Raw genomic sequence first — 56,372 nt, 5'->3', positions numbered from 1 at the left:
TGTCTCCATCTTGTGCATAGATTGTTTCCTCTAATTCATTATATTTTCTACTCTCAGCATCAGTATCACTGCGATTTTTTCTTTTGGGGTCAGAGTACGTCAAAAAAAATTTGATACTGGTCCTCAACTGAAAACATATTTCACTTATTGGGCGAAAGTGTTCTCGAACTTTTTTATCAAGAACTATCTCTGCTTCAAACAATAACAGTTCTATTTCGTTAGATGTTTTTACTATTTTATCAAACCGTTCCCACATGTCTTTCTTGGTGGATTCGTACTGCTGCTCGTTAACGGGAATAGGCTTGTCTTCAGCACCATGCGTAATCCATGGGACATAACGAACCGGAGATCTGCAATACTCAATATCTCGCCTGATCTGATACACCTTGAGCATCAGCCGTTTGGCAACATCAAACTGGGAAGTGCCTTTGAGCTGCCTGCGCCACGTTCTCAGCCCTTGCCACGCGACCCAGACGCCACATCCCGCAATTATGAGCGTCAGCCAATCCTTGGCGATAGAGATATAGCCTAGCAATGACGGTTGAATATCCATCCAATCACCCTTCTCTATATGTCTGACAGCGCAACACCCCGCAGATTATCCGAGCCTGCTGACCACAGCTTCGAGTCTGGTCCTAACCATTGCTTCCTTTTCCAGCTTCTGCTGCAATTCGGCAATGGCGGCCTCGGCTTTTTCAATGGTGCCGCACAGCCCCCCGAGCAGTGAAAACGCGCCGCCCTCAAGAAACTCAGCATTTTCCACTGTTCCTGCATAGGGGCTGCCGCCAAGGCGCTGCCAGCGGGCATAATCACGCTGCCATTCAGGAAAACAGGTGGCGGTGAGGCCGTCATTCCACAGCTTGTACGCTCCAAAGGCATGCACCACTGGCGCAAAGGCCGCCGCCGGATTACGCGGATGCATATTGAACCCCTGGGGTAGTTGAAAAACGCTCTGCGGGTACTGCCGCAGCAGCATCTGCGCCAGCAGGTTAAAGGCCGCCTGATCAGGATAGCGTAGCATTCTGCCGTGCCGGAAAATGAACTCCAGACACCCCTGCCGCAAGGCGTCCGGCGCTGGCAAATCATTGCGGAATACAATGACCCCCGAATTCAGGTTGTCTGCGCCGCCGTCAAACCCCTCAATAGGTTCGTGCAGATTGATCTGCGCAGGCTTGGCCCCTGGCGGGTCTGAAAATTCGGGATCTTCCAGCGCCAGCCCAAGGGGGCCGCAATCAAAAAGCCCTTCCAGACTATCCTGAACCAGCACGTCCGCATCAAGCCATACAACAGATGTATAGCGTTGCAGCAAGTCAAAGCAGTCAAATTTGGCCAGACTGAGCGGAGAAAAAACCTCCAGCGCCTCAGCCGTCAGCTCTGCGGGAACAGGCGTAAAGGGCACAAGCTGCGCGCCAAGGTTGCGCAATATCGCGGCATCGGTTTCCAGTAGGGAGTCATCACAAAAAACGATGATGTCGGCCTCCATTCCCGGATTATGCCGCCGAAGCGCCAGCAGTACCGTGCCAGCGGCAAAGGCCCAGTTGCCGGTTACGCCTGTGACCACCGCGCGCGGAAACCTCACGTCAATGCGGCCTTCAAATGCATCATGCATGGCTGGCTCCTGATGTCGCTTTGCGCAGCCCGCAGGCTGCTCGATGTCCCCGGCCCAGGACCGGAAAAAGCCCGTTGCAGACGGGGCAGTCTGGTATCCACCCCGGCCTGAAACGGGCCAACAATGCTATCTTCGACAGTTTCTCCTACCGCGAGGCAGCAAAAATGGCGATAATATCGGGCGGCAGCAGTTTTTTTACGCTGCCGATGTGGGTTTTGCCCACAAGGGCCTTCTCGGCCATTTCGGCAATCTGCGCATCCGTGGGCGCAAGATGCAGATCCTTCAGCGATGTGGGCATGCGTAGCGAGCGGAAAAACCGCTCCATGGCCTCAATGCCCCGCAGACCTGTGATGGTTTCCGTCTCCGCCGGGGCAACGCCCATGACCCTTTCTGCAAACAGGGCAAAGCGATCAGGCCGCAAGGGCAGCACATGGCGGGCCCAACTGCCCCATATGGCAGACAGCCCCGCACCGTGGGCCACATCAAACATGCCGCTCAACTCGTGCTCGATCATGTGCGTGGCCCAGTCGCCGCCGTCCGAGCCGCAGCCAGTCAGACCGTTGTGCGAAAGGCTGCCAGCCCACATGACTTCGGCTCTGGAATCGTAGTTGGCCGGGTCATCGCGTAGCACGATGGCGTGGTGCATGACCACGCGCATGAGGCCCTCGCCGATGCTGTCCGTTATGTCCATGTTCGAGCCATGCCCGAAATAGCGTTCCATGGTGTGCATGAGAATATCCACGCAGCCGCAGGCCGTCTGAAAGGGCGGCAACGACATGGTCAGCTCGGGATTCATGACGGCAAAGGCCGGACGGGCCATATCCGTTTTGAAGCTGCGTTTGAAGCCGTTTTCCTCGTTGGTCACAACAGTTGAACTGCTCATCTCGCTGCCTGCGGCGGCAATGGTCACCACGCAGCCAACGGGCAGGCAGGCGTCCGGCTTGCGCTTGCCCATGTAATAATCCCACACATCACCCTCGTTGGCGGCACCGTAGGCAATGGCCTTGGCCGAGTCGATGACGCTGCCGCCGCCCACTGCCAGCACAAAATCCACCCCTTCACTGCGCGCCAGTTCAATGCCCTCGCGGATCAGCGACAGCCGGGGGTTGGGCACGACGCCGCCAAGAGTGACAAAGGCAAGTCTTTCAGCCTGAAGGGACGTTTTTATCCTGTCCACAAGCCCCGAACGCAGGGCGCTCTGCCCGCCAAAGTGGATAAGCACCTTGCGGCATTTGCAGGCTTTGACAAGTGCGCCGGTCTGCTGCTCTGTATTTTTGCCGAAAACCACCCGTGTGGGCGTGTAGTACGTGAAATCGTGCATGGTAATCCTCCTGACTGTAAAAAACGCGCGGGCGGCCAAAGCGCAGGGCCGGAGCGTAAGCGTCAGATATTTTCTGCCAGCGCGGCGAGCGAAAGTGTACGCAAAAGCCTGCCTGCCCGATCCGCCTGTGCTGCATCCGCCGAGGCTTCGCGCAGAATGCGCGCCACAAAAACAAGCATATGGCGTTGCATGTATTCATCGTACCCATAACGGGCTGTCCAGGCCTGCCAGAGGGTATCAAGCCAACGCAACGCTGCTTCCGGCTCTGCAGGCCCGCCATAGATCAGCCCTGCATGCAGTGCCGCCTGTGCGCCTGTCGCCCGGATACCGAGTGGAGGGAACACATGCCCAAGCAGTGCGCGCATGTGCCACTGGCGGGCATGGGCTGCTGGCGCATAACGATAGTGCAGCAGCGGCTCTTGCAAATTGACCGCCTGCAATCCGGCCTTGAGCAGGGCATCGGCCCAAAAGGCCATGTCTTCTGCCCTTGCCAGGCTGGCGTCATAGCGTAAGCCAAAGGCGCGCATCGCGTCCAGCCGCACCATGACGCAACAGTTGGGCACAGGCACCCCAAACAGTGTGGCGGCTCGTGTTGCGCCCGGCTGCTCGGGAAACAGCTCAAGCGCGCTTGATCGCTCGAAATACTGCACGCCAGCACCGCAGATATGAATCTGGGATTGCGCCTCAAGGCAGGCATGTTGTGCTTCCAGCCGGTGGGGCATGGCAATGTCGTCCGCGTCCATCCAGGCCAGATACCGACCACGCGCACGGCCCAAGGCCATATTGCGCGCCGTGGCTCGCCCCTTGTTTGATGGCAGCAGCTCAACTCGAATCCTTTTGTCGTCAAAGAACTTCGCGAGGGCAAGGGTATTGTCTGTGGAGCCATCGTCCACCACCAGCAGCTCAAAGTCTTCAAAGCTCTGGGCCAGGATGGACTCTATCGCTTCAAGCAGATGGGCGGCGGCATTATAGGCGGGCATTGCCACAGTGATTTCTGGCGTGGACGAACTCACTTGCCCTCCCCCCTCACCTGCCTATACATGGCGGCCACATCAGCGCGCCCCGCGCCAAATATGGGCTCCGGTCTGCCCAGCGCAGGCAGTCTGCGGCAATAATCCGGCGCTGTTTCCATCATCCGGGCAGCGCGGGCAAAAACATTGGTGGTTTCCAGCATCCAGTTGCGGCACAGAACCAGCTCTGCTTGCCGGGCCTCCCACAAATGGCTCTTGATTGCAGACAGGATGCTCTGCGCGCAGGCTTCCAGATCGCCGAGCGGCAAGGGCAAAAATCCGGGTGCTGGGCAAACAGCGCCAAGGTTGGGCGCTCCAAGATAGAGCGGCAGCGCCCAGCCGAGCCAGGCATCGGACAGTTTTTCTGTCCAGAAGTTGTCGAGGTAGTTGTTTTCAAGCACCACATGATACTTGTAGGGCGCAATGGCCGACATTTTGTCGTCCACAGGATTGAATTCGCGCCCGTACACATGCAGCGCGTCCCCCAGCCTCTCTTTGAGCAGACTCACCAGTGCTAGTCGTGCGCGCTGTGCCGACGTTGCCGTCTTGGTGGAACAGACTACGGAAATCAAGCCTGTTTTTTCTGGCATAGGGAATGTGCGCAATTCACTAAGATTGCTGAATTTACTTATATTTCTTCCTGATGAACGTTCGACGCCGTAGTGCCAGCTCAGACAGGGGTTGCTGATGACCATGCAGCGCCGCTCGACACCGCGCAAGTCATAAGGCGACACCACCGTGCCGAACTGGCTGAGGTAGGAACGGGGATATTTCTTGATTTCAGGCGGCTCGGTGACAAAGAGGATACGCCGTTCACGGGGCACTGTGGTGCTGAAACCCGCAGGGGCTTCGTCAACAACCACAAGCCAAGCGCTGGCAGTTTCCAGCGAGGAGGGGAGCGATGTAGGGGAATGAAAGGCTGGAGGAGGCAGCACAAATTGCGCACGGCCCAGAGCGCCGTTGCCGTCTTCTGTCTGCCGCATCCAGGGCCAGGCCGCATGGATGGTGGCAAAATAGCACAACAGGGTGGAACTTTCAGCCACAAAGGCCTCGCAATGCCAAGGCCCCGGCCGCTTTTTCATGGTCAGAGGCCGGTTAGCAGCACCTCTTGCTCTGGGTGCATCGGCAACGGATGTTGAAAATCGCCTTAATGCTCAACGGCGTAAATATTGCGGAACACAACGCCATTTTCCTGGCTGCGCACTTCAAGAATGACCTGGGCGTTGGTGAGACTCATGGGGTGCTCGGCAGAAGCAACCATGACGGCGCGCTTGAACCGGCTGATACGAAAACTGCCCACATCTTCGGGCTCAAAACGCAGGGAATATTTTTTGCCATCGGCTGTCAGCAACGTGCCGCTGACCATACCAGAAAGTATCTTCTGGCTGTCAGTATTGCGCAGATCCAGTGCGACGCGAAGCTTGCCGCCCCTGATTTCACGCACCTGCACATTCCCTACCTTGACGTAATCAAGGTCAATGGAGGGAAAGTCCTCATGCCCCGGCCCTTCGGTGGTGCGGGCCGCGTCGCTGGCCCCGGCCTGAGGCTTGTCTGCCGCCGCTGGCCCGCCTGTAATTGCGGGGCCTTCACCCGGTGCTTCCGCTGCGGCGCCGCCAGTGCTGAGCCTACGCAGCACAAGCTCCCGACCTGGTATATTTTCTTCACGCAGCAGTTCTTCAAGGTGTTCCAGCCGTTCCGCATTGGCCTGTGCCGTCTGCGAATCGCTTTCAAAGCGCAGCACATTGTCCCGCAACTGCACGTTCTGCTGCCACAAAGTCCAGCACAGCCATCCCAGAACAGCGCAGGCCACGGGCAGGCAGGCCATCACCCCGAGGGCCGCCACAAACCGCCCCCTGCGCACTCGATAGCTGCGCCTGGGGCCGTTATCCCGCATCAGGATTATGCTGAGATTTTCGCGGTACTTCAAACGGTCCTCACGAACTTTGCGTTTGAAATTTCGGGATGGCCGCACACAACACCTTGTTATGATACCTCGCCATAAAACGGGGCAAACTGTTTGACCAGCCTCAGCCCACTGTCCAAGGAGACAAAATGGCAGAAGACCCTATTGACCTGCCTCTCCGATGGGAGCAACGGGAGCGCCAAGAGGTGCCCAGTCCTCGCGGGCGATACGCCAGGCCTTGCCGTCAAAGCGCAGCAAAAGGGTCTTGGTGCCGCGGTCCGTATGGCCGGAGCTGTCGGCATAGACCTGATTCATGTCGGCTCGCAGGCCCTGCTTGTCAGCCACCAGCCGCAGGCCCGTGATCTGAACCAATGTGGGCTGCACACGCTGCCAGAGCAGTTCCTTCTGCTTCTGAATATTCTTTGCGCCCCAACGCCCCTGCTGGATGGCATCGTCCGCATAGTATTCAATGTATTCGTCCAGACGTCCAGCTTCCCAGGCCTTGCGCCATTTTTCAACCATAGCGCTGGCGGCGTCGCTGACCTGATCCAGATAATCCGCTGCAAGGCCAAGTTCTTCTGGCTTGAACTGCGAAGCAACAATGCGGAAATCGCCCTTGTTGTCCCGGCTCCACCAGAAGGAACGCACACCTTGCTCCATGCCGTTGGGGGCCACCACAAGCTGCTCGCAATGACTCACAGCCAGTGAACCCTGGATCTCGAACTTGGGCTTGCGGCTTATGAGGCGCAGCCACGGCACCGCAAAGCGGCGATCAAGTTCGCGCATGGTCGAATTGTAGGAATATCCCCGAGGGGTTCCGGCTTCTCGGTTGTACTTGGCCTGATCGTAAAGAGAGGCGATGTTGGTCGAACGCGCGGAAAAATCCGCATTCCAGGCCTGCACGGCCTTTTCCAGCGCGGCGCGGACTTCCGGAGTAAGGCTCAATTGCTGGGCTGCCGCTGCCACGGGAGCATTGGCTTGTGCCGGCGCTGCTATGGGAGCCTGAACAGACGTCGGTGCAGGCAAGTTAACAGCCTGCTGGACCTCGGCGGGTTTTGCCGCCTGATCGGCAGGTTTGGCAGGTGCGCCCTTGGGGGCGGATTCCGCCTCGCTGCGGGCCGCTTCTTCCATTGCGGGGCGCGCTCCCCAGTTTACTTCTGCTGGGGGTGTCGCATTGCTGCGGCGGGGCACCAAAGGATCATTGGCCGCCATAAGTTTGTCGCCCTGACCAGCCTTGGCGGTAGCGGTTTTGTCCTGCGAGGGCTGCGGCGCGGCAAGAGCCGTTGCCTCCGCTTTTTCAGGCGCGGCTTCGGGCATATCCAGCCGGGGGCGCTGAGGTGCTTCAGAGGAAGCATCGCTGACCTGCTGCAAGGGCGCTTCGGCCACAAGCTGGCCCTTCTGAAAATCGGCGCGCATACCCAGATCCCGCGGGGTCCATTCCATACCAACAATGCGGAACTTCTGGTCGTTATCTCGCTGCCAGTACAAACGGCGCACGCCTTCAGTGGAAAGATTGGATGCCGTATAGAGCTGCTCTGACCAGGTTACCCAATACCCCGGCCCTTCCAGCACGTTGATCTTGCGATTGAAAATCTTGATGAACCGAAGCGACTTGAACAGACGCTCCTTGTTCTGCCGGAAGGCCGTGAAATTTTCCGTCATGGCCCTGGAATAGGCATCGGGATTATAGTAATCAAACATCTTGACCGAACGGGAGGCCCAGGCGTTGCTCCAGTTCTGCATCAGGCGGCGCAATTCGTTGGCAGTGCTGCTGTCGGGGCGGGGCTGGGCGGTCTCGTCCATCTTTTCGGCCAGAACCACTGCCGTGCCGGGCGTCAGCTGCGGCCCGACCTCGTCGATTTCCTTCAGCCCGATGGGCACACAGCCACGGGTGGAAAGCGGTTCAATGCCAAAACCCTTGCTGTGAATCCAGATGCCGTGGCCGGTTTTGCCGCGCAGGCGATCCACGGGGTTAGGATAGTTCAGGGTATAGGCAATGCCGCCGTATTCCTTAAAATCCAGCCCGCTGGCAATTTTGTATTCCACAAAGTAGATGCCTTCGGGCGTACGCAGATCGTTGAGCGCCTGTTTGTCGCCGGGCAACTGGCCTGTGGTGCAGGGATAGGTGTATTTGAGCTTGAGGGGGCTTTTCTTCTCAAAAAACATGAAGGTCTGGCGCTTTTTGTCCACAGCCACCAAATGCGTAGGAAGCCCCTCGTTGTACAGAGAGGCTTGCCATTCTTCGGCCTGCGCCAGATGTGGAGCGGCAAGTGGGCAACCAATGCCAAAGGCCATCAGCAGCCCCAAGGCCATGCATCTGACAAGGCAATTGGCCAGACAGCTGATCAACGGCCTGACAATGGAACTGACAGCAGAGCCAGCCAGACGTTGCGACAATGCCACATGGGGCAAGACGCGCGGGTCGGTGAGAACCTTAACGCGCAAGGTCCACCAATTCCGCACGGGTAAAGAGCGCAAGCAGGTCATATCCCGCCTCACGGAGCTTTTCCCGGCCACCTTCCTCCCGATCCAGAATGGCGCAAACCGCCACAATGGACAGGCCAGCGTCAGCAATACGATCGCAGGCCTTCAGCAGAGAACCGCCGGTGGTAACAACGTCTTCAAGCATGGCCACGCGGTCGCCCGCGCAGAAATTGCCCAGCCCTTCAACAAACTGCCCTGTGCCGTGCCCCTTGGCTTCCTTGCGGACCAAAAGGCCGTTCAGCGGTCTGCCCTGTTCATGCGAGATGACAGTGGTAGCTGCAACCAGCGGGTCAGCGCCCATGGTCATGCCGCCCACCCCCTTGATGTCCATCTCGCGGAGCATGTGGTTGAACAGGGTTCCAATAAGCCACGATCCTTCGGCGTGAAGCGCCGTGACGCGGCAATCAAAATAATAATCGCTTCTGCGGCCTGATGCCAGCACAAAATCTCCCTCGCGGTATGATTTTTCTACCAGCAGGCGGGCAAGGCGGCGCTTGAGCGCCAGCAGTTCTTCAGAAGAAAGAGTTTGCATGACAGCTCCTTACGCCTTGTTGGCCGCAGCGTTCTTGAACACCCGGGCAAAAATTTCGTCTTCGTGCTGCAGGTAGTACGAAGGATCAAAAAGCTCGGCCAACGCAGCTGCGCCCAGCCGCCCGCTCATGTCGGCATCGTTGCGCACCAGATCGGGGAAGGGCGTGCGGCTTTCCCAGCTCTGCATGGCAAGGCGCTGCACGGCTTCATACGCCTGCTGGCGCGGAAGCCCGGTGGCAATAAGGGCCGTCAGCACACGCTGCGAAAAATACAGGCCGTAAGAACGTTCCATATTTTCACGCATGCGCTCGGGCTTGACCACCAGCCCTTCAAGCAGTTTTGTGAGGCGGGTCAGCACATAATCGGCCAGGATGGTGGAATCGGGCATGATAACCCGCTCCACGGAAGAATGGCTGATGTCGCGCTCGTGCCACAGGGCCTGATTTTCCAGCGAGGCAAGAGCGTTGGTACGCAAAAGGCGCGAAAGACCGCTCATATTTTCTGCCGAGATGGGGTTCTTTTTGTGCGGCATGGCCGACGAACCCTTCTGTCCCTTGGCAAAGCCTTCTTCCACCTCGAGCACTTCCGTGCGTTGCAGGTGGCGCAGTTCCACGCACAGGCGCTCCACACCGCCAGCCAGCACGGCAAGCGAGGTGAAGAAGTGGGCGTAACGGTCGCGCTGAATGATCTGGGTGGAATGCGGATCAACCTCAAGCTCAAGATAGCTCAGGGCGCGCTGCTCAAGCTCGGGCGACAAAAATGCATAGGTACCCACCGCGCCGGAGATTTTACCCACGCGCACGCTTTCAATCCCGGCTTCAACCCGGGCAAGGTGCCGCTCAAATTCGGCGTAAAATCCGGCCATTTTGAGCCCAAAGCTGGTGGGTTCCGCGTGGATGCCGTGGGTGCGGCCCATGCACAGCACACCCTTGTGGCGGCGGGCCAGACTTTCAATGGCGGTCAGGAGCGCGCGGATGTCCTTGAGAATCAGGCGCCCGGCCTGCATGAGCAGAAGGGCGTTGGCCGTATCCACGATATCGGAGGAGGTACAGCCCAGATGGATGTAGCGCGCGTCTTCCGCGCCAACCTTTTCTTCAAGCGAGGTCAAAAAAGCGATGACGTCGTGGCGGGTCACTTCTTCAATAGCCAGAATGCGATCCACATCAATGGAAGCCTTGGCCTGAATATTTTCCACCGCGGCGGCCGGGATGCGGCCCATGTCGCTCCAGGCCCGGCAAACGGCAACTTCCACATCAAGCCATGCCTGATAGCGGTTCTCAAGGGTCCAGATACGGCCCATTTCCTGACGGGTGTAGCGATCAATCATGGCTGCCTCATGAAGCCGAGCTGGCGGCTTTGGTGGGTGCCGACGCTGCGGACCCTGTGGTTGGCGTAGGGGCGGGGGCCGCCTTGGCGGCGCTGTTTCCAGAATCGGATGCTGATGCGGAGGCTTTTTCGCCTGCCGTACCGCCGGAAGCGGGGGCAGAGGAACCGCCGGAGGTGTCGGAGGAGGAGGCCGTTGAGCCGCCTTCTTCCTTGACGCCCTTGCGGTAGCCGTAGTCGCTCACATACCAGCCGCCGCCCTTGAGGACGAACGAGGTGTGCGACATGATGCGGGGCGAAGGCTCACCGCACTTGGGGCAGGGTTCCTGCCCGTGGGATTCCGATGCCTTGACCCATTCCTCAAACGTATGCTGACACTTGGGGCACTGATATTCGTAGATAGGCATGGTAACACTAAAAAGGCCATGACACGGCATGCTGCCGCGCTGACCGCTGCTGCTTGTTTGCGCCCCGCGCGGCTGCCAGGAGGCAGCCGGGCCGAGCACCATATGTGACGGCGCGTCAATCCGCAGCCGTCGGAACGCCGGTTTCCCGTGTCCGAAGCTTAGGCCTTGGCAGCCTTGGCTTCGCGCACGCGCTGCTTCAGACGCTCTTCACGGCGCTTACGGCGGCGATCCAGTTCTTTCTTACGCTCAATTTTCTTATGTGCCATGATTCCCTCCAGGGGCAAGCCCCGTTAATATAAGTGGGTATTCATATGCTCTTTGATCGGCAAAGTCCAGCCCCGAGCCACATTCCGGGCCGAAAACACTGACCGCAGGCGGAAAAATATCTGCCTCGTCTAGTGCCTTCCGGCGCTGTTGCCCGCATCGTAAAAGCCGCTGATATTGCCGCCAGCCTCCAGCCCGCACGGCCAGAAACCATGACGGATCAGGATGTTCCGCAATTCGGGGAGCAGTTCTTCCGGCAGTTTTTCAGCCTGCAACACAGGCTCCGGCGTGAGCCGCAGACGAAAATCCCCCAGCGCGCCCACACTGCCCTCCTCCAGCACAACGCATTGCGACTCCCCTTGTGCGGAGGCGGTTGCCCCCAAAGCCGCAAGATCGGCCTCCGCCGCCGCCAGACGCGCCAGAGTGCCGGCCTCGGGCCGCATGCCGTAGGCCAGCCGCGTCAGCAGGCAGGGGCGTGCGCGCTGCCACGGCCTGTCCAGCCCTGTGGCGCGGGCGGCCTCGCGCACTTGCGCCTTGGTCAGCCCGGCTTCAGCCAGGGGGGAATGCACGCGGCCTTCTTCAAGTGCGCGCAGTCCCGGTCTGTAGGCCTGCAAATCATCCGCATTGGTGCCATCGCAGAGCACGCGGTCATGAGCTTCCGCCATGGGGGCAAGCTCGCCGCGCAACAGAGCCACAAGCCCAGTCTTACAGCCGTAGCAACGCTGGGGGCTGTTGGTCTCCACCTCCGCCAGGGCAAGAGGATCAAACCGCGCCGTGTGCAGGCGCAGGCCGCGCTCACGCGCCCAGGCTGCGGCCCCGGCGCTTTCCTGCGGGGGGATGTGCGGGCCATAAACATGCACAGCCAATACGTCGCAACCGCACAACAGGGCCGCATGGCATAAAAAGCGGCTGTCCAGCCCGCCGGAAAAAGCCACCGCCAGGCGGGGCAGATCGCGCAGCGCGGCGGCAAGCGCAGCTGGAACCTGATCCGCGCGGAAAAGATTTTTACTCATATCTTCTACTCTTGATACGACAAAAGGCCGCACAAGCCTTGGACCGGGCCTACCAGGTCATACGCACCTTGGCCCCGTGCCCGGCTATATATTCCTTGCACTGCCGGATGGAATACTGCCCGTAGTGAACAATGGACGCGATCAGCGCAGCAGAGGCCCCGCCTTCGGTAACTGCCTCGAGCATGTGGCGCGGCTCGCCCGCACCGCCGGAAGCGATCACGGGGATGGACACGGCATCGACTATGGCGCGGGTCAGCTTGAGTTCGTAACCATCCTTGGTGCCGTCCGCATCAATGGAATTGACGCAGAGCTCGCCAGCGCCCAGCTCCTGACAGCGGCGCGCCCAGGCAATGGCATCCAGCCCCATGCGTTTGCGGCCGCCGTGGATGACGATCTCATAGCCCGAGGGGATTTCTGCGCTTACCGGAACAGCCAGCACGTCCATGCCCACCACGATAGCCTGGGAACCGAAAGCATCCGCGCCATCGCTGATAATGTGCGGATCCTTGACCGCAGCCGAATTGACGGAAACCTTTTCCGCCCCGGCCAGCAGCACGGCGCGCATATCCGCCACGCTGGAAATGCCGCCGCCAACAGAAAATGGAATAAAAATCTGCTCCGCCACGTGCTCCACTACATCAATAAAGATACCGCGCGCCTCGGCAGAGGCCGTGATGTCGTAAAACACGATTTCGTCCGCGCCTTCTTCATAGTACCGCCGCGCGGTTTCAACCGGATCGCCGATGTCTTCGTTGCCCACGAATTTGACGCCCTTGGTCAGTCGGCCGTTGCGCACATCCAGACAGGGAATCACTCGCTTACTGAGCATGACGCGCCTCGCAGTAGTCGTAGAAGTTGCGCAGAATTGTCAGCCCCGGTCGCCCGCTTTTTTCGGGATGGAACTGGGTGGCCCACAGGCCGTCGCGCCCGTATACGGAGCAGAATTCCTTGCCGTAGGTGGTGGTGGCAATCACAAAGGTGGGGTCCGGCTCCACATAATAGCTATGCACGAAATAAAATTCCGCAGTGGGGGCAACACCCGCGAGCAGAGGGCAGGGGGCGGTCGCCTTCAGGCTGTTCCAGCCCATATGCGGGATGGGCGCGGGGGTGCCGTCCTCTTCGCGCATGTTGTCTTCAAAACGGCGGCACAGGCCCGGCACGATGCCAAGGGTTGTGGTGTCGTTTTCTTCACTGCGGTCAAGCAGAATCTGGCAGCCCAGACAGATACCCAGCAGGGGCTGGCCGCGCTTGACGCACTCGCGCAGCAGCACGTCAAGGCCCGTGGGGTGCAGGGCGCGCATGGCCTGCCCGGCAGCGCCCACACCGGGGAAAATGATGCCGTGGGCGCGTTCCAGTGTTGCGGGGTCCGCCGTGATGGCGCAAGGTATACCCAAATGTTCAAGGGCGCGGCGCACGCTCGTCTGATTGCCTGCCTTGTAGTCCAGAATGGCCAGCATGGTGCATCCTCTGCTTGTTGTTGCCGTGGGGGGATTGGCGGCTAGTGGCTTTGAAAGATGTATCATACCTTTTTGCCGCTGCGCAGGCAACGCGCAGGCTGGCATGATGCCCCGGCATCGCAGGAAAAATCAGCGCGCCAGCAAGCGGCGGCGGCAAACCTTTTGCGGAATGGCGTGACAATTTCAATGTTCACGGTTATTATAGAAACCGTGAACATTAGAACTTCCCATGCAAAGAATTTATTTAATATTTTACTCTAGTTACAACGCCATTCGCGCAGGAGGCCAGCATGTATTTTCCCACTGCAGGCATTGAGTGCAACCCGTTTGTTCCTTTTGCGGTGGCTCTGGGCATCTCTTTTTTCACATCCATGGGCGGCATCTCGGGCGCTTTTTTGCTGCTGCCGTTTCAGATGAGCGTTCTGGGTTATACCAACCCCAGCGTCAGCGCCACCAACCAGTTCTTTAACGTGCTGGCCTGTCCCTCGGGCGTATGGCGTTACTGGCACGAGGGGCGGCTTGTGTGGCCGCTGGCCTTTACCATTGCCCTGGGCACATTGCCGGGCGTGTTTATAGGGGCCATCGTGCGCATCAATCTGCTGCCCAATCCCCAGAGCTTTAAAATTTTTGCGGGTCTTGTATTGCTGTACATTGGCGGGCGCATGGCCATGACCACATGGCAAGGCAGGGCCTCGCTGTGGGCGCGCAAGGAAAAGAAAGAGAACATGCCCACCTGCGAGGACAAAAACGGCAGGCTCATGTGCTGCCACGTGCTTTACTGGAACATGAAGGAAGTGGCCTTTGTGTTTCAGGAAACCAAGTATGTTGTCGCCACCCGCGCGCTTGTGCTGCTGAGCCTTGTGGTGGGGCTTGTGGGCGGCATCTACGGCATCGGCGGCGGTGCCATTATGGCGCCGTTTCTGGTTTCGTTTTTCGGGCTACCTGTCTATGTTGTTGCAGGCTCCACGCTCTTTGCCACCTTTGTAACATCCGTTGCGGGCGTGTCGTTTTACGCCCTGCTCGCGCCCTTTTACCCGGATATGGCCGTTGCGCCTGACTGGCGCATGGGCGTTCTGGTGGGCCTTGGCGGCATGTGCGGCATGTATGCCGGTGCGCGTTGTCAGAAGTTTGTGCCTTCCATTGCCTTGAAGGCCCTTTTGACCGCAGTTTTGCTCTTTACAGCCGTGCGCTATTTGGGCCAAGGTTTCTAGCGCCGCTGCCGCCCGGAATTTTTCTGGCCGGAGCGCTTTCGACCTGCCTCAGGGCAGCGCCGGAGGCGCTTCGTCTGTTTTGGGCAGGCAGCAAAGGCCCCAAGGCGCGCGTTTTGCAGTATCGCGCGCGGCACTGTAAAGGAAATTGCAATGAATGATTCTTCCCGGTTGCCCATTGGCCTGTTTGATTCCGGCATGGGCGGCCTCACGGTTTTCAAGGCTCTGGCAGAATGTCTGCCCGGCGAAGATCTGCTCTACCTTGGCGACACCGCCCGCCTGCCCTACGGCACCAAGGGGCGCGACACTATAACGCGCTATACGCTCAAGGCCGCCCAAAAGCTGGTGGACCTGGGCGTTAAAATGCTCGTTATTGCCTGCAATACGGCTACCTCTGCGGCGCTTTCCGCAGTGCGGGAGCAGTTTGCCCCGCTGCCGGTCATGGGCGTGGTGGATCCTGGCGCGCAGGCGGCTGCCGCAGCCAGCGCCAACGGTCATATAGTAGTAGTGGCGACAGAAGCCACCATCTCCGGCGGCGCATACCAGAAGGCCATTGCACGCATCCGGCCTGACGCCGTTGTGACCGGGCGTGCCTGCACCCTGTTTGTGCCCCTAGCCGAAGAAGGCTGGATGAACGGCCCCATTGTGGAAGGCGTCGCAAGACGCTATCTGGCTGATATTTTTCCATTTGAGGGAGCAGCCCCCACAGGAAATCTGAAACCCGATACCCTGCTGCTGGGCTGCACGCATTTTCCACTGTTGCAGGAAGCACTGCAAAACGTGGTGGGGCCGCAGGTTCGCATAGTGGATTCTGCCGCCACCACGGCGCTGTGCGTGGCTGACGAGCTGCGGGCCACCAACCTGCTGCAGCCCGCGGATAGCGGCGCGCACTACCGTTTTTTGACCACAGATAATGCAGCCCGCTTTGCCCGGACAGGCAGCCTTTTTCTGGGCCGCAACCTCAGCGATGATGAAGTTTGCCTGGTCGATCTATAACAGTATTTTTAATCATTATTTTCGGACAGATAAAAAACTTCCAGTACGGGGCAGACTCTTGTATTGAGCCTGTTTGCCCAAACGGTATTTCGTGAAAAGCTAGAGCAGACGCGGGATTCTGCGCTTTTTCGTTGACAGGAAACCGCCCCTAACGTAAGGAAACAAAAGTTCTGACCGCTGTAGAAGCGGTTTTGCTTACGATTCCCCCATGACGTGAAAAAGCCTTGGCGGCTTTTTTGCGGCTGTTTCATTTGAGTGCGGCGAATCGGGCCCCGGCACCAGACTTCTGGCATGTCTACCCGATCCGGCTTGCAGGGAATAACCGAAATCCTTTATGGAGTAGCATCATGACCAAAGCTGAGCTCGTAGAAAAGATCCATGCCAAAGCCGGCCTGCCCACCAAGGCCAAAGCCGAAGAAGCTCTTGACGCCGTGGTGGCCTCGCTGCGCGAAGCCCTGGCCTCTGGCGAATCCGTGACCTTCACCGGTTTCGGCAGCTTCAAGGTAGTTGAGCGCGCCGCCCGCAAGGGTCGCAACCCCCGCACCGGCAAGGAAATCACCATTCCTGCCAGCAAGGTTGCCAAGTTCACGCCCGGCAAGGGCCTGAAAGACGCCATTAAGTAAGTGGCGTAGCGACACATTTTTTCGGCGGCGCTATTGCCTTCACACAGGGTAATCGCGCCGTCGATATTTTCTCCCGCCATGTACGCGGCATTTTGGCCGCACTACATAAAGCCGGAGAAAACACCTCTGCGGAGGGGTGGCAGAGCGGTTGATCGCGGCGGTCTTGAAAACCGTTGAAGGTGTGAGCCTTCCGGGGGTTCAAATCCCTCCCCCTCCGCCAGTTTGCTTGTACGTGATTAGAAAAGAGCTGAAACCTTTGCGGGTTTCAGCTCTTTTGTTTTGGCAGGGCGCACTCACGCTGGTCATCCCGCATATTGATTGTTATGTTGCATCAACCACCACAATACTGGAACGCAGCATGACAATCACCCTCGTCCAACAAGTAGCAAGAACGCTCGCGCCTCATCCTGAAATTCAACTGGCGTTCGTGTTTGGCTCCGCAGCCCGTGACGCGCTACGGCCCGACAGCGATGTGGACGTGGCTGTGCTTGCGGCATCTCGGCTCTCGCCCGAGGCTCGGCTTGAACTCATGGCCGAACTCGGCCTTGCCGTGAAACGAGAGATTGATCTTGTTGACCTTTCTACGGCCTGGGGGCTGATTTTACGTCAGGTGCTGACCACAGGCGCACTGGCCCTCAAGCGTTCAGACACCGCCCATGCCATGCTGCTCAAGCGCATGCTTTTTGATCAGGCAGACATGGAGCCGCTACGCCAAAGAATCATTGAAAAAAGTCTGGAACGGGGGTTCTGATGGATACGGATGTCATCAAGGCAAAGCTTGTTTCACTCCAGCGCTGTATGGAGCGTATCCGCCAGAAAACACCGGCAAATGCGCAGCAACTCGCAGAGGACTTTGACCTTCAGGACATTCTTATTCTGAACCTGCAACGTGCCGTGCAGATCAGCATTGATATTGCCACCAGCATCCTTGCCGACTCCCCGGCGGTGCCTTCAACGATGGCGGAGGCCTTTTTGCTGCTGCACAGACAGGGGGTACTCTCCGAGGCTGTGGCGCGCAAACTCGCCAAGAGCGTTGGCCTGCGCAATATCGCAGTGCACGAATACACCAGTCTGGACTGGAATGTGGTCTACGCCGTGGCGCATACGCACATTGAAGACTTTGCGGAATTTGGCCGAGAGATCAGCGCATGGGTGAAATGGCGAGCCTGAATACTTGCTCATTGCCTTATACAACCGAGAACAGCATGCAAGACCTGTCTTTGTTGCGTGATAAGCTCAGAGAACAGTACCCCAGGTATCAGCATTGGGAAAAATTTAAAATTCTTGAGACAGAACTGTCCACTGTTTCAAGGTATATCAATATCTGCGAAGATAATTATAAAACACATTCCTCTGAGCTTTCAGCCCTCATTCTTAGGACTTGCACAGAAGTAGAAATTATTCGCAAACGGATGACCGACAAGGAGGATAATGGAAAAGCCGCATCACGACTTTTTGAACTATATCCTGATATTTCTAATGTTGAAACATTGTTACCTTTATGGTCGATGAGGTTTAAACCTTGGGAAAGTCTGCCTAAAAATAAACCTGACTGGTGGAATGCATACGGCGAGATTAAACACGACAATAAATTATCTATTCTTGCTGGCAACCTAAAATTTTTCTTAAAGTCTCTTTCAGCTCTGTATGTTTTGTTAATTTACTATGACAGATTTTTACATTCACATAAAGATGTTGATAACAATGACTGTATTGGATTTGAGTATGCATCAATTGAGAGCATGTACTTCAAAATAGAATCACCTAATATTCGTTTAGACACTTCAGCTTGGGGAAATACCTCAATGATCATATGGGATTCAAGTGAATCTGAATAGCCAACGGACAAATCTAAACAATATTAAATTCAGATAATTGAACATAAAAAACGGCATCGACCACAAAAATAGCCGATGCCGTTAGCGCGACCTCGAAAGCAAAAGGCCTTGGGGGATTCTAGCACCCCTGCGTATAGAACAATGCCAGCCCGCCGCGCGCGGTTTCGCGGTAGTCATCCTTCATGTCGCGGCCTGTCTGGTTCATGGTGCGGATGCAGAGATCAAGTCCCACAGGGTGCTTGGTGCCCTGCCCGGTGCGGGCCATCATCCATGCGTTCCACGACTTCACGGAACTCATGGCGTTGCGCGAAATACAGGGAATCTGCACATAACCGCCCACAGGGTCGCAGGTCATGCCCAGGTGGTGCTCCAGCGCGAACTCCGCCGCATTTTCCACCACATCGGGCGTTTCGCCCATGACCTGCGACAGCATGGCAGCCGCCATACTTGAGGCCGAGCCGATCTCGCCCTGACAGCCCACATCCGCGCCCGCCACACTGGCGTGCCGCTTGATAAGCGTACCCACCATAGAAGCCACCAGCAGACCGTCCACAAGGTCGGCCTCTGTTTTGCCGCGCTCCTTGATGAGCATGTGCACCACCGCAGGCATAACCCCTGCGGAACCCGCCGTGGGCGCGGTTACAATGGGGTGGCCCATGGCGTTTTCTTCCGACCCGGCCTGCCCGTAGGCCGACAGCCGCGCCGCAAAGGCATCCGCTGGCTCCGGCGAGCTGGCGGCCTGCTCCAGCATGAGCTTGGCCCGGCGCTCCAGACCAAACGGCCCCTTGAGCTTGCCTTCCAGCCCAAGGCCCGTGGCGGCGCAGCTGTCCATCACGTGGATGATGCGCTGCGCGCCCTGCCGGATGTTCTGTTCCGACTGCCCGGTGATGGCCATTTCGTTTTCCAGCATAATGAGCGGGATGCTCTTGCCCGTGTTCTTCACGATTTCAAGCAGGCCGTTCATGGAATCAAAGGCATGTACGGGCTTGCCTTTGTCCGGTGCCTTCCAGCCCTTCCACTGCAAGAATCCGCCGCCCACGGAATAGTATTCGCGCGAGGCAAGCTGTTTGCCCTTGCCCAGCAGCTCGATGATCAGCACGTTGCTGAACGGAGCCTCGATGGTGCCCTGCTCAAAGATCACGTCCGAATCCTTGAGCGGAATCCGGGCCGGGCCAAGCACTACCGTGCGAGTGTCGTCCGGCTTTACAAAAAGGTTGTCCAGAAATTCGGCCTTGCATTCATCGGGCTTTTGCCCAAGCAGGCCCGCCGCCACGGCGCGGTCAGTGCCGTGCCCCTTGCCCGTGGCCGAGAGGCTGCCGTACAGGTGCACCTTGACGGCATCCGCCTGGGCAAGCTGCTCCTGCGGCAACTGGGCGCACAGATGGATAAAATCATTGCCCGCCGACATGGGCGCAATGGTATGTGAACTGGAAGGGCCAGGGCCGATCTTGAACATCTCGAACACTGTCACGTCAATGGGATTGGCGCACACGGAGCCAGGCTTCCACAGGGGGTCAAAGCCTGCCCATGTGAGCGAGGGCAGGCACAGGCCCGCGCCCGTCACAGCCATTGATTGCAGGAAACGCCGACGATTACAGTACATACATGCATCCTCCTGAGTTATCTGGCAGATTGCGAAGCCTACTGCCGGGGCTTTTTATACGAGACAGGGCCGGTGGAATAGTTGGTGCGGGGCAGCCATGCATCGGGATAGCCGATGTTCTGGGCCATTTTGTCCGGGCTGTTGAGAAAACCCTGACAGTGCCGCGCCACCAGTTGGGGGAAAAATTCCCGCCAGTCGCGCAACGCGCCCTCTGCCTGCGCCCGCAGGGCCTTGGCAAAGGAGGCCTGCGCCTGCGCCGGGGATGATGCCGCCTTGGGGGCCAGTTCCTTTTGCAGCCCTGCTACGCGGGCGGCAAAGGCGGCTTCCATGCTGGCGGCTTTGGTCTGAATCTCCTGAGAGATCAGGTCGTAACGGATGTTGGCGTAATCGCTCACCAGAGAATAGGCCCACCATGCGGAATCATTGGCAAAGCGGCGGGTGTCGCCCTGTTCGTAGCCTGCGGGCATGGGGGCGACCGCCAGCGGCACAAAGACAGATTCCGCCGCCGGAGCGAGCGCAACCCAGCACACCAGCGCCAGCGGTTCCGGCACATCGGGCCGATACTGGGCAATGGTTGTGTAGCCCACATAATACATGCCCATGGGCCGTTCCCACGCGCCTTCAAGCTTGGTGGTCGGGCTTACGTCGCCACTGGGGTCCTTGGGGCCGATAATGCGGTTGGGATTGCCAAACGGCCCCGCCGCAACGCCCTTGGTGAGGTCAAATTCCGTTCCCTCATAGTGGTCGCGGTGCATGCGCTTGATGTCGTCCAGGCTCAGCAGCTTGTCCGGCTTGACGGAAAAGGGATAGGCGCGGGTTGCGCCGCTTTCCACCCATGCGGGCAGTTTCAGCGAAGGAGCCGCCAGAGAGAGCGCCCGCCACACGCGGCGCAGCGAATAATACGGGTGATTATACTCGCCATCGCTCACGGTGGTCAGCCAGTCCAGAGGCTTGGAGGCGTCCTTGGGGCTGCGCATGTTGTACTTGTCCACCGTGGCAAACAGGGTTTTGCCGTACATCTGGTCGGGGTTGCCGGGCGTGATGTCGCGGATGCGAAATTCGTTGGCCGCCACAAAAAACTGGCCGTCCGGCACGCGCTGGGCTACCCACAAGCCCCCTGTTCCCGACGGGGAGGGGGCCATTTCCATAACCCAGGCTTCGTTTTTGTCGGCCACGGGCAGGGTTTCGCCAGTCCCGTAGTAGCCATACTGCTCAATGAGCGCGCCCATCAGCTCAATGGCCTCGCGGGCGGTTTTGCAGCGCTCCAGCGCCACGCGCGCCAGCTCGGACGAATAGAAAATGCGCTTGCCCGGCTCTGCCGTGCAGGTATTGTGCGCCCCATCCGTGCATTCGCCAAACATGAGGCCATGCTCGTTCATGATCGCGTAGTTGCCGTCAATATAGGCAAAGGTGTGCCGCACCTGAGGGATAAAACCGATGGCAATCGTGCGCGGCGTATCCGGGTGGTTATAGCCCGGCGCGCGCTTGGGGTCGGAAAGGCGGGGAACAAGAAAGGTATTGGTGGCGGGATTTTCCTTCACCGCCACGGCGGAATCGTACACGGGGCGCTGCGCGCCTTCCGGCCAGTCGCGGGCGGGAACGTACACAATGGACTGGTCGTTGAGATCGTTGTCGTCAGAATGGCTTACCATCACGGAGCCATCGGCGCTGGCCCCTTTGGTGACAATAAAGGTGGTGCAGGCAAGGGCTGCCTGAGGCAGCAGCAGGGCCAGAGAGACACAGCATAAGACGATCAGCCGCTTCATGGAACCTCCATAAAAAATCAGACCGTAACACCCCGCATGCTCAAACCGATACGCAAAAACGCCAGTAACCCCAGCGGCAGGCGCTGGAGTGCTGTAAATCAAATCAGCAAACTGTTTTTCTTTTTTGTAACGCAGGGGCGGCAGGGGCACAAGGATTGCGCAGGCCGAAGTGCTTTTTGATTGTAAAACAGTAGCAATCCGAGCCGAGAATTGTTATTGGTAATCTATTGTCATCTCCAGATCAGCACATCCCGCATTTGCAGAAATGCCGGGATTCCATCCAGGTTTCAACGGCAGTAATTCCCCGCCCAGCGCTATTTTAAGCGCCCACCCAATGACGGCATGAACCGCCACGGAGGTTTGTCCATGCTTGCTTCTCCCTACAAAGAATTCAAAGAAGCCCTTCTGGACTTTATTCCCAAAGACCGCATCCATACTGATCCCCTGCGCCTGCTGGCCTACGGCACAGATGCCAGTGTGTACCGCCTGATCCCCAAGATCGTGGTGGACGTGCTGGACGAGGCCGAAGTGGTGCAACTGGTGGCTCTGGCCGACCGCATGCGCGTGCCTGTGACCTTTCGCGCCGCAGGCACCAGCCTGTCCGGTCAGGCGGTGTCCGATTCCGTCCTTGTGCGCATAGGCAAGGGCTGGCGCAACTGGCGCGTGGGCGAAAACGCCGAGCGCATCACCCTGCAACCCGGCATCATCGGCTCCGGGGCCAACAAGATTCTGGCGGAATTTGGCAAAAAAATCGGGCCTGACCCGGCCTCCATCGACAGTTGCTTTATCGGCGGCATCTTTGCCAACAATGCCAGCGGCATGTGCTGCGGCACATCCGACAACTCCTATAAAACCGTTGTTTCCTCGCGCATGGTGCTGGCAGACGGCACCCTGCTGGACACGGCGGACGCCAAAAGCCGCGCCGCCTTTGCCAGAACCCATGCCCATATTCTCAACGGCCTTGCCGATCTGCGCAAACAGATCATGGACAATCCCGAGCTTGCCGACCGCATCCGCCGCAAGTTCAAGATCAAGAACACCACGGGTTACAGCCTCAACGCCCTGGTGGATTACGAAGACCCCTTTGAAATTTTGCAGCACGTCATGGTCGGCTCCGAAGGCACGCTGGGTTTTATTGCCGAAGTGACTTACCGCACGGTGGAGGAGGCCCCCTTCAAGGCCTCTGCCCTGCTGCTCCTGCCCACGGTCAAGGCCGCCTGTGATCTGGCTTCTGCCGTGGCAACCCTGCCCGTTGCTGCTGCGGAACTTATGGACAGGGCATCCCTGCGCTCGGTGGAAGGCACCCCCGGCCTGCCCGAAGGGCTGGAAACCCTGGACGACGACGTCTGTTCCCTGCTTGTGGAAACCCGTGCCGCCACCCACGAACAGCTTGAAAAGAACATTGCCACCATCAATGCGGCTTTCAGCAACGTGACCTTTGTGCGGCCCTACGCCTTTACCGACAAACCCGAGGAATTCACCAAGCTGTGGCTCATCCGCAAGGGCATTCTGGCCTCGGTGGGCGGCATGCGGCCCGTGGGCACCTCCATTGTCATTGAAGACGTGGCCTTCACCCTCGACAGGCTGGGCGAGGCCGCCAAAGACCTGCAGAATCTTTTTGCCCGACACGGCTACACGGTGGCCCCGCTCTTCGGCCACGCGCGCGATGGCAACCTGCACTTTGTTTTCTGGCAGGATTTTGGCGCTCCGGCAGAAGTGGCCCGCTACAAGGGCTTCATGGAAGACTTCTGCAAGCTGGTTACAGAAAAGTATGATGGTTCACTCAAGGCGGAACACGGCACTGGCCGTAACATCGCGCCCTTTGTGGAGCTGGAGTGGGGCAGTCAGGCCTACGCCATCATGAAGAGCATCAAGAGCCTGCTCGACCCCAAGAACATCCTCAACCCCGGCGTGTTGCTCAACAGCGATTCGCAGGGGCATCTCAAAAATCTCAAGCCCCTGCACCCCGCCGACGAACTGGTGGACAAGTGTATGGAATGCGGCTTCTGCGAGTCTGTCTGTCCCTCGCGCGATCTTACGCTCACGCCGCGCCAGCGCATCACCGTATACCGCGAAATCTGCCGCCTGCGCGAGGTTGCCCCTGATAGCAGCGAGCTGAAAACGCTGCAAAAGGGCTACGAATACATGGGCAAGGCCACCTGCGCCACAGACAGCCTGTGTCGCCCCCGCTGCCCTGCGGGCGTGGATACGGGCGTGTTCATCAAGAGCCTGCGCAAAAAGGACGCCGGATCGCTCAGCAAAAAGATTGCCGGTTCCATTGCCGACCACTTTGCGGGAACCTGCAAGGCCATGTCCATTGCGCTTAACAGCGTGGACGCCCTGCACCGCGCCCTTGGCACCACCATCATGCGCGACGGCTCGCGCCTCCTGCGCTGCCTGACCTTCAACAAGGTGCCACTGTGGAACAAAAACATGCCCAAGGGCGGGGGCTCGGTCTATCTGCCCACCCCGTACTCGGGCAATGCCAAGAAGGTCGTCTACTTCCCCAGCTGCATCGCCCGCAACATGGGCCCCGGCGAGGAGCACAGCGACCGCCGCACAGAGCCGGAAGCCGTCATCAGCGTACTTCTCAAGGGCGGGTATGACGTCATTCTGCCCAATAATCTGGACAAGCTGTGCTGCGGCATGGCCTTTGCCAGCAAGGGCCTCGCAGACGCCGCCCACAAGAAAGAACAGGAGCTGGAAAAGGCCCTGCGTCAGGCCAGCAACAATGGCGAATACCCCGTGCTGTGCGAAACCAGCCCCTGCCTGCTGCACATGAAGCAGACCCTCGACCCCAGCATCAAGCTCATGGAACCTGTGCAGTTTATCCTTGAGAACCTCATGGACACGCTCAAGCTCAAAAAACTGCCCAAGACCGTGGCCCTGCACGCCACTTGCTCCATGCGCAAGATGGGCCTTGAGGGCAAGCTGGAAGAACTGGCCCGCAAGTGCGCCGAAACCGTGGTTGTGCCGGACGGCATCAACTGCTGCGGCTGGGCGGGCGACCGTGGCTTTACGCATCCCGAACTCAACGAGGCCGCGCTCAAGGGCCTGCGTATGCAGGTAAGCACCTGCGAGGTGGGCTATTCATCCAGCCGCACCTGCCAGATCGGCCTGTCGCTGCACGGCGGCATCCCCTATTATTCCATTGTCTATCTGGTTGACGAAGCCAGCGAATAAACAGCAAAGCGGGCGGTTCTCATGGGAGAGCCGCCCGCTGTTTTATGCGCAGGAAATGAGATGCCGTGCCTGACGGCTTTTCCCCTTATGACTGCCGCCGCTTGAACATCTTCTCCAGTTCGGCGGCGTCCCAGCGCAAGACGCAGGGGCGGCCATGCGGGCAGTATTCCCGGTCGGGCGTTTCCAGCCACTGCTGCAACAGCCCGGCGGCCTCGTCATCCGCAAGACGTTGCCCGGCCTTGATGGCCCCCTTGCACGACATGGATATGAACATGTCGGCCAGATCGTCCTTGCGCCCGGCAAGGGCCTCACGCAAAAAATCCCTGGCTTCGGCGCGGGAGAGTACCGGGGGCATGGCGTTGACGCGCAAGTTGCCGCCACTGACCTCAAGGGCAAAGCCCAGAGATTCCAGCCGGGGCCGCAGTTCAAAAAAACGTTCCGTTTCAGCCGGGTGCAGGGGCAGATCCAGCGGCAGGGCCAGCAACTGACCAGACCCGGCAAATCCCCCGCGCCGCAGGCGGGCATACAGCACTCGCTCGTGCGCCGCATGCTGGTCGAGCAGCAGCAACGCGCCGGATGCGTCCCGCAGCACCAGATAGGTCAGCGCCACCTGCCCGAGGTAGGCAAACTGCCCAACGCTCAAGGGCTGGCGTTCCTGCGCGGGCGGAAAAATGTCTCCACTGTGCTCGTTCGCCGTATCCGCAGCCTGATACGGGACAGCATCAGGGGTTTGGTGCGCATAGGCAGAGGCGGCTTCCGCAAGGCCTGATACATCTTCCGGCGCGGCAACAAACAGGGCGCTTTCTTTCTGCGCGGGCGCGGGCTCATGGGCAGATACTGCATCACTCTGGACAGAATCGCCCCACCAGCTTGCCGCACTATCCGGGCCTGCGGCTGATTCGGGCAACCGGGCCTGCCACGAGGATTCCTCGTCCGGCCTGTCGTCCCGCTCCTGCGGCTTAATAAGAGGCGGGTTGTCCAGCCTGCCCCAAAAACCCTGCGGACGCGGGGCTGATTGTTGGGCAGAAGCTTCAAGAGGGCTTTCCGCAGTGTCACCCTCAGACGAATGCGGCCAAAGATTTTCGGCCACATCGTAGGAGGTCAGCAGCGCCCCCTGCACGGCATGCAGCACGGCAGAAAACACGGCGGACTCATCCCGAAAACGCACTTCAGACTTGGCGGGATGTACGTTCACGTCCACTTCCGCCGGGTCCATCTCCACAAACAGTGCTACCTGCGGATAATCCCGGCTGGTCATACGGCCCTTGTAGGCCTCGCGCACGGCAGCAAGCAGGCGCTTGTCCGTCACCGAGCGGCCATTGACGTAAAACAGCATGCGGTCGCCGCGCGGCTGGCTCACATTGGGCAGGGCAGCCAACCCGCGCACGCGGATGCCGTGGCGGGTGCCGTCAAAGGGGCGCAGGGCCTCCACAATCAGCCGGGGCCAGAGCACGCCAAGGCGGTCGGAAAGGCTTTGCCCCGGTAAAAACCGCAGAGCCTCGCGCTCGCCGGAGCTCAGGCTCAGGCCCACGGCGGGGCGGGCCAGCGCCAGTCGGGCCAGCCAGTCCTGCGCACGTTTGAACTCTGTGGATGGGGTCTTTAAAAATTTCAAGCGTGCTGGTATGTTGGAAAAAAGATCGCGCACTTCCACCCGCGTTCCCCGGTGCAGGGCCGCCGGGGCGGAAACCGTCAGCAAGCCGTGCTCCACCTCAACCCTGTGCGCCTGTGTCTGGCCGTCCGGGTCAGTCACCGCAGAGGTTATGGAAAACCGGGAAACCGAGGCAATGCTCGGCAGGGCCTCGCCCCTGAAACCGTAAGAGCTGATGTGCTCAAGGTCAGACAGACTGGCAATCTTGCTCGTGGCGTGCCGGGTGACGGCCAGTTCCAGATCGGCTGCGGCTATGCCGCACCCGTCGTCCTGCACGCTGATAAGGCTCTGCCCGCCGTTTTCAAGGCAAACGTCGATCTGCGCGGCATCGGCGTCAAGGCTGTTTTCAACCAGCTCCTTGAGCACGCTGGCAGGGCGCTCCACCACTTCACCTGCGGCGATCTGATTGCGCAACTCAGGCGGTAGCAAACGTATATGACGATGTTTTTCAGACATAGGCCCAGTGTATTCGGGCGCGCTCCACAAGGCAAGCGGCCTCGAATGCGGCGCATGCGCGGCTGCGCGTGGAGAATAAATTCCCGTGGCAGGGCTTGCCTCGGCGCACGCTGTGCTTATGTATGGAAGACGAGGCTGCGTATGCGCGCGGCCAGGCTTCTGGCAACACGCGAAGCAAGCCGGGAGGTTTCTATGTACAGCAACACACTGAAAGCCATTGCCGAACCGCTGCGCGGCACCCCCGTGCCCGCAGGCTTTGACCCTGAACTGCTCTATGTTGAGTGCGCCCGTTGCGGCTCGCCCGTCATGTGGGAGCAGGGCAAGGCCACCCATATTCTCAGTCTGGCGGGCATTGACCCCCTTGAACTCGATTCTTCCTGCATGCTGGTCACAGACGGCTGCCCCATGTGCAGCGGCAAAGACCAGTATACGGTACAGATTTTCCGGGTCAGCGGCGATGCGCAGACGCGCCGCCCCCCATTCTTCGGCAACGCATAGCCAGCGCGGGTCTACCCCGCCCGCGTAAACCCTAGCAGAAGGCTGCCGGATCATGTGCCCGGCGGCCTTTTTGCGTTTTGCCGCAGGCAATACGGCACAGGAGCGGCAAACACGATTTTTCCAGCCCGGAGGAATTCTCCGGGCTTTTTTTGTTGCCCCGGCGGGGAGGCGGAACACAGTGCCCTGGCTGACCTCTCACTAATTAACAAAAAACAACATTTTTCTGATAACATAGATAAAAAGTACGAGTTTAATCCACAAAATCACCTCACCCGTCTTGACGATATTCCCTTTCAGGGGCATAACACAAAACAACAAATTTGAAACAAAATTAACACATACCCGTCACACTCCGGAGCCGCCATGTTGCCAGCAGAACGCCGCAGAGAAATGGCCCGCCTCATCAAAAACCGGGGCGCGGTCAATACACGCGAACTCGCCGAAGCGCTGGGCATTTCCACCATGACAGTGCGCCGTGACCTCAAGCTGCTGGAAGAACGCAACCAGCTTGAACTCACCTGGGGCGGGGCTGTGCCCCTGAGTTTTGAAGCCAACGACATCCCCCGCGCCCGCAAGGCCGTTTCCATGCTTGAGGCCAAACAGGTCATAGCACGCGCCGCCTGCCAGTTTATCAAGAACGAAGACTTCATTGCCCTTGATGCGGGCACCACCAGCCTTGAGCTGGCCCGCCTGCTGCCCACCCTGCCCCTCACAAGCCTCGGCGTTGTCACGCCTGACCTGGAAATAGCCCTGCTGCTTTCTGGCTGCGACCATATTTCCGTCTTTCTTTCGGGCGGGCTTATCGATCCTGTCAGCCGCGCCTGCAACGACAGCGACGCCGTGGCCTACCTGCGCGGCCTGCGCCTCACAATGGCCTTTGTGGGCACCAACGTGTGGGACGCGCACCACGGCGTCACCACCAGCACTTCCGCCAAGATGCATTACAAGCGTCAGCTCATGACCAGCGCCGACAAAACCTTTCTGCTGGCGGATGCGTCCAAGTACGCCAAGTTCAGCCCCTGGCTGGTGGCCGGTGTGGAACGCTTTGACCACATCATCACCGACAGCGGCCTGACCGCCGAAGCCCGCGCCGCCCTTGAAGCTGCGCCCGCCCATTTGATTATTGCCGACGCATAACCCTTTTCTGACAAGGTTTGTTATGGATATTGCCGTTATTGCCGATGATTTCACGGGCGCCAATGCCAACGGGGCCCTGCTCACAGCCAAGGGCTTTTCCAGCGCCACCTGCCTTGGGCCGGATCACTGGAACCCCGCAGATTTTTCTGCCTACACTGCGGTTTCCCTTAATGCGGAAAGTCGCCTGCTGCCACAGCAAAAAGCCTGGCAGGTTGTGTACGACGCCGTGAGCATGTTTTGCAGGGAGCATCCAGCCCTTGTTTCAAAGCGGGTGGATTCCACATTGCGCGGCAACGTGGGGGCAGAAATGGAAGCCGCCATCAAGGCTATGGATGACACCTACGGGCACCAGCAGTCGCTGGCCGTGCTTGTGCCGTCTTACCCGTCATCGGGCCGCATATGCGTGGGTGGATACCAGATCGTGCACGGCATACCGCTGGAACGCTCGCCCATTGCCAAGGACGCGGCAACCCCGGTCAACAACACCTCTGTGCTTAAAATCGTGGCCGAGCAGAGCGCCATTGCCTGCGGGTTTGTTCCGCTGGACAAAATCCTCGCCGGGCCTGCCGCCGTGCGTGAAACCATTGAGGATGCGCGCGCCAAGGGCTGCCGCGCCGTGGTCTGCGATGCCGTGGCGGATGAAGACATCACCACCATCGCTCAGGCCCTTGCCAGTGCGCCCTATCCCCTGATTGCCCTTGATCCCGGCCCGTTCACGGCAGAGCTTGCCGCCGTACGCGTCAAGGCCCCGCGCGCGCAGTTTGAAAACCGTGTTTTTCTTGCCGTGGGCAGCACCAGCGAACTGACCCGCACCCAGCTTGAGGCCCTGCGCCTGGCCCATCCCTGCCACCTCATAACGATGGATGTTCGTAAAATTCTGGCTGGAGAGGCAGAGCGGCAACAGGAATGCGACCGGGTGCTCAAGGCCGTATGCGCCCCGCACAAGGAGGCCACGGTTCTTGGCATCTGCACGGCTGGCAGCAGGGAAGATGTTTTTTCCATGGAAGAAATGTCCCGCAGGCTTGGCATTTTGCCCTGCGATATTTCGCAGCGCATCAACACGGCCCTTGCCGCCGTGACGCGCGAGGCCCTGCAACAACAACTGGGCATCGGCGGCCTCTACACCTCAGGCGGAGAAGTCACGGTAGCCGTGGTACGCACCCTGAAGGCAGGCGGATTTTCCGTGCGCGATCAAGTGCTGCCCCTTGCCGTGTATGGCCACATCATCGGCGGCGAACACCCCGATCTGCCCATGATCACCAAGGGCGGATTTGTGGGCGACAAAGACAGCCTGGTGGAGTGCATGGAATACCTGTTCACCAAGATTTCAAGCCGCAAGCGGCCCGCCTGACGCGCTGCGCCGCACCAAAACCAGTTCATAATCAACAAGGACGAAAGAAATGAAACCCCTGATTTGCGCTCCAATGGGCGACCCCGCAGGCGTTGGGCCGGAAATTCTGGCCGCTTCGCTGGCTGACGCCGCCGTCACCGACATGGCCAATGTGCTTGTGGTGGGCAATACCGAGATCATGCGCCGCGCCGCCGCCATCATGAAGGCAGACCTCGACTTCAACGAGGTGGATGCGGATCTCAACGGCTGGCGCGAGGGCGCTGCCAATATCATCAACATGGACAACGTGGATATGGCCTCCTTTGCCTACGGCAAGGTGCAGGCCCAGTGCGGCCAGGCGGCCTTTGAATACATCAAGGCCTCCATTGAGCTGACCCTGGCTGGCAAGGCCGCCGCCGTGGCAACCACGCCCATCAACAAGGAATCCCTCAAGGCAGCCCACGTGCCCTACATCGGGCACACCGAAATTTTTGGCGACCTCACCGGCACCAAGGACCCACTGACCATGTTTCAGGTGCACAACCTGCGCGTGTTCTTCCTGACCCGTCACCTCTCGCTGATTGATGCCTGCCGCGCTGTGAAAAAAGACCGCGTGCTCGACTACATCGGCCGCTGCACCAGCGCCCTCAAGCTGCTGGGGCTGAAAAATCCGAGCATGGTGGTAGCTGGCCTCAACCCGCACTGCGGCGAGCACGGACTTTTTGGCAATGAGGAAGACGCTGAAGTGGTTCCGGCCATTGAAGAAGCCCGCCGTCAGGGCTTCAACGTTCACGGCCCCAACCCGGCGGATTCGGTCTTCCACTTTGCCCTCAAGGGCGCGTGGGACGCGGTGCTTTCGCTCTATCACGATCAGGGGCACATAGCGACCAAGATGGTGGATTTTGAACGCACCATCTCGCTCACGCTGGGCATGCCCATTCTGCGCACATCGGTGGATCACGGCACGGCCTTTGACATTGCCGGAACAGGCAAGGCCAGCGCCGTGAGCATGGTGGAAGCCATCCGCCTTGCTGCGGAATACGCGCCCAACTTCGTCAGACATTAAATCCGGGGCTCGGCCACTGCTGCAAAGGGGTATGGCAGTGGCCGCCGGATAAAGCCGGTGCGGCAACGAGGGTTTGCCGTGCACGCACTTTTAAAAGGGAGTTAACTATGGATGTGGGCAGTTGGCAGATGATTGCTGGCCTTGTGGTTGGCATCAGCGTTCTGGTTGGTCTTATTCTTTACAGTCGTATTCACGCCTTCCCGGCGCTGATCATTGCCGCCATCGTCACGGGGCTTGTGGGCGGCATGCCCTTCAGCAAGGTTATCGCTTCTGTCACCAAGGGCTTTGGCGGCACCCTGGGCAGCATCGGCATCATCATCGGCTTTGGCATCATGATGGGCGCCATCTTTGAAAAATCCGGCGCTGCCAAGCGCATGGCCAAGGTTTTTCTGAAGCTTTTTGGTAAAGGCCGCGAAGAACTGGCCCTTGCCACAACGGGCTTTATCGTGTCCATTCCCATTTTCTGCGATTCGGGTTTTGTCATTCTTTCGCCGCTGGCAAAAGCCATTTCGCGGGCCACTGGCAAAAGCCTCATCACTCTTGGCGTGGCGCTGGCGGCAGGGCTGGTCATCACCCACCACCTTATTCCGCCCACTCCCGGCCCTGTGGCCTCGGCGGAATACTTCAACGTGCCCCTTGGCGACATGATCCTGTTCGGCCTGCTGCTGGCCATCCCCCTGACCATCGCCTCCATCATCTATGCCCGTTACATCGGCAACAAGGTGTTTCGCCTGCCCGCACAGGACAGTGATGATGGTTTTGTTGACCAGCCCTATGCCATTGGCGCGGGCGGCCAGTGGATGGACGCTGACGACAGCAAGCTGCCCTCGGCCTGGAAGAGCTTTGCACCCATTCTTATTCCCGTAGTGCTCATCCTGCTTGGCACCTTCACCACCGCCCTTGTTCCCAAGGCTGAGCGCGTGGGCTTGATGTTTGACCTCATTGACGGCCTTGGTTCCCCCGTTGTGGCAGTGGGCATCGGCCTTGTTTTCGCGGCCTTCTTCCTCACCGACGGCATGAGCCGCAAGGACGTCGTCAACACGATGGACGACTCCGTCAAGCAGGCGGGCATCATTCTGCTGGTTACGGGCGGCGGCGGCGCGCTGGGCATGGTGCTGCGCGACAGCGGCGCGGGTACGCATGTGGCAAACCTCATTGCCACCATGCATCTGCCTGCGGTCATCCTGCCGCTTGCCATCGCCACCATTGTGCGCCTTATGCAGGGTTCCGGCACTGTGGCCATGGTCACATCGGCCTCCATCGTTGCGCCCATGGCCGCAACCCTTGGCCTCAACCCCACCCTTGGGGCGCTGGCCTGTTGCACTGGCGCATTTATCTTCTCCTACTTCAATGACAGCTACTACTGGGTTGTCACCCGCATGCTCGGTGTTTCGGACGTGCGCGAGCAGATCCGCATCTGGTCGGTCACGACCACCATCTGCTGGGCTGTGGGCTGCACCATCCTCATCGTGGCGGGCTTTTTCATCTAGAGCAATTTCACTCTGAGATCGCTCTGGCAACTGTGCGAACAGGCCCCGCCACGAAGCTATTACGCACGGGAGTGAGCGCCTTAAAACTTGAGACGGCACAGCCGACCCTCTCCGACATGGTGCCGCAACAACAAATGCCGATGGCCCCCACACGGGCTGTCGGCATTTGTTGTTGCGGCAGATAAGGCCAGTCCCCGCAGCACCTGTTCATTCGGCCAGTTGTGCCCTATGCTGGGGCATCGCGGCGCGTGACGCGCCGCAGATTCCTGTCGTTCTGGAGGTAGTATGAAGATCGTCATCGCGCCCGACTCGTACAAGGAATGCCTGTCTGCCCTGCAAGTGGCCCTTTCCATCGAATCCGGCTTTCGCGAGGTTTTCCCCGATGCGGTCTACGTCAAGGTTCCTGTGGCGGACGGCGGCGAAGGCACCGTGGAAGCTATGGTGGAAGCCACGGCAGGCCGCCGGGTGGATACCACGGTACGCGGCCCGCTGGGCGACCCCGTGGATGCTTTTTACGGCCTGACCGGCGACGGCAAAACCGCCGTGATCGAAATGGCCGCAGCCAGCGGTCTGGCCCTTGTGCCACCCCACTTGCGCAACCCCCTCAACACCACAAGCTATGGCACAGGCCAGCTTATCCGCTCCGCGCTTGACGCTGGCGCGCGCAAGTTCATTTTGGGCATTGGCGGCAGCGCCACCAACGAGGGCGGCGCTGGCATGCTTCAGGCCCTTGGAGTGCGGCTGCTGGACGGCCAGGGGCAGGAAATCGAGCCCACCGGCATGGGCCTTGGCAGGCTTGCACGCATAGATATGTCCGCCTTTGACGCTCGCCTTGCCGACTGCGTCATTGATGTTGCCTGCGATGTGGACAACCCACTCTGCGGCCCGCGCGGCGCATCGGCCATTTTTGGCCCGCAGAAAGGGGCCACGCCTGAAATGGTGCAGCAGCTCGACGGCTATTTGCAGAACTTTGCGGCCATCGCGCGCCGCGACCTCGGCGTGGACATGGCGGACATGCCCGGCGCTGGCGCTGCTGGCGGCATGGGCGCTGCCATGTTCGCCTTTTTGAAAGGGCGGCTGCGCCCCGGCAGCGAGATTGTGACCGAAGCCGTGGGCCTGGACGCGCATGTACGCGATGCTGATATCGTTGTTACCGGCGAGGGCCGCATTGACGGGCAGACGGCCTTTGGCAAAACTCCTGTGGGCGTTGCCCGCGTGGCAAAGCGCCACAACAAGCCGGTTATAGCCATTGGCGGTTCACTGCGGGCCGATGTGGACGCCGTATTTGCCCACGGCATTGACGCGGTTTCAAGCGTGCTCTACCGCCCCTGCACCATTGACGAGGCGCTTACCGAGGGCAATGAAAATCTGCGCAGAACAGCCCGCAACATAGCCGCCATCCTTTCCATGGGCCTGAACCTTGGCGCATGCCGCACGGGCAGGTAGGCAGATTCGCAGCGCCCCCTGCCAGACGTATGCATCATAAAAAAACAGCCACACTTTTTGCGGTGTGGCCGTTTTTTATGTTATCGATCTTGCGGAGTTCACCCCGCGAGGTTTTCTGCTCTGCTTAGGCCTTCTTGGCGCGCAGGCCCGCAAAGGCCAGAATTACGCCCAGGGCAATGCCCAGCGCCGCCGCAAACACCACCTGAAAATGGGCGGGCAGCATAAAGGTGATGGTGTGCGCGGGAATCCAGAAGAAAGGAATGGTCTTCTTGAGCACAAAGCTCCACATGGAATTCCAGTCGATGGTGCGGAACAGGGCCGCCACGTCAGGCTTGGTGCACAGGCTGTTGAGCGTGCCGCCGGTGGCCGCAATGTGCAGGTCGGTGAGCTTGTGGGTAATCATCAGCACCGGGGCGAAAAGCGTATTGATAAGCACGCTGATGGAAAAAGACATGAGCAGCTTGGCGCCAAAGGTCGTGGGTGCGCCCGAAAGCAGACCCATTTCGTTGAGCAGCTTGAACGTGCCCGCGCCGTACACGGTAAAGGCAATCTTGATGCCTATGCCCAGCAAACCCCAGATAATCGCCTTGGGCAAAACGCCAAATCCGGGCCTGTTGTACACGCCCGTGGTGATGCGCAGGGCAATGCATTCGCCAAGGGTAGCCAGAATGGCAAACTTGAGAAAGCTCATGCCAAAAGGATACTGGGCAGTCAGGCTGATAAAGCCCTCAAGCGCCCCGGGCCCAAAAGCCAGCCAACCGAACGCCGCCAAACAAACGCCTAAAACCACAAAATCCTTTTGACGCATACCCTCTCTCCGTATTCTCGTTGACGCTCAGGGCTACTGACACTGTGAGAACTTTTGTTCCCTGCCAGGGGTGGAAGCCTTTTTGTGAAAGGAGTGTACACATAGGTACTCAACTGGAATAAAAAGGCTTTCTGATGCAAGCAGAGGGCAAAGGAGCCATAGCGTAAACAGGCCCAAATCGGTTGGTCCCGCGCCGCGCGTAACCGCAGACGGCGGGGAAGGATCAGCCATAGCCGCGCAAGGGCGCGGGCAATTCGCATCAGCCGAGCAGACGGAGGGGGGTACCGTCAAGACCGGCTGCCGCATACTAGTGGCATTTTTGCCCCGCGTAAACACCGGCCTTGCGCAAGCCTGCACAGCGGCCCCACTCCTGACCGTAAATCAGGCGCTGGGCCAGCGTACCGGGCGGATTTCCGGGCTGTCTTCGTGCAGCGCGCTCGGCTCTGCTGTTCCTTCGGGAGATTCCACGGCCTGGGGCTTCAGCCCGCCAGAAAGCGCCGCCTGCTTGAGCACCTCGCGGGTGCGGGCAAACAGATTGCTGAGAATGGAGTTGGAAACCAGCATGCCGCTGCGGGTCAGCCGCAGATAGCCCTGCCGGATGCGGATAAGCCCGTTTTCGTGCAGGGCCTGCACCAGCCGCTGGTGATCGCGCACAAAGTCGCGCCCGGTCATCTCGCGGTATTCTTTTACGCGCAGGCCCCGCGCCGTGCGCAGGCGCAGCATCAAAAGCTCGAGCACGCGCGTTTCAGGCGTGAGTTCTTCCACAGTCTGGGCCAGTTTGCCCTCGCGGGTGCGGGCGTTCCAGGCAGCCTGACTTGAAGGATTTGTCCAGCGGCGGTTGTTGATGGTGGACGTGGCCGAAGGGCCAAGACCAAGATAGTCTTCCCCCTCCCAGTAGCCCATGTTGTGGCGGCACTGAAAACCCATGCGGGCGAAATTGGAAATTTCATAGTGCAGGTAGCCGTGCTGCTCAAGCATGGCTGCCCCTTCCATGAACATGATGTTCTGGTCGCGCTCCGGCGGCAGGGTCAGGCGGCCTTCTTCCACATCAAGCTCCAGCGGGGTTCCCGGCTCAAGCGTGAGGCCGTAGGCGGAAATATGGTCGGGAGTCATGCGGATAACATCCTTGAGCGTTTGCAGCCACTGGCGCACGCTCTGCCCCGGCAAACCCCACATGAGGTCAAGGTTGATGTTGGCGCAGCCCGCCTCCCGCGCCAGAAAGGCCACGTGCAGACTGTCCTGCGCCTTGTGTGGACGGCCCAGCAGACGCAGCATGCCTTCGTCCATGCTCTGCACGCCGATGGAAAGGCGGTTGATGCCCACATCCAGATACTGGGCCGCGCGGTGCCCGCCGCGCAGGGATTCCGGATTGGCCTCAAGCGTCACCTCGGCCTTGGGCACGAGCCTGAAATACTTGTTTATGCGCTCCATGGTCAGGCCGATGATGCGCGGTGAAAGCAGGCTGGGCGTCCCCCCGCCAAAAAAGACAGACTGCACCTCGCTGCCGCCAAGCTGGTCGCCCCAGTGGGCAAGCTCCAGGAACAGGGTATCCACGTAGTCGCGCACGGCAGGGGAGTTGGCCGCATCAACGCCGCGCCCCAGCGGGCTTGAATGAAATGCGCAGTAGCGGCAGCGCGTGGAGCAAAAGGGAACATGTATGTAAAGCAGCATAAGCGATCCTGTGAGTGACAAAAAAACGACGCTCCGCCTGCGCGTAACACCCTGCGGAACAAAGAAAAAACCAGCGTTGCAGCCCACTGGCAACAGATATGAACAAAGTCTGCAAGGAATATGCCCGCATCCGCCGCCGTGCCGGGAATTCCGCGCGCAGGCGGCTGCCCGCCCTTGGCAAAAACGCGGCGGCGAAGTATATTCACCAATTGGAACACGGCGCAAGCGCCCTGCGGCCTTCTGCCGCACCCTTCACCGCGCTGGCGGCCTGTACGCAACGCACTTTCAGGAGACGCAGCTCTATGGATATACGCTTTCAGAATCTCGGACCGGAACAATGGAAAGGGGACGTTCTGCTGGCCCCCGTCTGCCAGGACGAAGCCCTGCTTGAGCAGGTTCCTGAACTGGACAAGGTTGCTCCCTGGCTGGTCATAGCCCCTGCCCTGCGTGACTTCAAGGGCAAGACGGGCGAACTGGCCCTTCTGCACGGGCATCCCGACCTTTCCGTTCCCCGTGTGCTGGCCGTGGGCCTTGGCCCGAGGGAAAAGGTCTCCACCAGCGACATCCGCAAGGCCATTGCCGCCGCAGTGCAACTGTGCCGCAAGCAGGGCTACACGTCCATAGTGCTGCCCGAACCGGCTCTGGCAAAACTGCCCGGAGGCCGCGAACGGCTGGTGGAAGAATGCGTATGCGCCGCCCAGCTTGCCCTGTACCGCTTTACGGCCCTCAAAAAGGCCGATGAGGACGAAACTGCCGATCCGCAGTGGCTGGCCGTGGCCTTTGACGGCCAGGAAGTGCCGGACGCCGCCCACGCCGCCGCCCGCAGGGGTGAAAACGCCGCCTGGGCCGTGAGCCTGGCCCGCGACCTTGCCACCACGCCGCCCAACCTGCTCTACCCCGAAATGCTGGCCCAGAAAGCGCAGGAACTGGCGCGCGAAAAAGGTTTTGCCTGCACCGTGCTGGACGAAACCGATCTGGAAAAGGAAGGCATGGGCTGCCTCATGGCCGTGGGCCAGGGTTCGGGCCGTCCGCCCCGCCTCATCGTGCTGGAGCACGCTCCTGCCGGGCATGAACAGGACAAGCCCCTCGTGCTTGTGGGCAAGGGCATCACTTTTGATACGGGCGGCATCAGCCTCAAGCCCGCCGCAAACATGCACCAGATGAAGGCCGACATGACCGGCGCCGCAACGGTGCTGGCCACGGTGGCGGCCCTTGCGCAGGAAGACGCGCCCCGCCGCGTAGTGGGCCTGCTGGCCTGCGCTGAAAACATGCCCGGTGGCCGCGCCATGCGCCCCGGCGATGTGGTGCGCGCCGCCAATGGCGACACCGTTGAAATCCAGAATACCGATGCGGAAGGCCGCCTTGCCCTGTGCGATGCGCTGGCCTATGCCCAAAAAACATGGGTTCCGGCTGCTGTGGTTGATATTGCCACCCTCACCGGGGCCTGCGCCGTTGCGCTGGGAACCCAGCTTGCGGGTCTGTTCAGCGACGATGCCGACCTTGCAGAGCGTATCCGCGCGGCAGGCGGCGCTTGCGGCGAAGAATACTGGCCCCTGCCGCTGTGGAAGCCCTATGTTGAATCGCTCAAAAGCGAAGTGGCCGATATTTGCCACATGGGCCCGCGCGAAGGCGGGGCCATCAACGCCGCGCTCTTTTTGCAACACTTTATTCAAGAGGGCGTGCGCTGGGCCCATCTGGACATTGCCGGGGTAGACTGGGCCGCCAAGGCCACACCCCTTGCTCCGGCAGGGCCCACGGCCTTTGGCGCGCGTACGCTGCTCGATCTCGCCAGGGGAGGCGTATAATGAAGGTATTTCTCATCGGAGCCGGACCCGGCGATCCGGGCCTGCTGACCATCAAGGGGCGTGACGCCCTGGCCGCCGCCGATGTGGTGGTATACGACGCCCTGGCAAACGACAGCCTGCTCTCTTACGCCCGCCCCGATGCGGAAAAAATCTATGTGGGCAAGGTGGCGGGCAACCACGCCCTGCCGCAGGATCAGATCAACGCCCTTCTGGTGGACAAGGCCAAGGAAGGCAACGTTGTGGCCCGCCTGAAAGGCGGCGACCCATATATCTTTGGGCGCGGCGGCGAGGAAGGCGAGGAACTGGCGGCTGCAGGCATTCCCTTTGAAGAAGTGCCCGGCATCAGCAGCACCATAGCCGCCCCCGCCTATGCGGGCATTCCCGTGACTCACAGGGATTTTGCCTCTTCCGTGACCATTATCACCGGGCACGAAAATCCCGACAAGCCAGGCTCCGTGCACAACTGGGAGGCCCTTGCCGCCAGCGCCTCCACTCTGGTTTTTGTGATGGGCATGAAAAACCTGCCCGACATCGCCCGCAACCTGCTTGAAGCCGGCATGGACCCGCACACTCCGGCGGCGCTTATCTATCGCGGCACCACGCCCTACCAGCGCAGCCTTGTGGATACCCTGGCCCGTCTGCCTCAGGCTGCGGTAGAAGCCAAATTCACCAATCCTTCGGTCATTCTTGTGGGCAAGGTTGCCGGCCTGCGCGACACCCTTGGCTGGTTTGAGAAAAAGCCGCTGTTTGGCCGCAGTATTGTTGTGACCCGCGCGCGCGAGCAGGCCAGCGGCCTCGCCCAGAGCCTTACGGCGCTGGGGGCCGAGGTCATCCAGTGCCCCACCATTGAAATCAGCCCTCTGGCCGATTATGCGGAACTTGACGCGGCCCTGGGCAATCTTGCCAGCTACCGCTGGGTTATCTTTACCTCGGTCAACGGCGTAAAGCACTTCTGGCTGCGGCTGGCAAAGGCGGGCAAGGACAGCCGCGCGCTCGGCAACTGCAAGGTGGCCGCCATCGGCCCCGCCACAGCCGACGCCCTGACCGAACGCGGCATCACCCCCGATTTCATTCCCGAGCGCTACATGGCCGAGGGTGTGCTTGAAGGGCTGCTGACCCTTGAAAACGGCAACGTGGCAGGCATGCGCTTTTTGCTGCCCCGCGCCGCCAAGGCCCGCGAAGTGCTGCCCGAAGAACTGCGCAAGGCAGGGGCCGTGGTGGACGTTATTTCCGCCTACGAAACCGTACCCGCCGCGCACAAAAGGGACGAAGTGCTCGAGCGCATCAACGCTGGCACCCTGAACTGCGTGACCTTCGGCTCCTCCTCCACGGTGGAGAACTTCCTCTCCCTTATCCCGGCTGCAATCCTCAAGATGCACCCGGAAGTGAAGCTGGCCGCCATCGGCCCGGTAACGGCAGAAACGCTGCAAAAAAACGGCCTTACCTGCAACATCATGCCCATGGATTACACCATCCCGGCACTGGTGGACGCCCTGAAAACGTACTTTGCGAGATAAGACATGCCCCTGAATATCGCCATACTGGCCTCCGGCAGCGGCACTAACGCTCAGGCCATGATCGACAAGGCCGCCCAGGGCGTGCTGGACGTGAACATTGCCCTGATCGTCTGCAACCGCCCCGGTGCGGGCGTTGTGAGCCGTGCGGAAAAGGCGGGCATTCCCTGCCTTGTACTGGATCACACAAGCTTTCCCGATCGCGCGAGCTTTGACGCCCGCATGGTTGAAGCCCTGTGCGAAGCCGGGACGGAGCTTGTGGTGCTGGCGGGCTATATGCGGCTGCTGACCCCGGTATTCCTTGAGGCATTTGCCGGAAGGGTCATCAACATCCACCCGGCGCTGCTGCCAAGCTTTCCCGGCGTGCACGGCGGTGCCGATGCCGTCAATTACGGCGTCAAGGTTTCCGGCTGCACCGTGCATTTTGTGGAAGAAAAGGTGGACAGCGGCCCGGTGCTGATTCAGGCCGTTGTGCCGGTCAACGCTGGCGAAAGCGAGGACGACCTCATGAGCCGCATCCATGTGATGGAGCACCGCATCTATCCTCAGGCAATCCAATGGCTGGCTCAGGGCCGTATAGACGTGCAGGGGCGGCAGGTGCACCTCAAGCCCGGCAACAGCCCCCGTGCGCCGCACGATGGCGACTGGCTCGTATGGCCGCCGCTGGAACAGGGGTTCTAGCTGCTGCCAGCGATAAGCTCTTGAACGACATGATGAGGAGGCTCTTTTATCAAAGAGTCTCCTTTTTTTGACTGTTCTCAAAACATGCGGCGCTGAAAGTTCCGCCGCGGCCCATCCTTGTACCCGCCGCCCCGACCGATTTCATTACTTACAAAAGTTTCAAAACTTACAAATCAAGAATCCGCGTTGCTCTGGCGCGATCTGGTGTGTTATTTTTCACTCTCAACAGAGCATACTTTTATTCTTTGCTCAATCAATCAGTTTTTTGCCGTCCTTTCCGGCACAAGTACTTTCTTGCACAACCGCTGGAAATGACGGCAAATCCACCTACTTTTGAGGAAACCCTTATGACGCAGCAGTTTACCCGCAGAAAATTTCTGCAATCGGCCTGCATCACCATCAGCGCGCTGACGGTGAACATGAGCGGCATTGAAAAAGCTCTTGCCGCAGCCGCTGGTGTCGGCCCCCTGGCCACCTGCGACATCCTGATCATCGGATCGGGTGGCGCTGGCCTGCGAGCCGCCGTGGCAGCCCTGCAAAAAAATCCCAAACTCAACGTGGTTGTGGTCAGCAAGTGCATGCCCTCGCGCAGCGCCACCTGTATGGCTGAAGGCGGCATCAACGGCGTCACCGATTTCAGCAAGGGTGACTCCTACGAGCTGCACTGCTTTGATACCGTGAAGGGCGGCGACTATCTGGTTGACCAGGAATCCACGCTCAAATTCTGCGAGCAGGCAGGCCCCGCCATCCTTGAACTGGATTATCTGGGCATGCCCTTCTCGCGCACGGCTGAAGGCAAGGTCAAGGCCCGTCCCTTTGGCGGCGCGTCCAAAGTGCGTTGCAACTACTCCGCCGACAAAACCGGCCATATCGTTGCCCACACCTGCCTGGACGATGCCCTGAGCCACGGCGTCAAGTTCCTCATGGATCACGAACTGCTTGACGTGGCCGTGGACAATGGCCGCTGCGAAGGCGCCGTGCTGCGCAACATCCGCACCGGCGAAATCGCCCCTGTGCGCGCCAAGGCCGTGGTGCTTGCCACCGGCGGCTATACCCGCATTTTCTGGAACCGCACCTCCACACCCTACATTGCCACAGGAGACGGCGTAGCCGCTGCCCTGCGCGCAGGCATTCCCTTTAAGGATGCCGAAATGGTGCAGTTTCACCCCACGGGCGTGGTGCACGGCGGCGTGCTGATCACCGAAGCGGCTCGCGGCGAAGGCGGCTACCTGCTCAACAACAAGGGCGAGCGCTTCATGAAGGACTACGCCCCCGCCAAGATGGAACTTGGACCCCGTGACATCGTGGCCCGCGCCATCGAGACGGAAATCCGCGAGGGTCGTGGCTACGGACAGGGGCTGGAAGCCTATGTGCTGCTTGACCTGAGGCACCTCGGCAAGGAAAAGATCGTCCACGATCTGCCGCAGATCCGCCACGTGGGCAAGCTTTTTGAAAATATCGACCTTGTGGACAAGCCCATGGTCATCCGCCCCACGGCCCACTACTCTATGGGCGGCATTGACGTGAACACCTTTGACGACATGGCCACGGTTGTGCCCGGCCTGTTTGCCGCTGGTGAAGCTTCGTGCGTGTCCATCCACGGCGCAAACCGCCTTGGCGGCAACTCGCTGGCCGATGCGGTGGTGACGGGCAAAATCGCCGGTAACGGCGCGGCGGCCTTTGCCAGCCATACCGATTTTGGCGCGGGCAAGCGCCTCACCGATCTGACCGCCCGCTGGCAGGATCGCTTCCGCAACACCACCAACGGCGGCGATGCCAAGCAGATGTACGCCATCCGCGAAGAAATGGGCGCGCAGCTCTGGGACAACATGGGTATTTTCCGCACCCAGTCCAAGCTCGACACCCTGAGCAGCACCCTGGCCGACCTGCGTTCGCGCTACGACGCCCTGCGCGTCCCCAACGCCAACCCCGTCTACAATACGGTGTTCACCGAATATGTGGAGCTGGGCAACATGCTGCAACTGGCCCAGGCCGCCTGCCTTGCCGCCTCAGAGCGCAAGGAATCGCGCGGCGCGCACACCCGCGAGGACTTCCCCAAGCGTGACGATGCCAACTTCCTCAAGCACAGCATGGTCACCATGGACGACAGCGGCAAAATGCGCATGGGCTGGAAAGAAGTGGAAATCACCAAATTCAAGCCTGAGGAGCGGAAGTACTAATGCCCACCATCATCATTGACCGCTTTGACGGCAAAAACAGTTTTGAGCAGAGCTACAAACTTGATCCGGCGGACGTGGCGGGCAAGACCGTGCTCAACACCCTGCTGTTCATCAAGCAGACCCAGGATCCCACGCTGAACTTCACGGCCTCCTGCCGCTGCGCCATCTGCGGCGCGTGCGCCGTGCGCGTCAACGGGCATGCGGTTCTGGCCTGCGACACCAAGATGGACGACCTCGCCAAAACCTATGGTTCAGACACCTTCCACATCTCGCCCCTGGCGAACTTCAAGGTTATTTCCGACCTGGTTGTGGACTGGGAACCCGCCATGGAAAACCTGCGCAAGGTGCATCCGGGCATGGTGGCAAAATCCGAATTCTCCATGAAGGAAGGCTGCCGCCAGAACCAGAAGGAATTCGACCGCATCATCAAGCAGTGGGACTGCATCCTCTGCGGCGCGTGCGCCTCTGAGTGCAACAAGCTCAGCGCCGACCGCAGCGACTACATGGAACCCTTTGTCTTCACCCACGCATGGCGCGTGGCCAATGATTCGCGTTCCAAGGATCCCCTGCTGCACGGCAAGCCCGCCGTGGCGGGCGGCCTGTGGAACTGCGTGCATTGTCAGGAATGCGCCAGCCGCTGCCCCAAGGGCATCAGCGCCGCCGACGACATCGCCGGCCTGCGGGCCATGGTCATGGCCAAGGGCATGACCGATGGCGTTGGCCCGGCCCACGCCAAGTCGTTCTACACCGATCTGGTGGAAGATTCCGGCCGCCTCAACGAAGTGCGCCTTGCCCTGCGCACCGAAGGCATCAGCACCATTGCCCGCGCGGGCATGGCTGTGACCCTGCTGCGCCAGGGCAAGATGAATCCGCTTGAGGCCTTTGGCGGCGAAACCATTGAAGGGCATGATGCCCTGGTGAAGATGATTCAGGCGGCCCATGCCGCAGAGAAGGAGTAGCCGTATGCAGACCGAATTCGCCTTTTTTCCCGGCTGCGTGCTGACTCAGGCCGCCAAGGAATCCAAGATGGCTCTTGAGGCCGTGGCCCCAAGGCTTGGCATCAAACTCAAGGAAATCCCCGGCTGGAGTTGCTGCGGCGCTTCCCAGGCTCAGGATGTGGACCCCGTGGCGACCCTGGTTGCCAATGCCCGCAACATTGCTCTGGCCGAAAAAATGGGCCTGCCCGTGCTGACCTCGTGCAGCACCTGCCTGCTCATGCTGCGCCGCGCCAAGGCAGAACTTGACGGCGGCAAAAAGGACCGTATCAACACCTTTCTTGCCAAGGGCAACATGACCTATCACGGCACCAGCGAAGTCACCAGCCTGCTCTGGGTTCTGGCGCAAAACGCCCAGACCCTCAAGACCAAGGTGACCAAGCCGCTTACGGGTCTTAAAGTGGCGGCTTTTTATGGCTGTCACAGCTTGCGGCCCGAATCCGCCCTTGGCTTTGAAAGCTCGGTGAATCCCTCGAGCTTTGAAACCGTGGTGGCCGCCCTTGGCGGGCAGACGGTTCCCTTTGCCAAGCGGCTGGACTGCTGCGGCTTCCACGCCGTGTACCCGGCGGAAAAATCCGTCATGCGCATGACCAGCCAGATTGTGGACAGCGCCGCTACCTCCGGCGCGGCCTGCATCGTAACCCCCTGCCCGCTCTGCCAGATGCAGCTCGACATTTATCAGGAAGCAGCGCAGGATATAGCCAAGTCAAAAGCCCGTGTACCCGTGCTGCACCTTTCGCAGCTGGTGGGCCTTGCCCTAGGTATTCCCGGCAAGGAACTGGGCCTCGACTACAACGTGATTGACGCCACCAAGATGGGCTAACCAGCCCTTTTCATAGTGACAAGAGGCGGCCCCTACCCCTGGCCGCCCCATGCGCGCCCCCTCTCGTGTCCCTACCCGAGAGGGGGTTGCGCGTTAAACAATCTCAAACCTTTCAATACAAGAAGGCCCTCTCCCATTGACTGACCAATGGGAGAGGGCCTTCAGAACATTTTCAGCGATAAGCGGCGCTAGCCCCAGGCTTCAGTCACCAGATCATACAGTTTGACGGAAAGCACCTTGAGGTCGGGCTTGGTGTACTGCACATCAGCCCCCACAACCGCGCACTTCTTGGCCAACGCCTCGTTGATCATCGAAGAGAAGATGGCCACTGGCAGTTTTTTAAGGACTCTTTCTTCCTTGATGTGTTTGCACAGGGCCAAGCCGTCCATACCAGGCATTTCAATGTCAGTGATGACACCGTGAACGAAATCGGAAATGGGGCGATCTTCGGCTTCGCAGCGGTCGCGCAGAACCTTCAGGTAATCCCAGGCTTCCTGGCCGTTGACCTTCTGCGTCACCGTGAAGCGGCCTTCCTTGTTGAGCAGGTCAAGCAGCAGGCTACGGATACTGCTTGAATCGTCCACGTGCAGGATATTATAGGTCTTTTCACCGCTGTGGCGCATGTCTGAGGCGTCAAAGCGCATGGCCATGGCCGGATGCAGTTCGGCTACAATGGCTTCAAGATCCAGCAAAAAGATCACGCGCTCTTCCAGCCGCACCACGCCCGTTACCGAGCTGCGGCTCACATTCTGCAAAAACTGCCCCGGCGCTTCCACGTCCGTCCAGCTCAGCCGATAGATGCGGTTGACCCCCGACACCAGAAAGCCGGTACACACGCCGTTAAATTCGGTGACGATAACCTTGGCGTCTTCGTTTTCAATGGGCCCGCTGCCCAGAAACTGGGCCATATCAATCAGCGGCACCACACGGCCATTGCGGTGCAGAAATGCGCCCAAAAGTGCTTTATGGCGCATTTCCGGCATGGCAGTCACTGGCTGGCGACGGCCAATTTCAACCACCTTGGCCACGTTAAGGCCATAGTGGGCTTCGTAACCGTCCTGGTTGACGAAAAATTCCACAATTTCCAGCTCATTGGTGCCGGTTTCCAGCAGGATGTTGGTCTGCGCCATGGAAATGCTCTCCGTTGGGCCGAAGCCCGTTAATGTCGGACGGCAGACCTGAACTTGTTTGCTGCCAGCCGGTGAGCGAAGCTTACGCTGACTCTCTTATCGGTTGCCAAGTGCAAATATTTAGCCATGCAGGCCGAAAAGACAGTTTTTTTCATATTTTTCTGTTTCGCACAAAACGGGGAACATATCAAACTGAGCGCATTGGCATTGAAAATACCGTCATAAATCAGGTGCAAAGCCAGCTTGCCAGCCGTTTATATTCCCTGAAACAACCGCGTTGACATGTAGCGTTCGCCCGTGTCGCAGGCAAAGGTAACAATATTCTTGTCCTGCATTTCTGGCCGCGCCGCAAGATCAAGGGCCGCGCGCACGTTGGAGCCTGTGGATATGCCCGCCATGATGCCGTTTTCCATGAGCAGACGGGCGGTTCTTATGGCTTCCTCGCCGTCCATCTGGATAATCTCGTCCAAAAGCGCACGGTCAAGGATGGCTGGCACAAAGTCAGCGCCAATACCCTGAATAAGATGGGGGCCGGGTTTGCCGCCCGAGAGCACCGGCGATGCGGCTGGCTCCACGGCAACCACCCTGAAGCCGGGGATGCGCTCCTTAAGGTACCTGCCCACGCCAGTGATGGTCGAGCCGGAGCCAACGCCCGCAACCAGCACGTCCATCTTGCCCACGCTGTCCTTGAAAATTTCCGGTCCGGTGGTCTTGTAGTGAGCCACCACAGCCTGTGGATTGGTAAACTGGCCAAGAACAAAGGCATCCTGTTCTTCGGCAATGCGCTTTGCAGCGGCCACAGCGCCGCTCATGCCCTGTTCCGCCGGGGTGAGTACAAGCTCTGCGCCCAGCGCCCGCAGCAGGTTGCGGCGCTCAACGCTCATGGATTCGGGCATGGTCAGTATGCAGCGAAAACCACGTACCGAGGCAACCAGAGCCATACCAATGCCCATATTGCCGCTGGTGGCCTCCACCAGCACCCCGCCCGGTTCTACGCGCCCTTCTTCCAGAGCTTCGCCAACAAGGTGAAAGGCCACGCGATCCTTGATGGAACCGCCGGGATTGCGGTTTTCAAGCTTCAGCCAGACCGTGCCGGGCAGGTCGCGTGAAAGATCGAGCCGCAGCATTGGGGTGTTGCCAATGGTTTGCAAAATGCTGGTTAACATGAAAACATATGCCTCACAGTAAAAAATGCCAGGAAATCCGGCTCGATGGCAGATATTCGCTTTACAATGGAAAAGTTTTGCTTAACTCTTTACACATAACCATAGAAGAATCCGTGCACATTGGCAATTTTCGTTCTGGCCGCCCCAACAGCCCATCCAGGGAGGATACCATGAAGATTCTGCAAGTGACCACTGTGTTCATAGCCCTCGTTATTGCACTTTCCGGTGGGCTTGCCCACGCCAAGGCAGACACCGTTGCGCTCTATACAGAAGCTGTGATGACAGGCGACGTCCCGGCCCTTGAAACCCTGCTGGCCCCCAACTACTGGCATATTAATGCCAACGGGCACATTGAGGACAAGGAACACTTCATCAATACCATCAAGAGCAAGGAACTGGTCATTGACCGGCTGACCTTCACCAATGCCCGCACTGCCCTGATCAGCGACGCCAAGCTCATCACCGGCACAGGCTACCTCAAGGCCAAGGCCACTCCTGCTCTGCCCGAAGGCCTCATGCGAATTACCGTGGTGGTCATCACCAACAAGGGACGCGAACAGGTGGTGTTGTTCCAGGCTACGCCTGTGATTGCCACTGAAGACTGCAACGACGGCAACTGCAAGATCCAGTAAGGCTTTAAATACATATTGGCCCGCGAGGGCCATCAGGCCGGGAGCAGATGCCCCGGCCTTTTTGTGCGGAATTGATGAATGGGCAGAAGAATAAAAAGCCGCCCCTGTCAGCAGGGGCGGCTTTTAAACGTAACCCGGGGTATGGCGGGGCCGGATTTCGCGTGGTGGGAAAGATCACGACAGTTACAACTCTGCAACTGAATTTTTTATATTAGCAGATGTTTCTGACCAGGGGCCCCCAGCAATTACTTGAGCCAGAAGCGAACCCTAGGCAGGCGAAACTTCAAAGTTTGCCGCCACCTTCACCCTGTCGCCCACAATGGCTGCCGGGATGTTGGGGCCAATACCAAAGTCGCTTCGATTCACCTCGCCAGTGATGCTGAAAGACTGCGTTTCCTTGTTATTGATGGGGTTGGTGATGCGGTCGCTGGCTGTGATGTTGAACGTCACTTCTCGCGCCGTACCGCGCATTTCGAGCAGACCAGTGATGGTTCCGGCATGATCCGGCCCAAGGCGCACAGACGAACTCTGGAAGGTAACTTCGGGGTGCTGCGCCACATCAAAAAAGTCCGGCGAGCGCAAATGTTCATCGCGCGCATGCACGTGGGTATCAATGCTCACAGCCTTGGCCGTCATGGTAAAGACCGCGTCAGAAAGGTCGTCCTTGGCGGTTTCAAGGTCAATGGCAACGTCTGCAAACCTGCCGTTAATGTCGGTAATCATGAGATGCCGCACCACAAAACCAAGGTGCGAATGGTCGGGATCGTTCTTCCAGGTAGCCATAACAACCTCCCGCTTAGTGCAGGTTGGGCTCAAATCTATATTACTGGTTTTAACGGCAACACCTGCCGAAAAACATACGTTCAAGCTATGGATTTTAGTTAAGGCTCCACGCTGCCGAGTCAAGTTGTTCCAGATGATTTATCAAAAAAAATTGCGCCACTGCCGCCCTTGTTAGTGATACGCGGGCAGTGCGGGCTGTTCTGCGGCAGCCCTGAAGCTTGCCGCAGAACAGCCCGCCAACAGTAAAATACTGTTGCAGCCTAGAACACGCCCGGCAAGCCGTGATCCCGCAAAGCCGCATCACAGGAACCCAGATGGTAGGTGGTGTGCGAGGCCAGCATGGCAATCATGGCCGCATAGGTCAGATCCCGGCCAATCTTTTTGCTCACGCGCTCCTGCACCCTGGTCAGGTCGGCATTGGAAAGCGCAGCAAGCCGTGCGTCCACTGCGGCCTTTACGGATTTGCCGTAAGCCTGCATGGCTTCTTTGCTCACAACAGCCTTGCCCTGCTCCTTGAGCATAAGCACGCCAATGTCGGCTGGCGCAGGCATAAAGGATTCATCATCTTTTTCAAGAATAAAGAAGTTCAGCACGGCAATGGCGTGGGCCACCTGTTGCCACACAGGCCAGCCGCCGTTGGTTTCGGCCCAGATATTTTCGGGGCAGATGTCCATAAACTGGGCCAGCAGGGCCCAGGAACGCTGATAGGGTTCTTCAAGGGCGGCAACGATGTCTCTGGACATGACTTTTCCTCTTTTTTTCAGGTTTGGCGCACAGCTACCTGTGCGTAAAAGGCCGCTCAAACACAAAACCGCCGCAGCGCCGCAACTGCGGGCATACGGCGGTTCCATGCTATAGCGTTGCAGGGCAAAGCCTGCCGCGCCATTTATTCGAAGCGGCTTGCCCCGGTGATCAGCACCATGTCGGTGGGCACATTTTCATGAAAGCCCACGGTCTTGGTTTTAACCTTGGCAATTTTGTCCACATTCTCCATGCCTTCGGTCACTTTGCCGAAAACGCAGTAACCCCAGCCGTCAGGGGTGGGGGCGCTGTGGTTGAGAAAATCGTTGTCAACCAGATTGATGAAGAACTGGGCGGTGGCACTGTGCGGATCGCGGGTGCGGGCCATGGCCAGGGTACCGCGCTCGTTCTTGAGGCCGTTGTCTGCTTCGTTGGTCACAGGCTCGCGGGTGGTCTTTTCGTCCATGCGCGCGCCAAGGCCGCCGCCCTGAATCATGAAGCCGGGGATAACGCGGTGGAAAATGGTGTTGGCGTAAAAGCCGTCATCCACATATTTCAAAAAATTGGCAACGGTTTGGGGGGCCTTGTCGGCATAAAGCTCCACAAGAATGTCGCCGGAGGAGGTCTCCAGCAAAACCGTAGGATTGTCGGACATGGGTGCTCCTTGAATGGTTATTCTGCACAGCGGGCGTTCCCCCGCCATTGGCGCGAATATAGGGTATGGAAGCGCGGATGACAATGCCCGTTTCCCGGTATAGGCTTCGGAGCATGAACCGCAAGACTTCCAAGCCCCAACCGGCAACACTGCCGGGCATGCCGGAACAGGCCGCTGCCAGCACGCATCTGCCGCCCCAGAATCACCTTGGCGACCTGCAAAACGCCCTGCTCGACTGGTTTGCCGCAAACCAGCGCCGCCTGCCGTGGCGGGTCAACTACACGCCCTACGAAGTATGGATTTCCGAGGTCATGCTTCAACAAACCCAAATGGAGCGGGGCGTCAGCTACTTTAACCGCTGGATGCAGCGCTTCCCCGACATAGCAACTCTCGCCGCCGCCAGCGAGGAAGACGTGCTGCGCCAGTGGGAAGGCCTTGGCTACTATTCACGCGCCAGACACATCCTGACCGCCGCCCGTAAAATCATGGCGGAACACGGCGGCGTTTTTCCCTCGGAGCTTGAAGCCATCCGAGGTCTGCCCGGTGTTGGCCCTTACACGGCAGGCGCGGTGGCAAGCATTGCCTTTGGTGAAAAGCTGCCATGCGTGGACGCCAATGTGGAGCGCGTCATTGCGCGCATCTTTGATGTGGACAGCCCCGTAAAGCAGAACCCGGCGGCGGGCATCATTCACCGCTGGGCCTTGCGGCTGGTGCCCGAGGGCAGGTCGCGGGAACATAATCAGGCCATGATGGAGCTTGGAGCTCTTGTTTGCAGCAAAAAGCCACGCTGTGCAGAGTGCCCCCTGGCCCGGTTCTGCATCAGCCTGCATCTTGGCATCACAGACCAGCGCCCGGTGCCCGGGAAGCGAGCCACCATCACGCCCGTCAACGCCGTGACCGGGGTTTTACGCTGCGGCAACAGAATATTTGTGCAAAAGCGCCCGCCTGCGGGCGTGTGGGGCAATCTGTGGGAATTTCCCGGCGGCCGGGTTGAGCCGGACGAAAGCCCGGAACAGGCCACAGTGCGGGAATTTATGGAAGAAACGGGCTTTGCCGTGCGTGTGGCGGCACAGCACGGGATTATCCGGCACGGATATACCACCTACCGCCTGACGCTGCACTGTTTTGGGCTTGAGTTTGACAGCGCGGACGCACCAGACTCGCAGATAACCCCGCCGCTGCCGCCGGTGCTTTCCGCCGCCACCGAGGCTCGCTGGGTCACGCCGCAAGAGCTGGACGCTCTGGCAATGCCCGCTGCACACCGCAAGCTGGCGGACAAGCTTTTTGCTATTGGAAAAGACAGCGCTGTCGCCGCAAATACGGCTGCACCCCGTCAGGCAAATCTGCCCCTGAAAAAACCATAGCAGACCGCTGAAGGTATTCTCTCCAAAAAACAGGGGCGGGCCTTATGGTCCGCCCCTTGCGCTATTAGTCGGCAATGACCGAAAGCACGGTCTTTTTGGGGTTCTGTTTGCAGACCTTCATAATCTGGGTCAGGTTGTTTTCCACAGCGTTGACATCCAGGGTCGTGTCGCCGGTTTTGGCGCTGGCATAACCATCAAGCCAGAAATAGAACATGGTCATGGTCTGGGCGTCCAACTGCACAAACGAACTGCAAGGCAGCTTGCCGAAATCTATCTTGTCGCTCTTTGCCGAGGCAGTCATGGGCAAGGCAAGCACGGCCGCCAGCACGATTGCAAAACATACTTTTTTCATCTTGCACTTCCAGTGTTACATGTTTCAGGACGCACAACAGGCAGCATAAAGAGCACTATGAAGCATGATCAAATCCATTGCAGTAATGTCTTGAATCTGGACAAAAAGAGAACTTAGTACTTTTTATCCAATTATATTCGAGTCCTGCACATTTAAATATACGCCAGATCGGCACTCTGTTTAACCAGACACCACGTAAGGCATATGTCCACATTACTCCAGATGCTGCCACGGTATAAAAAACACTCCCTTATTTTTTATATTTTGTCGATATGCTGTCATAAATTCAAATATATTCGAAAATATAATAAGTCTTGTGACTTGTTGCATCAAAAAAACACAAATTACAATATCTGCCAACAAATCGCATGTGATAATTTACAATTCACACAAATCCGCCAAGTACATTACCACATAAATATAAAATATTCTACATTGCAAAAGCATTGCCCAGCCTGTTTTACTTCTCCATTCTGGTTGTTGCCAGGCAAATACTTAAAGATTGATTATATTTTCAACTCACTTGTACCCATCAACAAGAAAACGCGGCTTCTCAGCCGCGTTTTCTTAGCTCGTCCCCAAGGGGAAAAAAGTGCGTTTACGCCTATTTGCCGGATGCCCCCGGAACCATCTTTTTGCGTTCCATAACCTTGGCTACGGCTTCGGCCAGCCCGCCGAGCGAGGTTTCCTTGTAGCGGGACTGCAAATCAAGCCCGGTGCGGTACATGACCTCAATAATATCATCCAGCGAGATCACCCGCTGCCGCCCGTCTTCCAGCCGCGACAACTGGGCGCAGTTGACCGCTCGCTCTGCGGCCACGCCGTTGCGTTCGATGCAGGGAATCTGCACCAGCCCCCCCACAGGATCGCAGGTAAGGCCGAGGTTGTGTTCCATGCCGATCTCCGCCGCCACTTCCACCTGTTTGACGTTGCCGCCCGTAACCGCGCAGTACGCGCCAGCAGCCATGGAGCAGGCCACGCCAACTTCGCCCTGGCAGCCCACCTCCGCGCCGGAAATGGACGCATTGAGCTTGTAGAACAGGCCAATGGCTCCGGCAGTGAGCAAAAAATCACGGGCGCCGTCATCCGTCGCGTGGGGGTAAAAATTCAGATAATACAGCAGCACGGCCGGCACAATACCCGCCGCGCCATTGGTGGGCGCGGTCACAATGCGCCCGCCTGAGGCGTTTTCTTCCGCCACGGCAAAGGCGTAGAGCATGGGCCACAGGCTCAGGTCGCGCCGCCCGGCTGCCTGCAGGGCGCTGACCTTGCGCAGCAGGTTGGGCGCACGGCGTCGCACATTGTACCCGCCCGGCAGCACGCCGTCAGTATAGCAACCGCGCTCCACGGCTTCACGCATGACGTCTATGATGGCAGTTACGCGCTCGCTGACCTCGCTTTCAGACCGCCAGAATACTTCGTTGGCCATAACGATCTGCGCGATGGTCTTGTTTTCGCGGGCGCAGATGTCAAAAAGCTCCGAAGCCTTTTCGTACGGATAGGGGGGCGCGGCGTACAGTTCGCGCGGGCTGTCAAAATCATCGTCCGTGCGGATAAACCCGCCGCCGATCGAATAAAAATTCTTGGAGTATATCAGCGCGCCGTCGGCGCTGAAGGCTGAAAGCGTCATGGCATTGGAATGTTTGGGCAAAAATATGCCCTTGTGCTGACACACATCGCGCTCAAAATTAAAAGGGATGGTGTAGGCGCACATGAGCACAAGGTCGGCATTGTTTTGCAGATCTGCAGTACGGCGGGCCATATGGGCAATGTCCACCTCCTGCGGTTCTTCCCCCTCAATGCCTGCCAGCACGGCCCCAATGGTGCCGTGCCCCTCGCCGGTGAGCGCCAGTGAACCATAAAGCTCCACCTTTACCCGGCCTACCAGAGGCAGCATGCCCAAAACGGCAAGTTCGCCCGCAAAGGCCTTGCCCGCAATCATGGGGCCAATGGTATGGGAACTGGACGGCCCTATGCCGATCTTGAACAGATCAAAAACGCTGAGCATGGCGCTCCTCCCGCAAAACACATGTCAAGGCGCAATGCCTTTGCCGCAACATATCCCGTAATGGTCACAAGACACAAGCGCTTAGCGAAAACAGCCCTACTTTCTGAGGGCCGCGGGGCTTGCCCCGCGCAGGGCCGCGGCCTTGTCGGCCACGCGCTGCATGAACTCAAGCAGATTTTCCTTTTCCTGCGCGCTGAGCACGCTGGTCACGGCATCATCCCATGTTGCAATAACTTCCATTATCCGCGGGTACAGCTCCCGTGCCCGCTCGGTGGGAAAAACCGCGGCTGTGCGCTTGTCCCCAGGATTGACCTGCCGCCGGATAAGCCCTTTCTTCTCAAGCTGGGCCAGAGTGCGGGCAACGTTGCTTTTGTTCACGCAGATACGTTCGGGCAATTTGTCCTGAGTGATGCCAGGGTCGCGGCACAGGTTGAGAATGAACAGATACTGGCTGCTATTGATGCCAAAGGGTGCGAGTGCGCGGTTGAGATACATGTAGTAATGCCGGTTGGCCAGCGTGATCCATTTATAGACAAGTTCCATGACATATTCCTGTGGCTGGTTGTCAGCAGACTCTGCAAGCCTGCGCCCTATGGATAGCAGCAGTCAGCACCGCAGGAAAAGGCTACGCTTGTGGTGCTTGCCTTGACAAGTGCAGGGGCAGAGGGTCATAAATCGTTGCGAGCGCAACGAACTGCCTTGAACCCTGTCAGCGAGGCCAGATCATGCCCATGAAACACCGTCGCCTCCACGCGGCCCAGCAGACTGATGCCAGTTTGCGCGAGGCCCTTGCCGCCATTTGCCGGGGCAGCTTTTTGGTTGTCACCTGCATCAACATGCTGTTGATGACGGACTACTATCTCATTTTTGTCACGGGCACGGCCCATGTGCAAAAAACCTTTGGCACCAGCCTGAGCACAGCGGGGCTGACCTCCGGAATCATGGTCATCGGCTGCCTTGTGGGGAGATTCCTTACCGGCAACCAGCTTTCCACATTTGGGGGCAAGCCCTGCCTGCTGGCAGGGCTGCTGCTGTTCACCGCGAGCATTGGCGGCCTTTTTATGGTGGATTCGCTCCCCATGCTTTTTGTACAGCGCTTTGCGGCCGGTTTTGGCGTGGGCGTGGCCGGAACCGCCACAGGAGCCATTGTGGCTTACGTTGTTCCTGTACGTTTTCATGGTCTGGGCATAGGCCTTTTTACCATGAGCGCCGCTCTGGCGCTGGCCCTTGGGCCATTTTTGGGCATTTTCCTTTCCCTCAGGTACGGATACCACACCCTCATGCTGCTCAATGCGGGCATCAGTCTGCTGTGCCTGGGTATTTTCTGCTTTTTGCGCAACCTGCCGCCCATGCGCCACCCTGCGCGCCCGGTATTGAGCCTGTACAGCTATATTGACCCGCGAGTGGTGCGCTTTTCGCTGGTGGCTCTTGCCGTATGTCCGAGCTATGGCTGCATACAGGCATTTTTACCTTCTTTTGCGGCGGAGCACGACCTCACGAGCACCGCCAGCATATTCTTTTTGTGTTACGCCGGGGCGGCCTTGCTTACGCGGCCCCATAGCGGCCGCCTGTTTGACCGGCACGGCGAACACGTGATTTTGTACCCCGCCCTGCTGCTCACGGCTCTGGCCCTGTATGTGCTTTCGCGCGCCGAAAGCGCAGCCATGCTGCTGGGCGCGGGGCTGCTGCTGGGCGTGGGCTTTGCCAACTTTCAGTCTGTGGGGCAGGCGGTATCCCTCTCGCTGGTTTCACGCTCGCGCTATGCGCAGGCGACCACAACATTCTACATATTCTTTGACCTCGGAATCGGCCTTGGGCCTTACATATTCGGCCATCTTATCCCCTCAATGGGCTACAGCGGCATGTATCTGACCCTGAGCATCGTAGTTTTGGCTTCTGTTGGTATATATCGCCTTGTCCACGGTGGACGGACGCGCTGAACCGGGGGGATGGCGCAGGGGTGCGCAAGCTGCGGGCTTGCCTCTTTTTTCCTCCGGTTGTAGGCTGATGGATAAAGATATTTCCCAAGCCACGAGGAATACATGGCAAACAAAAAGCCCCAAAAAAAGTCCGCAGATACTCCCACGGCAGTGCAGCCTTCCGCGCCCGCCGACACCACATCCACCCCGGAAACAGCCCCCCAGGCTGAACAGCCCCACGGCATCAGCAAGGTCAGCAAGGGTGTTTTTTTTGTAGGCATCGCCGTGGCCCTTGTGCTGGGCGTCTATGTGGGCAGCCTTGTGCCGTCAGTGTTCACGCAGGAGCCAGCGCAGCAGACGCCCGCAGGCCAGACGCAGACGGCCTCGCAGCCTTCCGCTCAGCCTTCCGGCCAGGCCAAGCAGGACAACCAGCCTCCCATTCCGCCTGAGCTGGCAGCCAAAATCGCCTCCATGGAACAAAATGTCCTTGCCAACCCAAAGGACGCGCATAACTGGACAGACCTTGGCAACCTCTATTTTGACACCGGCCAGTCGCGCAAGGCCGCCAGCGCCTACGAACGTTCTCTGGCTCTTGCGCCCGACAATGCCGATGTGCTGACAGACCTTGGCATCATGTACCGCGAGCTTGGCGAATACGACAAGGCCGTGACGAGTTTCCGCCGCGCCTCCAGCGTGAACCCCCGGCATGAAAACGCCATGTTCAACGAGGGCGTGGTGCTTTACTTCGACCTCAAGCGCAAGGATGACGCCATGAAGGCATGGCAACGTCTGCTGGCAGTCAACCCCGCTGCGCGCGCTCCTGACGGGCAGTCCGTTTCTGACGTAATCAGAAACCTGCGCTAGGTGCCGCTGCGGCTAAAAGCCGTCCCAGCACGATAAACCGCCCCCTGCATCGGATTTGGAGGCGCATTCGCGCCTGAAGGGGGAAAGACCATAGATAGATCGGTGATCATACAGGCGGAACGACCATGACTCTCACTTCCTCCGGCATTTCGCGTGCGTTGCTGCGCGCCTGCGCCCTTTTTTTGTGCATAATCTGCGCAGGTATTGGAGCGCCCTCCACGGCGCACAGCGGCATGATTCCGCCCGTGTTGCGTTCTGCAAACACGCCGCTGCTGCCCGACCTGCAATACTTTATTGACGTGACGGGAACCATGGATGTGGAGGAGGCTGCCGCCCCTTCCAACAGCCAGATGTTCAAACCCCTGAACGTCAAGGAACTGCCGCGAGTCACCGGCGTGATGTGGCTGCGCTTTACCCTGGCCCCTCTGCCCGCTGGGGGACGCTCGCAGGCCATGCTGCTGGACATTGGGCCCGATGTTCCGGCTGACCCTGTTCTGTACGAACCAGCCGCCAACCCGGCGACAGACAGCGTTGAATGGCGCGAGATTCTCCCGAGTCACCGCAATGTGATGCTGTTGCCCGAACCGGGGGCCGACCCGATCACCTGCTATATCCGCCTGGACGGCCTGCCGGGCATCTGGTTTTCACCCATGCTGCGCAGCCCGCAGGAC

Annotated in this window: 50 protein-coding genes and 1 tRNA gene (2 of these 51 only partly in view); 25 read left to right on the top strand and 26 right to left on the bottom strand. The window is 59.1% G+C overall.

The genetic code is table 11. The annotated features are described in order from the left end of the window. The 13 genes from ACUZ9Q_RS14660 to hisH all read right to left on the bottom strand — a co-directional run. On the bottom strand, positions 1–553 hold the 5' portion of the coding sequence (locus ACUZ9Q_RS14660) for a hypothetical protein (protein ID WP_323390570.1). Its footprint begins 71 nt before the window's first position; the window shows 553 of its 624 coding nt (coding positions 1–553); it begins with the start codon at positions 551–553; its stop codon lies beyond the left edge, outside the window. A gap of 45 nt (positions 554–598) precedes the next feature. Beyond that, positions 599–1,609, bottom strand: coding sequence for a glycosyltransferase (locus ACUZ9Q_RS14655; RefSeq protein WP_323390569.1), 1,011 nt, complete (start codon positions 1,607–1,609; stop codon positions 599–601). Between the two features lie 145 nt (positions 1,610–1,754). After that, positions 1,755–2,930, bottom strand: coding sequence for an iron-containing alcohol dehydrogenase (locus ACUZ9Q_RS14650; protein WP_449248116.1), 1,176 nt, complete (start codon positions 2,928–2,930; stop codon positions 1,755–1,757). A 62-nt stretch (positions 2,931–2,992) separates the two neighbouring features. After that, complete coding sequence (locus ACUZ9Q_RS14645) at positions 2,993–3,943, bottom strand: glycosyltransferase family 2 protein (protein WP_449248115.1); 951 nt, start codon at positions 3,941–3,943, stop codon at positions 2,993–2,995. Then, positions 3,940–4,983 (bottom strand): glycosyltransferase family 10 domain-containing protein, encoded by a 1,044-nt coding sequence (locus ACUZ9Q_RS14640; RefSeq protein WP_449248114.1) that lies wholly within the window; start codon positions 4,981–4,983, stop codon positions 3,940–3,942. Before ACUZ9Q_RS14640 ends, ACUZ9Q_RS14645 begins: the two co-directional genes overlap by 4 nt. Before the next feature lie 104 nt (positions 4,984–5,087). Then, on the bottom strand, positions 5,088–5,867 hold the full coding sequence (locus ACUZ9Q_RS14635; protein WP_192113200.1) for a hypothetical protein: 780 nt from the start codon (positions 5,865–5,867) through the stop codon (positions 5,088–5,090). A gap of 138 nt (positions 5,868–6,005) precedes the next feature. After that, positions 6,006–8,288, bottom strand: a complete 2,283-nt coding sequence (locus ACUZ9Q_RS14630; RefSeq protein ID WP_449248113.1) for a L,D-transpeptidase Cds6 family protein — start codon at positions 8,286–8,288, stop codon at positions 6,006–6,008. Beyond that, positions 8,278–8,859 (bottom strand): orotate phosphoribosyltransferase, encoded by a 582-nt coding sequence (pyrE, locus tag ACUZ9Q_RS14625; RefSeq protein ID WP_410173094.1) that lies wholly within the window; start codon positions 8,857–8,859, stop codon positions 8,278–8,280. Before pyrE ends, ACUZ9Q_RS14630 begins: the two co-directional genes overlap by 11 nt. Positions 8,860–8,868: 9 nt before the next feature. Next, a complete protein-coding gene (purB, locus tag ACUZ9Q_RS14620) occupies positions 8,869–10,185 on the bottom strand; it encodes an adenylosuccinate lyase (protein ID WP_192113199.1) in 1,317 nt (438 codons plus the stop codon). 7 nt (positions 10,186–10,192) lie between these two features. Continuing rightward, complete coding sequence (locus ACUZ9Q_RS14615) at positions 10,193–10,588, bottom strand: FmdB family zinc ribbon protein (protein ID WP_192113198.1); 396 nt, start codon at positions 10,586–10,588, stop codon at positions 10,193–10,195. A 395-nt stretch (positions 10,589–10,983) separates the two neighbouring features. Then, entirely contained in the window at positions 10,984–11,865 is an 882-nt protein-coding gene (locus tag ACUZ9Q_RS14610; protein ID WP_449248112.1) for a PP-loop family protein, read from the bottom strand. A 49-nt stretch (positions 11,866–11,914) separates the two neighbouring features. Further along, complete coding sequence (gene hisF, locus ACUZ9Q_RS14605; protein WP_449248111.1) at positions 11,915–12,694, bottom strand: imidazole glycerol phosphate synthase subunit HisF; 780 nt, start codon at positions 12,692–12,694, stop codon at positions 11,915–11,917. After that, positions 12,684–13,322: an imidazole glycerol phosphate synthase subunit HisH gene (hisH, locus tag ACUZ9Q_RS14600; RefSeq protein ID WP_192113195.1), complete on the bottom strand. Its 639-nt coding sequence runs from the start codon at positions 13,320–13,322 to the stop codon at positions 12,684–12,686. Before hisH ends, hisF begins: the two co-directional genes overlap by 11 nt. 290 nt (positions 13,323–13,612) lie before the next feature. Between hisH and ACUZ9Q_RS14595 the strand changes: the two genes are divergently transcribed. The 7 genes from ACUZ9Q_RS14595 to ACUZ9Q_RS14565 all read left to right on the top strand — a co-directional run bounded on the left by ACUZ9Q_RS14595 (position 13,613) and on the right by ACUZ9Q_RS14565 (position 17,987). Then, positions 13,613–14,533 (top strand): sulfite exporter TauE/SafE family protein, encoded by a 921-nt coding sequence (locus ACUZ9Q_RS14595; protein ID WP_449248110.1) that lies wholly within the window; start codon positions 13,613–13,615, stop codon positions 14,531–14,533. Positions 14,534–14,683: 150 nt separating this feature from the next. After that, a complete protein-coding gene (murI, locus tag ACUZ9Q_RS14590; protein WP_449248109.1) occupies positions 14,684–15,526 on the top strand; it encodes a glutamate racemase in 843 nt (280 codons plus the stop codon). A 347-nt stretch (positions 15,527–15,873) separates the two neighbouring features. Beyond that, positions 15,874–16,149, top strand: coding sequence for an HU family DNA-binding protein (locus ACUZ9Q_RS14585; protein ID WP_022659096.1), 276 nt, complete (start codon positions 15,874–15,876; stop codon positions 16,147–16,149). A gap of 130 nt (positions 16,150–16,279) precedes the next feature. After that, positions 16,280–16,369, top strand: a tRNA-Ser gene (locus ACUZ9Q_RS14580). Positions 16,370–16,507: 138 nt separating this feature from the next. Next, positions 16,508–16,900 carry a type VII toxin-antitoxin system MntA family adenylyltransferase antitoxin gene (mntA, locus tag ACUZ9Q_RS14575; protein WP_215647539.1) on the top strand — a complete coding sequence of 131 codons (393 nt, stop codon included), beginning with the start codon at positions 16,508–16,510 and terminating at the stop codon, positions 16,898–16,900. After that, complete coding sequence (hepT, locus tag ACUZ9Q_RS14570; protein WP_449248108.1) at positions 16,900–17,319, top strand: type VII toxin-antitoxin system HepT family RNase toxin; 420 nt, start codon at positions 16,900–16,902, stop codon at positions 17,317–17,319. Before mntA ends, hepT begins: the two co-directional genes overlap by 1 nt. A 35-nt stretch (positions 17,320–17,354) precedes the next feature. Then, positions 17,355–17,987, top strand: a complete 633-nt coding sequence (locus ACUZ9Q_RS14565; RefSeq protein ID WP_215647537.1) for a hypothetical protein — start codon at positions 17,355–17,357, stop codon at positions 17,985–17,987. 118 nt (positions 17,988–18,105) lie between these two features. Here ACUZ9Q_RS14565 and ACUZ9Q_RS14560 read toward each other — a convergent pair whose 3' ends face one another. Both ACUZ9Q_RS14560 and ACUZ9Q_RS14555 read right to left on the bottom strand, forming a co-directional pair. Further along, positions 18,106–19,590, bottom strand: coding sequence for an L-serine ammonia-lyase (locus ACUZ9Q_RS14560; protein WP_449248107.1), 1,485 nt, complete (start codon positions 19,588–19,590; stop codon positions 18,106–18,108). Between the two features lie 38 nt (positions 19,591–19,628). Further along, entirely contained in the window at positions 19,629–21,356 is a 1,728-nt protein-coding gene (locus ACUZ9Q_RS14555; protein WP_449248106.1) for a dipeptidase, read from the bottom strand. A 366-nt stretch (positions 21,357–21,722) separates the two neighbouring features. Between ACUZ9Q_RS14555 and ACUZ9Q_RS14550 the strand changes: the two genes are divergently transcribed. After that, positions 21,723–24,539 carry an FAD-binding and (Fe-S)-binding domain-containing protein gene (locus ACUZ9Q_RS14550; RefSeq protein WP_449248105.1) on the top strand — a complete coding sequence of 939 codons (2,817 nt, stop codon included), beginning with the start codon at positions 21,723–21,725 and terminating at the stop codon, positions 24,537–24,539. Between the two features lie 85 nt (positions 24,540–24,624). Here ACUZ9Q_RS14550 and mutL read toward each other — a convergent pair whose 3' ends face one another. Continuing rightward, positions 24,625–26,643, bottom strand: a complete 2,019-nt coding sequence (gene mutL, locus ACUZ9Q_RS14545; RefSeq protein ID WP_449248104.1) for a DNA mismatch repair endonuclease MutL — start codon at positions 26,641–26,643, stop codon at positions 24,625–24,627. 192 nt (positions 26,644–26,835) lie between these two features. Here mutL and ACUZ9Q_RS14540 point away from each other — a divergent pair, with 192 nt between their 5' ends. From ACUZ9Q_RS14540 to ACUZ9Q_RS14515, 6 genes are all read left to right on the top strand, one after another. Beyond that, positions 26,836–27,141, top strand: a complete 306-nt coding sequence (locus ACUZ9Q_RS14540; protein WP_051135428.1) for a hypothetical protein — start codon at positions 26,836–26,838, stop codon at positions 27,139–27,141. 363 nt (positions 27,142–27,504) lie between these two features. Then, entirely contained in the window at positions 27,505–28,278 is a 774-nt protein-coding gene (locus ACUZ9Q_RS14535) for a DeoR/GlpR family DNA-binding transcription regulator (protein WP_449248103.1), read from the top strand. Between the two features lie 22 nt (positions 28,279–28,300). Then, entirely contained in the window at positions 28,301–29,629 is a 1,329-nt protein-coding gene (locus tag ACUZ9Q_RS14530; RefSeq protein WP_449248102.1) for a four-carbon acid sugar kinase family protein, read from the top strand. A 49-nt stretch (positions 29,630–29,678) separates the two neighbouring features. Next, positions 29,679–30,674, top strand: a complete 996-nt coding sequence (pdxA, locus tag ACUZ9Q_RS14525; RefSeq protein WP_449248101.1) for a 4-hydroxythreonine-4-phosphate dehydrogenase PdxA — start codon at positions 29,679–29,681, stop codon at positions 30,672–30,674. 107 nt (positions 30,675–30,781) lie between these two features. Then, on the top strand, positions 30,782–32,164 hold the full coding sequence (locus ACUZ9Q_RS14520; protein WP_192113184.1) for a GntP family permease: 1,383 nt from the start codon (positions 30,782–30,784) through the stop codon (positions 32,162–32,164). Positions 32,165–32,449: 285 nt separating this feature from the next. Then, the gene (locus ACUZ9Q_RS14515) at positions 32,450–33,610 is read left to right on the top strand and encodes a glycerate kinase (RefSeq protein WP_449248100.1); all 1,161 of its coding nucleotides are present in this window, start codon (positions 32,450–32,452) and stop codon (positions 33,608–33,610) included. A 124-nt stretch (positions 33,611–33,734) separates the two neighbouring features. Here the strand turns inward: ACUZ9Q_RS14515 and ACUZ9Q_RS14510 are convergent, their stop codons facing one another. Continuing rightward, a complete protein-coding gene (locus ACUZ9Q_RS14510; protein ID WP_225530017.1) occupies positions 33,735–34,382 on the bottom strand; it encodes a hypothetical protein in 648 nt (215 codons plus the stop codon). Between the two features lie 417 nt (positions 34,383–34,799). Beyond that, on the bottom strand, positions 34,800–36,089 hold the full coding sequence (hemW, locus tag ACUZ9Q_RS14505) for a radical SAM family heme chaperone HemW (RefSeq protein WP_449248099.1): 1,290 nt from the start codon (positions 36,087–36,089) through the stop codon (positions 34,800–34,802). 302 nt (positions 36,090–36,391) lie between these two features. Between hemW and ACUZ9Q_RS14500 the strand changes: the two genes are divergently transcribed. From ACUZ9Q_RS14500 to sdhE, 6 genes are all read left to right on the top strand, one after another. Continuing rightward, the gene (locus ACUZ9Q_RS14500) at positions 36,392–37,894 is read left to right on the top strand and encodes a leucyl aminopeptidase (protein WP_192113236.1); all 1,503 of its coding nucleotides are present in this window, start codon (positions 36,392–36,394) and stop codon (positions 37,892–37,894) included. Next, on the top strand, positions 37,894–39,411 hold the full coding sequence (cobA, locus tag ACUZ9Q_RS14495; RefSeq protein ID WP_192113180.1) for a uroporphyrinogen-III C-methyltransferase: 1,518 nt from the start codon (positions 37,894–37,896) through the stop codon (positions 39,409–39,411). Before ACUZ9Q_RS14500 ends, cobA begins: the two co-directional genes overlap by 1 nt. 3 nt (positions 39,412–39,414) lie before the next feature. Beyond that, a complete protein-coding gene (gene purN, locus ACUZ9Q_RS14490; RefSeq protein ID WP_449248098.1) occupies positions 39,415–40,089 on the top strand; it encodes a phosphoribosylglycinamide formyltransferase in 675 nt (224 codons plus the stop codon). A 347-nt stretch (positions 40,090–40,436) separates the two neighbouring features. Next, entirely contained in the window at positions 40,437–42,269 is a 1,833-nt protein-coding gene (gene sdhA, locus ACUZ9Q_RS14485) for an 8-methylmenaquinol:fumarate reductase flavoprotein subunit (protein WP_192113178.1), read from the top strand. Further along, positions 42,269–43,228, top strand: coding sequence for a succinate dehydrogenase/fumarate reductase iron-sulfur subunit (locus ACUZ9Q_RS14480; RefSeq protein ID WP_192113177.1), 960 nt, complete (start codon positions 42,269–42,271; stop codon positions 43,226–43,228). The genes sdhA and ACUZ9Q_RS14480 overlap by 1 nt, the downstream gene beginning before the upstream one ends. A gap of 4 nt (positions 43,229–43,232) precedes the next feature. Then, positions 43,233–44,087: an 8-methylmenaquinol:fumarate reductase membrane anchor subunit gene (gene sdhE / locus ACUZ9Q_RS14475; RefSeq protein WP_192113176.1), complete on the top strand. Its 855-nt coding sequence runs from the start codon at positions 43,233–43,235 to the stop codon at positions 44,085–44,087. A gap of 188 nt (positions 44,088–44,275) precedes the next feature. Here sdhE and ACUZ9Q_RS14470 read toward each other — a convergent pair whose 3' ends face one another. Continuing rightward, positions 44,276–45,217, bottom strand: a complete 942-nt coding sequence (locus ACUZ9Q_RS14470) for a chemotaxis protein (RefSeq protein WP_192113175.1) — start codon at positions 45,215–45,217, stop codon at positions 44,276–44,278. Between the two features lie 254 nt (positions 45,218–45,471). Further along, entirely contained in the window at positions 45,472–46,383 is a 912-nt protein-coding gene (gene cysK / locus ACUZ9Q_RS14465) for a cysteine synthase A (RefSeq protein WP_449248097.1), read from the bottom strand. 170 nt (positions 46,384–46,553) lie between these two features. On the opposite strand from cysK, the gene ACUZ9Q_RS14460 reads away from it, so the two are divergent. Beyond that, positions 46,554–47,015, top strand: coding sequence for a nuclear transport factor 2 family protein (locus ACUZ9Q_RS14460; RefSeq protein WP_192113173.1), 462 nt, complete (start codon positions 46,554–46,556; stop codon positions 47,013–47,015). Between the two features lie 267 nt (positions 47,016–47,282). Here ACUZ9Q_RS14460 and ACUZ9Q_RS14455 read toward each other — a convergent pair whose 3' ends face one another. The 3 genes from ACUZ9Q_RS14455 to ACUZ9Q_RS14445 form a co-directional block, all read right to left on the bottom strand. Next, complete coding sequence (locus ACUZ9Q_RS14455; RefSeq protein WP_233483491.1) at positions 47,283–47,798, bottom strand: YceI family protein; 516 nt, start codon at positions 47,796–47,798, stop codon at positions 47,283–47,285. 260 nt (positions 47,799–48,058) lie between these two features. Beyond that, positions 48,059–48,541, bottom strand: a complete 483-nt coding sequence (locus tag ACUZ9Q_RS14450) for a DinB family protein (protein ID WP_192113171.1) — start codon at positions 48,539–48,541, stop codon at positions 48,059–48,061. A 143-nt stretch (positions 48,542–48,684) separates the two neighbouring features. After that, entirely contained in the window at positions 48,685–49,194 is a 510-nt protein-coding gene (locus ACUZ9Q_RS14445; protein WP_233483490.1) for a peptidylprolyl isomerase, read from the bottom strand. A 113-nt stretch (positions 49,195–49,307) separates the two neighbouring features. On the opposite strand from ACUZ9Q_RS14445, the gene mutY reads away from it, so the two are divergent. Then, a complete protein-coding gene (gene mutY, locus ACUZ9Q_RS14440; protein WP_308585536.1) occupies positions 49,308–50,558 on the top strand; it encodes an A/G-specific adenine glycosylase in 1,251 nt (416 codons plus the stop codon). A gap of 64 nt (positions 50,559–50,622) precedes the next feature. On the opposite strand, the gene ACUZ9Q_RS14435 is transcribed toward mutY, so the two are convergent. The 3 genes from ACUZ9Q_RS14435 to ACUZ9Q_RS14425 all read right to left on the bottom strand — a co-directional run bounded on the left by ACUZ9Q_RS14435 (position 50,623) and on the right by ACUZ9Q_RS14425 (position 53,461). Further along, on the bottom strand, positions 50,623–50,910 hold the full coding sequence (locus tag ACUZ9Q_RS14435; RefSeq protein WP_192113170.1) for an HdeA/HdeB family chaperone: 288 nt from the start codon (positions 50,908–50,910) through the stop codon (positions 50,623–50,625). A gap of 604 nt (positions 50,911–51,514) precedes the next feature. Further along, on the bottom strand, positions 51,515–52,918 hold the full coding sequence (locus ACUZ9Q_RS14430; protein WP_192113169.1) for an L-serine ammonia-lyase: 1,404 nt from the start codon (positions 52,916–52,918) through the stop codon (positions 51,515–51,517). Positions 52,919–53,014: 96 nt separating this feature from the next. Further along, entirely contained in the window at positions 53,015–53,461 is a 447-nt protein-coding gene (locus ACUZ9Q_RS14425; RefSeq protein WP_215647524.1) for a MarR family winged helix-turn-helix transcriptional regulator, read from the bottom strand. Between the two features lie 182 nt (positions 53,462–53,643). On the opposite strand from ACUZ9Q_RS14425, the gene ACUZ9Q_RS14420 reads away from it, so the two are divergent. The 3 genes from ACUZ9Q_RS14420 to ACUZ9Q_RS14410 all read left to right on the top strand — a co-directional run. Beyond that, on the top strand, positions 53,644–54,858 hold the full coding sequence (locus ACUZ9Q_RS14420) for an MFS transporter (protein WP_297893179.1): 1,215 nt from the start codon (positions 53,644–53,646) through the stop codon (positions 54,856–54,858). A gap of 102 nt (positions 54,859–54,960) precedes the next feature. Then, complete coding sequence (locus ACUZ9Q_RS14415; RefSeq protein ID WP_215647523.1) at positions 54,961–55,701, top strand: tetratricopeptide repeat protein; 741 nt, start codon at positions 54,961–54,963, stop codon at positions 55,699–55,701. Positions 55,702–55,826: 125 nt separating this feature from the next. Then, positions 55,827–56,372: the 5' portion of a response regulator gene (locus tag ACUZ9Q_RS14410; RefSeq protein WP_449248096.1), read on the top strand. Its footprint extends 4,350 nt past the window's final position; 546 of the gene's 4,896 nt are visible here — the first part of the coding sequence; the start codon lies at positions 55,827–55,829; its stop codon lies off the right edge, out of view.

Source organism: Desulfovibrio desulfopostgatei, from assembly GCF_053570645.1.
The sequence above is the reverse complement of the archived record's forward strand: the minus strand, read 5'-3'. Positions and strand labels throughout refer to the sequence as shown.

What these genes read in the sequence shown, in the direction of transcription:
- ACUZ9Q_RS14655 (WP_323390569.1), bottom strand. Translation starts at nt 1,609, where the DNA reads ATGCATGATGCATTTGAAGGCCGCATTGACGTGAGGTTTCCGCGCGCG.
- ACUZ9Q_RS14650 (WP_449248116.1), bottom strand. Translation starts at nt 2,930, where the DNA reads ATGCACGATTTCACGTACTACACGCCCACACGGGTGGTTTTCGGCAAA.
- pyrE (WP_410173094.1), bottom strand. Translation starts at nt 8,859, where the DNA reads ATGCAAACTCTTTCTTCTGAAGAACTGCTGGCGCTCAAGCGCCGCCTT.
- purB (WP_192113199.1), bottom strand. Translation starts at nt 10,185, where the DNA reads ATGATTGATCGCTACACCCGTCAGGAAATGGGCCGTATCTGGACCCTT.
- ACUZ9Q_RS14615 (WP_192113198.1), bottom strand. Translation starts at nt 10,588, where the DNA reads ATGCCTATCTACGAATATCAGTGCCCCAAGTGTCAGCATACGTTTGAG.
- ACUZ9Q_RS14610 (WP_449248112.1), bottom strand. Translation starts at nt 11,865, where the DNA reads ATGAGTAAAAATCTTTTCCGCGCGGATCAGGTTCCAGCTGCGCTTGCC.
- hisF (WP_449248111.1), bottom strand. Translation starts at nt 12,694, where the DNA reads ATGCTCAGTAAGCGAGTGATTCCCTGTCTGGATGTGCGCAACGGCCGA.
- hisH (WP_192113195.1), bottom strand. Translation starts at nt 13,322, where the DNA reads ATGCTGGCCATTCTGGACTACAAGGCAGGCAATCAGACGAGCGTGCGC.
- ACUZ9Q_RS14595 (WP_449248110.1), top strand. Translation starts at nt 13,613, where the DNA reads ATGTATTTTCCCACTGCAGGCATTGAGTGCAACCCGTTTGTTCCTTTT.
- murI (WP_449248109.1), top strand. Translation starts at nt 14,684, where the DNA reads ATGAATGATTCTTCCCGGTTGCCCATTGGCCTGTTTGATTCCGGCATG.
- ACUZ9Q_RS14585 (WP_022659096.1), top strand. Translation starts at nt 15,874, where the DNA reads ATGACCAAAGCTGAGCTCGTAGAAAAGATCCATGCCAAAGCCGGCCTG.
- mntA (WP_215647539.1), top strand. Translation starts at nt 16,508, where the DNA reads ATGACAATCACCCTCGTCCAACAAGTAGCAAGAACGCTCGCGCCTCAT.
- hepT (WP_449248108.1), top strand. Translation starts at nt 16,900, where the DNA reads ATGGATACGGATGTCATCAAGGCAAAGCTTGTTTCACTCCAGCGCTGT.
- ACUZ9Q_RS14565 (WP_215647537.1), top strand. Translation starts at nt 17,355, where the DNA reads ATGCAAGACCTGTCTTTGTTGCGTGATAAGCTCAGAGAACAGTACCCC.
- ACUZ9Q_RS14560 (WP_449248107.1), bottom strand. Translation starts at nt 19,590, where the DNA reads ATGTACTGTAATCGTCGGCGTTTCCTGCAATCAATGGCTGTGACGGGC.
- ACUZ9Q_RS14555 (WP_449248106.1), bottom strand. Translation starts at nt 21,356, where the DNA reads ATGAAGCGGCTGATCGTCTTATGCTGTGTCTCTCTGGCCCTGCTGCTG.
- ACUZ9Q_RS14550 (WP_449248105.1), top strand. Translation starts at nt 21,723, where the DNA reads ATGCTTGCTTCTCCCTACAAAGAATTCAAAGAAGCCCTTCTGGACTTT.
- mutL (WP_449248104.1), bottom strand. Translation starts at nt 26,643, where the DNA reads ATGTCTGAAAAACATCGTCATATACGTTTGCTACCGCCTGAGTTGCGC.
- ACUZ9Q_RS14540 (WP_051135428.1), top strand. Translation starts at nt 26,836, where the DNA reads ATGTACAGCAACACACTGAAAGCCATTGCCGAACCGCTGCGCGGCACC.
- ACUZ9Q_RS14535 (WP_449248103.1), top strand. Translation starts at nt 27,505, where the DNA reads ATGTTGCCAGCAGAACGCCGCAGAGAAATGGCCCGCCTCATCAAAAAC.
- ACUZ9Q_RS14530 (WP_449248102.1), top strand. Translation starts at nt 28,301, where the DNA reads ATGGATATTGCCGTTATTGCCGATGATTTCACGGGCGCCAATGCCAAC.
- pdxA (WP_449248101.1), top strand. Translation starts at nt 29,679, where the DNA reads ATGAAACCCCTGATTTGCGCTCCAATGGGCGACCCCGCAGGCGTTGGG.
- ACUZ9Q_RS14520 (WP_192113184.1), top strand. Translation starts at nt 30,782, where the DNA reads ATGGATGTGGGCAGTTGGCAGATGATTGCTGGCCTTGTGGTTGGCATC.
- ACUZ9Q_RS14515 (WP_449248100.1), top strand. Translation starts at nt 32,450, where the DNA reads ATGAAGATCGTCATCGCGCCCGACTCGTACAAGGAATGCCTGTCTGCC.
- hemW (WP_449248099.1), bottom strand. Translation starts at nt 36,089, where the DNA reads ATGCTGCTTTACATACATGTTCCCTTTTGCTCCACGCGCTGCCGCTAC.
- ACUZ9Q_RS14500 (WP_192113236.1), top strand. Translation starts at nt 36,392, where the DNA reads ATGGATATACGCTTTCAGAATCTCGGACCGGAACAATGGAAAGGGGAC.
- cobA (WP_192113180.1), top strand. Translation starts at nt 37,894, where the DNA reads ATGAAGGTATTTCTCATCGGAGCCGGACCCGGCGATCCGGGCCTGCTG.
- purN (WP_449248098.1), top strand. Translation starts at nt 39,415, where the DNA reads ATGCCCCTGAATATCGCCATACTGGCCTCCGGCAGCGGCACTAACGCT.
- sdhA (WP_192113178.1), top strand. Translation starts at nt 40,437, where the DNA reads ATGACGCAGCAGTTTACCCGCAGAAAATTTCTGCAATCGGCCTGCATC.
- ACUZ9Q_RS14480 (WP_192113177.1), top strand. Translation starts at nt 42,269, where the DNA reads ATGCCCACCATCATCATTGACCGCTTTGACGGCAAAAACAGTTTTGAG.
- sdhE (WP_192113176.1), top strand. Translation starts at nt 43,233, where the DNA reads ATGCAGACCGAATTCGCCTTTTTTCCCGGCTGCGTGCTGACTCAGGCC.
- ACUZ9Q_RS14470 (WP_192113175.1), bottom strand. Translation starts at nt 45,217, where the DNA reads ATGGCGCAGACCAACATCCTGCTGGAAACCGGCACCAATGAGCTGGAA.
- cysK (WP_449248097.1), bottom strand. Translation starts at nt 46,383, where the DNA reads ATGTTAACCAGCATTTTGCAAACCATTGGCAACACCCCAATGCTGCGG.
- ACUZ9Q_RS14460 (WP_192113173.1), top strand. Translation starts at nt 46,554, where the DNA reads ATGAAGATTCTGCAAGTGACCACTGTGTTCATAGCCCTCGTTATTGCA.
- ACUZ9Q_RS14455 (WP_233483491.1), bottom strand. Translation starts at nt 47,798, where the DNA reads ATGGCTACCTGGAAGAACGATCCCGACCATTCGCACCTTGGTTTTGTG.
- ACUZ9Q_RS14450 (WP_192113171.1), bottom strand. Translation starts at nt 48,541, where the DNA reads ATGTCCAGAGACATCGTTGCCGCCCTTGAAGAACCCTATCAGCGTTCC.
- ACUZ9Q_RS14445 (WP_233483490.1), bottom strand. Translation starts at nt 49,194, where the DNA reads ATGTCCGACAATCCTACGGTTTTGCTGGAGACCTCCTCCGGCGACATT.
- mutY (WP_308585536.1), top strand. Translation starts at nt 49,308, where the DNA reads ATGAACCGCAAGACTTCCAAGCCCCAACCGGCAACACTGCCGGGCATG.
- ACUZ9Q_RS14435 (WP_192113170.1), bottom strand. Translation starts at nt 50,910, where the DNA reads ATGAAAAAAGTATGTTTTGCAATCGTGCTGGCGGCCGTGCTTGCCTTG.
- ACUZ9Q_RS14430 (WP_192113169.1), bottom strand. Translation starts at nt 52,918, where the DNA reads ATGCTCAGCGTTTTTGATCTGTTCAAGATCGGCATAGGGCCGTCCAGT.
- ACUZ9Q_RS14425 (WP_215647524.1), bottom strand. Translation starts at nt 53,461, where the DNA reads ATGGAACTTGTCTATAAATGGATCACGCTGGCCAACCGGCATTACTAC.
- ACUZ9Q_RS14420 (WP_297893179.1), top strand. Translation starts at nt 53,644, where the DNA reads ATGCCCATGAAACACCGTCGCCTCCACGCGGCCCAGCAGACTGATGCC.
- ACUZ9Q_RS14415 (WP_215647523.1), top strand. Translation starts at nt 54,961, where the DNA reads ATGGCAAACAAAAAGCCCCAAAAAAAGTCCGCAGATACTCCCACGGCA.